At 42.4% G+C, this 49,991-nt stretch carries 48 protein-coding genes and 2 tRNA genes; 3 read left to right on the forward strand and 47 right to left on the reverse strand.

Going from position 1 to position 49,991, the window contains the following annotated elements; translation table 11 throughout:
- Positions 1–301: 301 nt before the first annotated feature.
- The 10 genes from cysK to spoIIE form a co-directional block, all read right to left on the reverse strand.
- Positions 302–1,231, reverse strand: coding sequence for a cysteine synthase A (cysK, locus tag AAEO50_RS15635; protein ID WP_341985232.1), 930 nt, complete (start codon positions 1,229–1,231; stop codon positions 302–304).
- Positions 1,232–1,460: 229 nt separating this feature from the next.
- Positions 1,461–2,363, reverse strand: coding sequence for a peptidyl-prolyl cis-trans isomerase (locus AAEO50_RS15640; protein WP_341985233.1), 903 nt, complete (start codon positions 2,361–2,363; stop codon positions 1,461–1,463).
- Positions 2,364–2,390: 27 nt separating this feature from the next.
- On the reverse strand, positions 2,391–3,269 hold the full coding sequence (gene hslO / locus AAEO50_RS15645) for an Hsp33 family molecular chaperone HslO (RefSeq protein WP_341985234.1): 879 nt from the start codon (positions 3,267–3,269) through the stop codon (positions 2,391–2,393).
- 23 nt (positions 3,270–3,292) lie between these two features.
- On the reverse strand, positions 3,293–4,060 hold the full coding sequence (locus tag AAEO50_RS15650; RefSeq protein ID WP_341985235.1) for a type III pantothenate kinase: 768 nt from the start codon (positions 4,058–4,060) through the stop codon (positions 3,293–3,295).
- 535 nt (positions 4,061–4,595) lie between these two features.
- Positions 4,596–6,572: an ATP-dependent zinc metalloprotease FtsH gene (ftsH, locus tag AAEO50_RS15655; RefSeq protein WP_341985236.1), complete on the reverse strand. Its 1,977-nt coding sequence runs from the start codon at positions 6,570–6,572 to the stop codon at positions 4,596–4,598.
- Positions 6,573–6,697: 125 nt separating this feature from the next.
- Positions 6,698–7,246 (reverse strand): hypoxanthine phosphoribosyltransferase, encoded by a 549-nt coding sequence (gene hpt, locus AAEO50_RS15660; protein WP_341985237.1) that lies wholly within the window; start codon positions 7,244–7,246, stop codon positions 6,698–6,700.
- 3 nt (positions 7,247–7,249) lie between these two features.
- Entirely contained in the window at positions 7,250–8,656 is a 1,407-nt protein-coding gene (tilS, locus tag AAEO50_RS15665; RefSeq protein ID WP_341985238.1) for a tRNA lysidine(34) synthetase TilS, read from the reverse strand.
- Between the two features lie 66 nt (positions 8,657–8,722).
- The gene (locus AAEO50_RS15670) at positions 8,723–9,721 is read right to left on the reverse strand and encodes a serine/threonine-protein kinase (protein WP_341985239.1); all 999 of its coding nucleotides are present in this window, start codon (positions 9,719–9,721) and stop codon (positions 8,723–8,725) included.
- Positions 9,690–10,430, reverse strand: a complete 741-nt coding sequence (locus AAEO50_RS15675; protein ID WP_341985241.1) for a VWA domain-containing protein — start codon at positions 10,428–10,430, stop codon at positions 9,690–9,692. Before AAEO50_RS15675 ends, AAEO50_RS15670 begins: the two co-directional genes overlap by 32 nt.
- Before the next feature lie 97 nt (positions 10,431–10,527).
- Positions 10,528–13,020: a stage II sporulation protein E gene (spoIIE, locus tag AAEO50_RS15680; RefSeq protein ID WP_341985242.1), complete on the reverse strand. Its 2,493-nt coding sequence runs from the start codon at positions 13,018–13,020 to the stop codon at positions 10,528–10,530.
- 282 nt (positions 13,021–13,302) lie between these two features.
- On the opposite strand from spoIIE, the gene AAEO50_RS15685 reads away from it, so the two are divergent.
- Positions 13,303–13,379, forward strand: a tRNA-Met gene (locus AAEO50_RS15685).
- Between the two features lie 9 nt (positions 13,380–13,388).
- Positions 13,389–13,460, forward strand: a tRNA-Glu gene (locus AAEO50_RS15690).
- A 47-nt stretch (positions 13,461–13,507) separates the two neighbouring features.
- Here AAEO50_RS15690 and AAEO50_RS15695 read toward each other — a convergent pair.
- From AAEO50_RS15695 to metG, 27 genes are all read right to left on the reverse strand, one after another.
- Entirely contained in the window at positions 13,508–13,981 is a 474-nt protein-coding gene (locus tag AAEO50_RS15695; RefSeq protein ID WP_341985243.1) for a DinB family protein, read from the reverse strand.
- 145 nt (positions 13,982–14,126) lie between these two features.
- The gene (locus AAEO50_RS15700) at positions 14,127–14,549 is read right to left on the reverse strand and encodes a S1 domain-containing RNA-binding protein (RefSeq protein WP_341985244.1); all 423 of its coding nucleotides are present in this window, start codon (positions 14,547–14,549) and stop codon (positions 14,127–14,129) included.
- Between the two features lie 74 nt (positions 14,550–14,623).
- Positions 14,624–15,016, reverse strand: a complete 393-nt coding sequence (locus AAEO50_RS15705; RefSeq protein ID WP_341985245.1) for an FtsB family cell division protein — start codon at positions 15,014–15,016, stop codon at positions 14,624–14,626.
- Between the two features lie 48 nt (positions 15,017–15,064).
- Entirely contained in the window at positions 15,065–15,712 is a 648-nt protein-coding gene (gene yabQ / locus AAEO50_RS15710; protein ID WP_341985246.1) for a spore cortex biosynthesis protein YabQ, read from the reverse strand.
- Positions 15,709–16,011 carry a sporulation protein YabP gene (gene yabP / locus AAEO50_RS15715; RefSeq protein WP_175989764.1) on the reverse strand — a complete coding sequence of 101 codons (303 nt, stop codon included), beginning with the start codon at positions 16,009–16,011 and terminating at the stop codon, positions 15,709–15,711. Before yabP ends, yabQ begins: the two co-directional genes overlap by 4 nt.
- Positions 16,012–16,094: 83 nt before the next feature.
- Positions 16,095–16,364: an RNA-binding S4 domain-containing protein gene (locus AAEO50_RS15720; protein WP_341985274.1), complete on the reverse strand. Its 270-nt coding sequence runs from the start codon at positions 16,362–16,364 to the stop codon at positions 16,095–16,097.
- A gap of 22 nt (positions 16,365–16,386) precedes the next feature.
- Positions 16,387–17,853 carry a nucleoside triphosphate pyrophosphohydrolase gene (mazG, locus tag AAEO50_RS15725; protein ID WP_341985247.1) on the reverse strand — a complete coding sequence of 489 codons (1,467 nt, stop codon included), beginning with the start codon at positions 17,851–17,853 and terminating at the stop codon, positions 16,387–16,389.
- A 9-nt stretch (positions 17,854–17,862) separates the two neighbouring features.
- Positions 17,863–19,485 (reverse strand): polysaccharide biosynthesis protein, encoded by a 1,623-nt coding sequence (locus AAEO50_RS15730; protein ID WP_341985248.1) that lies wholly within the window; start codon positions 19,483–19,485, stop codon positions 17,863–17,865.
- Between the two features lie 183 nt (positions 19,486–19,668).
- Entirely contained in the window at positions 19,669–20,205 is a 537-nt protein-coding gene (gene spoVT, locus AAEO50_RS15735; protein ID WP_341985249.1) for a stage V sporulation protein T, read from the reverse strand.
- 701 nt (positions 20,206–20,906) lie between these two features.
- Positions 20,907–24,440 carry a transcription-repair coupling factor gene (mfd, locus tag AAEO50_RS15740; protein ID WP_341985250.1) on the reverse strand — a complete coding sequence of 1,178 codons (3,534 nt, stop codon included), beginning with the start codon at positions 24,438–24,440 and terminating at the stop codon, positions 20,907–20,909.
- A 165-nt stretch (positions 24,441–24,605) separates the two neighbouring features.
- Positions 24,606–24,836 carry an anti-sigma-F factor Fin family protein gene (locus tag AAEO50_RS15745; protein ID WP_341985251.1) on the reverse strand — a complete coding sequence of 77 codons (231 nt, stop codon included), beginning with the start codon at positions 24,834–24,836 and terminating at the stop codon, positions 24,606–24,608.
- Between the two features lie 85 nt (positions 24,837–24,921).
- Positions 24,922–25,479, reverse strand: coding sequence for an aminoacyl-tRNA hydrolase (gene pth, locus AAEO50_RS15750; protein WP_341985252.1), 558 nt, complete (start codon positions 25,477–25,479; stop codon positions 24,922–24,924).
- An 83-nt stretch (positions 25,480–25,562) separates the two neighbouring features.
- Complete coding sequence (locus tag AAEO50_RS15755) at positions 25,563–26,216, reverse strand: 50S ribosomal protein L25/general stress protein Ctc (protein ID WP_341985253.1); 654 nt, start codon at positions 26,214–26,216, stop codon at positions 25,563–25,565.
- Positions 26,217–26,573: 357 nt separating this feature from the next.
- Positions 26,574–27,533, reverse strand: coding sequence for a ribose-phosphate diphosphokinase (locus AAEO50_RS15760; protein ID WP_341985254.1), 960 nt, complete (start codon positions 27,531–27,533; stop codon positions 26,574–26,576).
- 14 nt (positions 27,534–27,547) lie between these two features.
- Complete coding sequence (gene glmU, locus AAEO50_RS15765; protein ID WP_341985255.1) at positions 27,548–28,921, reverse strand: bifunctional UDP-N-acetylglucosamine diphosphorylase/glucosamine-1-phosphate N-acetyltransferase GlmU; 1,374 nt, start codon at positions 28,919–28,921, stop codon at positions 27,548–27,550.
- 513 nt (positions 28,922–29,434) lie between these two features.
- The gene (spoVG, locus tag AAEO50_RS15770) at positions 29,435–29,728 is read right to left on the reverse strand and encodes a septation regulator SpoVG (protein ID WP_172255667.1); all 294 of its coding nucleotides are present in this window, start codon (positions 29,726–29,728) and stop codon (positions 29,435–29,437) included.
- Between the two features lie 194 nt (positions 29,729–29,922).
- Positions 29,923–30,297, reverse strand: coding sequence for a RidA family protein (locus AAEO50_RS15775; protein ID WP_341985256.1), 375 nt, complete (start codon positions 30,295–30,297; stop codon positions 29,923–29,925).
- Between the two features lie 15 nt (positions 30,298–30,312).
- Entirely contained in the window at positions 30,313–31,149 is an 837-nt protein-coding gene (purR, locus tag AAEO50_RS15780) for a pur operon repressor (protein WP_341985257.1), read from the reverse strand.
- 69 nt (positions 31,150–31,218) lie between these two features.
- Positions 31,219–32,073, reverse strand: coding sequence for a 4-(cytidine 5'-diphospho)-2-C-methyl-D-erythritol kinase (ispE, locus tag AAEO50_RS15785; protein ID WP_341985258.1), 855 nt, complete (start codon positions 32,071–32,073; stop codon positions 31,219–31,221).
- A gap of 218 nt (positions 32,074–32,291) precedes the next feature.
- On the reverse strand, positions 32,292–32,474 hold the full coding sequence (locus tag AAEO50_RS15790) for a small, acid-soluble spore protein, alpha/beta type (protein ID WP_341985259.1): 183 nt from the start codon (positions 32,472–32,474) through the stop codon (positions 32,292–32,294).
- 376 nt (positions 32,475–32,850) lie between these two features.
- A complete protein-coding gene (veg, locus tag AAEO50_RS15795; RefSeq protein ID WP_064091133.1) occupies positions 32,851–33,120 on the reverse strand; it encodes a biofilm formation stimulator Veg in 270 nt (89 codons plus the stop codon).
- A 309-nt stretch (positions 33,121–33,429) separates the two neighbouring features.
- Positions 33,430–34,308 carry a sporulation peptidase YabG gene (gene yabG, locus AAEO50_RS15800; protein WP_425383209.1) on the reverse strand — a complete coding sequence of 293 codons (879 nt, stop codon included), beginning with the start codon at positions 34,306–34,308 and terminating at the stop codon, positions 33,430–33,432.
- A gap of 315 nt (positions 34,309–34,623) precedes the next feature.
- A complete protein-coding gene (rsmA, locus tag AAEO50_RS15805) occupies positions 34,624–35,502 on the reverse strand; it encodes a 16S rRNA (adenine(1518)-N(6)/adenine(1519)-N(6))-dimethyltransferase RsmA (protein ID WP_341985260.1) in 879 nt (292 codons plus the stop codon).
- Entirely contained in the window at positions 35,495–36,055 is a 561-nt protein-coding gene (gene rnmV / locus AAEO50_RS15810; RefSeq protein ID WP_341985261.1) for a ribonuclease M5, read from the reverse strand. The genes rsmA and rnmV overlap by 8 nt, the downstream gene beginning before the upstream one ends.
- Before the next feature lie 307 nt (positions 36,056–36,362).
- Entirely contained in the window at positions 36,363–37,601 is a 1,239-nt protein-coding gene (locus AAEO50_RS15815; RefSeq protein WP_341985262.1) for a ubiquitin-like domain-containing protein, read from the reverse strand.
- Positions 37,602–37,851: 250 nt separating this feature from the next.
- A complete protein-coding gene (locus AAEO50_RS15820) occupies positions 37,852–38,619 on the reverse strand; it encodes a TatD family hydrolase (protein ID WP_341985263.1) in 768 nt (255 codons plus the stop codon).
- A gap of 538 nt (positions 38,620–39,157) precedes the next feature.
- Complete coding sequence (gene metG / locus AAEO50_RS15825; RefSeq protein ID WP_341985264.1) at positions 39,158–41,119, reverse strand: methionine--tRNA ligase; 1,962 nt, start codon at positions 41,117–41,119, stop codon at positions 39,158–39,160.
- A gap of 476 nt (positions 41,120–41,595) precedes the next feature.
- On the opposite strand from metG, the gene AAEO50_RS15830 reads away from it, so the two are divergent.
- Positions 41,596–41,877 (forward strand): AbrB/MazE/SpoVT family DNA-binding domain-containing protein, encoded by a 282-nt coding sequence (locus tag AAEO50_RS15830; protein ID WP_341985265.1) that lies wholly within the window; start codon positions 41,596–41,598, stop codon positions 41,875–41,877.
- Between the two features lie 52 nt (positions 41,878–41,929).
- On the opposite strand, the gene rsmI is transcribed toward AAEO50_RS15830, so the two are convergent.
- The 10 genes from rsmI to AAEO50_RS15880 all read right to left on the reverse strand — a co-directional run bounded on the left by rsmI (position 41,930) and on the right by AAEO50_RS15880 (position 49,399).
- Positions 41,930–42,808, reverse strand: coding sequence for a 16S rRNA (cytidine(1402)-2'-O)-methyltransferase (rsmI, locus tag AAEO50_RS15835; RefSeq protein WP_341985266.1), 879 nt, complete (start codon positions 42,806–42,808; stop codon positions 41,930–41,932).
- Between the two features lie 34 nt (positions 42,809–42,842).
- On the reverse strand, positions 42,843–43,586 hold the full coding sequence (locus AAEO50_RS15840; protein WP_341985267.1) for a tRNA1(Val) (adenine(37)-N6)-methyltransferase: 744 nt from the start codon (positions 43,584–43,586) through the stop codon (positions 42,843–42,845).
- Positions 43,587–43,876: 290 nt separating this feature from the next.
- Positions 43,877–44,251, reverse strand: coding sequence for a DNA replication initiation control protein YabA (yabA, locus tag AAEO50_RS15845; RefSeq protein WP_341985268.1), 375 nt, complete (start codon positions 44,249–44,251; stop codon positions 43,877–43,879).
- A 14-nt stretch (positions 44,252–44,265) separates the two neighbouring features.
- Positions 44,266–45,093: a stage 0 sporulation family protein gene (locus tag AAEO50_RS15850; RefSeq protein WP_341985269.1), complete on the reverse strand. Its 828-nt coding sequence runs from the start codon at positions 45,091–45,093 to the stop codon at positions 44,266–44,268.
- A 7-nt stretch (positions 45,094–45,100) separates the two neighbouring features.
- Positions 45,101–46,084, reverse strand: coding sequence for a DNA polymerase III subunit delta' (gene holB, locus AAEO50_RS15855; RefSeq protein ID WP_341985276.1), 984 nt, complete (start codon positions 46,082–46,084; stop codon positions 45,101–45,103).
- Positions 46,085–46,097: 13 nt separating this feature from the next.
- A complete protein-coding gene (locus AAEO50_RS15860; protein WP_341985270.1) occupies positions 46,098–46,538 on the reverse strand; it encodes a YaaR family protein in 441 nt (146 codons plus the stop codon).
- A 21-nt stretch (positions 46,539–46,559) separates the two neighbouring features.
- Positions 46,560–46,889 (reverse strand): cyclic-di-AMP receptor, encoded by a 330-nt coding sequence (locus AAEO50_RS15865; RefSeq protein WP_334219571.1) that lies wholly within the window; start codon positions 46,887–46,889, stop codon positions 46,560–46,562.
- A 138-nt stretch (positions 46,890–47,027) separates the two neighbouring features.
- Positions 47,028–47,657 (reverse strand): dTMP kinase, encoded by a 630-nt coding sequence (tmk, locus tag AAEO50_RS15870; RefSeq protein ID WP_341985271.1) that lies wholly within the window; start codon positions 47,655–47,657, stop codon positions 47,028–47,030.
- A gap of 16 nt (positions 47,658–47,673) precedes the next feature.
- On the reverse strand, positions 47,674–49,101 hold the full coding sequence (locus AAEO50_RS15875; RefSeq protein WP_341985272.1) for an aminotransferase class I/II-fold pyridoxal phosphate-dependent enzyme: 1,428 nt from the start codon (positions 49,099–49,101) through the stop codon (positions 47,674–47,676).
- A gap of 97 nt (positions 49,102–49,198) precedes the next feature.
- The gene (locus AAEO50_RS15880; RefSeq protein ID WP_341985273.1) at positions 49,199–49,399 is read right to left on the reverse strand and encodes a sigma factor G inhibitor Gin; all 201 of its coding nucleotides are present in this window, start codon (positions 49,397–49,399) and stop codon (positions 49,199–49,201) included.
- Positions 49,400–49,991 lie beyond the last annotated feature (592 nt).

Here is a 49,991-nt window from a genome sequence, read left to right on the forward strand (position 1 = left end):
CGAATCGACCACGAAGGCGTTCTTTGCCTTCTTGGTCGGTTTGACTTATGACATGTGCCTCTAAGCCCCAGAGCTAGACACGTCTCACATTGGCCGCTTTTCCCGCAGGAGTCTTCGTCTTCTACTCCAATCAACAGCTGGATAGTTCTTTGATAGTAAACAACACTCTTAAACAACTTAAAAAGGAGGTCGAGCTGATTTGTTTTGTCGAACGGTCACCTGCACCAAAACACCAATCTTTTAGAAACACCCAAATGAAAAAATCCCGAAGCAAAGGTAGCTTCAGGATCCATACATTCTTTTATTCATCATCAAATTGATAGAGCGGGGTGCTCAGGTAGCGCTCGCCGTTGCTTGGAATGACGGCTAGTACTTTCTTTCCTTTTCCCAGTTCTTTCGCCACTTTCAATGCGGCATAGATGGCTGCTCCGGAAGAGATGCCTCCCAGGATCCCTTCTTCTTTGGCGGCTCTTCTGGCGTAATCAAAAGCCTCTTCATTCCGCACTTGAATTACTTCGTCATACACGGATGTATTAAGGATATCAGGTACAAAACCCGCTCCGATTCCTTGTATTTTATGAGGGCCCGGCTTTCCGCCTGACAAGATTGGTGAGTCTGTCGGTTCCACCGCGTATAACTTGATGGATGGATAATGCTCTTTCAATACCTCTCCTGCACCGGTGATCGTTCCACCTGTTCCGATTCCAGCAACAAAACCATCAAGCTGTCCGCCCATTTGCTCCACAATTTCTTTACCGGTCGTTTCTCTATGAACTTTGGGATTTGCTTCGTTTTTAAATTGCTGAGGCACGAAATACCCTTTTTCTTCAGCAAGTTCTTCCGCTTTACGGATTGCGCCGCCCATCCCTTCGGATCCGGGAGTCAACACAAGTTCTGCACCGTATGCACGCAGAAGGTTGCGCCTTTCCATACTCATTGTATCAGGCATGACGAGTACAGCTTTATACCCTTTTGCTGCAGCAACCATCGCCAATCCGATCCCGGTATTACCGCTGGTCGGTTCTACAATAGAATCTCCAGGTTTAATCTTCCCGGCTTTTTCAGCTTCCTCAATCATCGCTAATGCGATTCTGTCTTTCACACTGCTTCCAGGGTTCATATACTCTAATTTCAAATACACATCTGCACTATTTTCATCGGCTAAACGATTTAGTTTTACTATTGGGGTTTGACCTATTAATTCTGAAATTGAATTCGCAACTCTAACCATTCAATCCTCACTCCTAATCCCAAGTAATTTTGTTGGATTTATTCTCTAAAATGTAACAATTTTCAATTAATTTGTCAACTAAAAAGCGGAAGGGCTTTGCTCAGAGGCGGGTGACGTATTGCGTATATCTTTTTCTACTCTATTCACCCTTTATCCCTTCTATGTTTCGTTAAACCACATGAGTTTATGTACATGTAAAAAGACTGGCCGTCTGAGACCAGTCTTCTCCTTATTGTTCAGTCCCGTAAAACCATTCTACCCCGGCTTCATCCCAGAATGATTCAGGCAGGAGCGGCGTCTCCACTTGCTCAATGGCAAGCTGGCGGCGAATTTGAGATTTCACATCATCATAGCTATAGTTTCTTTCTTTCATGATGTCTTCCAGAAGGTAAATCACATAATCAGATCCGGATTTCACAGGCTGACTCCACTGGCCTTCCTTTAACGAATCGAGTTCCTTCACCGCTTCGGGCGATAAGAGTTCTCCATCTGCAGGGATATAACCGATCTCCCCGCCAAGGTGAGCACTTTGAACATCAGTGGAACGTTCCATTGCCAGCACATCAAAGTTCGATCCATCTTCAAGTTCTTTGACGACCTGGCCGGCCTGAGCTTTATCACTGACTTTAATTTGCTTCAAATTGTACATTTTCGGGATCGAATACATTTCTTCATTCTGTTCATAAAAGCTTTTCATCTCTTCTTCCGAAATTTCCACATCTTTTGTCAAAAGCTCTTCCAGTAATAAATCTGTTTCGATCTGGGCTTTGACGGTTTCTTCATCCTCTGTGTACTCTTCATCGAAAGAATTATAAACCGAACGGATTAAATCGTACTCTTGATTAACTTCTTTATCAGATACGGAAATATCATACTTTTTTGCCACTTTTTCAATAACCTTTTGATTGATCATTTGTTTGAGCTCTTGTTCGCCGTATTTTTGTTCAAGCGAATAAAGCCATTCTTCTCTGGTGACTGAATCTCCGCCGACCGTGGCAACCACTTCATTTCCGGCTTTCACGCCCCCCGCGCTCGGGGAGGCATCCGGCTTTAACCATAGAAATAATGTAACAATGTTAGTGACAAGCAATAAAACTGCTGCAATCAGTAAAGGATAAGGTTTAAATTTCATTGATTGTATTTCTCCCTGATTTGTTTACTATTTTGCTTCCTCTTTAAGTTCTTCCAATTCCTTATCGGAAAATACATACGTTTCATTACAGAAATGACATTTCGCTTCTGCTTGTTGATCTTCGTCGATTATTTCCTGAATTTCTTTCTCACCCAGGCTGATGATCGCGTTTGAAAATCGTTCTTTCGAACATTGACACTTAAATGAGATAGGCATTGTTTCAAGAACTTTCACTTCACCTTTTCCAAGTACTTCTTCGAGCACTTCTTCAGGAGTAAGTCCTTTCTCGATCAATTTAGAAATTGGCGGGATTTCCGATAGTCTCTCTTCTATCTTTGTAATCGTCTCATCGTCTGTACCCGGCATTAATTGTAGAATGAACCCTCCGGCAGCGAGGATCGTATTGTCGGGATTCACAAGCACTCCAACTCCCACAGAAGAAGGAACCTGCTCGGAAGTCACAAAGTAATACGTGAAGTCTTCTCCAAGTTCACCCGAAACAATCGGCACCTGCCCTGAGAAATGATCTCTCATGCCGATATCTTTCACTACAGAAAGAGTACCAGACGTTCCGACTGCCCTCTGTACATCCAGCTTTCCATGCTCGTTCAGATCAAAGTGGACATGGGGGTTGGTCACATATCCTCTTACTTCTCCCTTGGCGTTGCTGTCCACAAGAATCGCTCCGATCGGACCTCCGCCTTCCACCTTTACCGTTAATTTGTTTTCTCCTTTAAGCATAGCCCCCATCATGACGCCCGCACTGATGGATCGGCCTAACGCTGCAGATGCAGTCGGCCAGGTATCATGTCTTCTTTGGGCTTCAGCAACGGTTTCAGTGCTTTTTACTGCATACGCACGCACTTGACCCTCATAAGCCAATGCTTTCACTAAATAGTCGCTCATCTTCATGCTCCTTTCCTTCGTCCTTAGTTCATATTTCGTTTATATATCAGTTTTAATCCTTTAAGAGTCAGGAACGGGTCCACTACATCGATCGAGGTTGATTCTTTGGAAATCAGTGCAGCCAGCCCTCCTGTTGCAATGACCGTCGGTTCTTCTTTACTTTGCACTTTCATTCTTTGTACGATTCCCTCAACTTGTCCTACATATCCATAAAGGATGCCTGCCTGCATGGCCGTTACCGTGTTCTTCCCGATGATGTGATCCGGACGGGCGATTTCAATCCTTGGCAGCTTTGCAGCCTTTGAATACAGGGCTTCTGTTGAGATGCCGATTCCAGGGGCGATCGCACCACCCATATATTGTTTATCCTCGTTGATATAGCAATAGGTTGTAGCGGTTCCAAAGTCTACAATGATAAGCGGACCGCCGTATTCGTGGATGCCTGCTACCGCATTCACAATCCGGTCTGCCCCTACTTCCCGCGGATTTTCATATTTGATATTCAATCCTGTTTTGATGCCGGGTCCCACTACAAGAGGGGTGACATTAAAATACTTCTCGCACATACGTTCCAAACTGAACATGATCGGCGGAACGACAGAGGAAATGATGATTCCATCGATTTCTTCAAATTTCAAATCTACGTGCTGAAACAGGTTTTTCACTAACATACCGAATTCATCTTCGGTTTTATGACGGTTCGTTTCCGATCTCCAATGATATTTTAAATGGTCGCCTTCATACACGCCATATACGATATTTGTATTCCCTACATCCATTACAAAAATCAATATTCTCACCTACTAAGCCAATTGTTTTACACACTGCCAACATCATACCATATCTTATAAATAATAGGTAAGTACAAAAGCCGGTGTCCATTTTTAATCGTACCTAGGTTGGTGTAATCAAAAAATAAACCTCTAATCACCGCTGTTGATTTCCGCGGAAGACTTCGCTTTCCGCGGGTAGCCCGTGAGCCTCCTCGGTCAATTGGGTTAACTGTCTAGCTCCAGGGCTTAGAGGCACATGTCATAAGTCAAATCGACCAAGAAGGCAAAGAGCGCCTTCGTGGCCGATTCGCCTTATGCCACCCGCCTCTGAGCAAAGCCCTTCCGCTTTTCGGTTAGGAGTCTTCGTCTTCCACTCCAATCAACCGCTGGAGCCGGTTAAAAATTTGATTCACAATCAACTTTAGCAAGTGTTATATGTGGCAAACTTTAATCTGTATTTCAATATTGTGAGATAGACTTTCACCCTTGCCCTAAAACAACACGACTAAAAACAGAAAAAGACTGCACCCATTACAGGTACAGCCTCTTCATATTATGTGCGATCGGTTTTGTCAGAATCGTCTTCTTTGGAAGTTGTTTCTGTTGTATCTGCTTCGATCACGTTTTCTTCGTTTTTCTTTTGGATGTTTACTTTTACGTCACTTTTGTCTTCTTTGTCAGATTCATAAGTGCGCTCAGGCAGTGTGCCGTGATCCACTAGATGCTTGATTTGTGCAGCATCTAATGTTTCTACATCTAGTAAGGTTTTTGCTATCAGCTCGAGCTTATCGCGATTCTCTGTAAGAATCTTTTTCGCACGGGCATAGCTTTCTTTAATAAGGCGCTGCATTTCTGTGTCGATTTCATGAGCAATGGCATCTGAATAGTTTTGTTCACTATTGATGTCACGGCCCAGGAATACTTGACCGCCTTGCTGTGAACCGAATTGCAGGGGTCCGAGTTTGTCACTCATCCCGTATTCAGTCACCATCTTACGTGCAATGCCTGTTGCACGCTGGAAGTCATTATGGGCACCCGTCGATACTTCGCCGAAGATGATTTCTTCTGCGACACGACCTCCGAGCAAGCCGGTGATTTTATCAAGAAGCTCAGGTTTCGTCATAAAGTAGCGGTCTTCTTTAGGAAGCATGACGGCATATCCGCCTGCCTGCCCGCGTGGAACGATTGTTACTTTATGTACCATATCGGCTTCATCAAGTATAACACCAATAACGGTATGACCCGCTTCATGGAATGCGACGATTTTACGTTCTTTTTCAGATATGACGCGGCTCTTCTTGGCAGGTCCCGCGATGACACGGTCCGTTGCTTCGTCGATATCACGCATATCGATTTTCTTCTTGTCTTCACGGGCTGCAACAAGGGCTGCCTCGTTCAGAAGGTTTTCCAAATCTGCGCCTGAGAAACCTGGGGTTCTCATGGCAATTGCTTTCAGATCAACTGAATCATCAAGCGGTTTGTTGCGGGCATGTACTTTAAGTACAGCTTCACGGCCGATTACATCTGGACGGTCCACCGTGATTTGTCTGTCAAAACGTCCTGGACGCAATAGGGCCGGATCAAGAATATCCGGTCGGTTTGTCGCCGCGACGATGATGATCCCTTCGTTGGCTCCGAAGCCATCCATTTCAACGAGTAACTGGTTTAGCGTCTGCTCACGCTCATCGTGTCCTCCGCCCAGTCCTGCTCCACGCTGACGGCCTACCGCATCGATCTCATCGATGAAGATGATACATGGTGCGTTTTTCTTTGCGTTTTCAAACAAGTCACGAACACGGGATGCCCCGACACCGACGAACATTTCGACGAAATCAGAACCACTGATTGAGAAGAACGGTACTCCCGCTTCTCCAGCTGCAGCTCGTGCAAGTAATGTTTTACCTGTTCCCGGAGGTCCTACTAACAGCACCCCTTTAGGAATACGTGCCCCTATTTCAGAGAATTTACGTGGATCCTTAAGGAATTCCACAACCTCTACAAGTTCCTGCTTCTCTTCATCTGCCCCTGCTACGTCTTTGAAGCGAACTTTCTTCTTCTCTTCGCTGTAAAGCTTTGCCTTACTTTTACCAAAGTTCATGACACGGCTGCCGCCGCCCTGTGCCTGGTTCAGTAAGAAGAAGAACAAAATGAAAATGATGACAAATGGAATGATCGTTGTAAAGAACGATACCCATCCGCTGGTTTCTTTGGCTTGTAATACGTTGACGTCAATACCTTGCTCAGAAGCTGCTGCATTGATTTGATCCATCAACTTGCCATCGGTCGTAAGGACATAAGTTAAAAAGGCTTCACCTTCTTCAGCTCCTTTTAACTCTCCTTTTACCTCATATACACCTCTTCCAGGCTGAATGGAGAATGATTCAACTTCCCCTTTTTCAAGCTGGTTGATGAACGTACTGTATTCAATATTTTTGGTTGGTTCGTTGTTGTTACTGAAATAACTCACCACACCTATAATGACTAAAAAGACCAGTAAATAGAATATGGTGTTACGAAAGATCCGGTTCATCCCTTACCTCCTCCCACGGGTAAACAAACTAACTAAAATAGTATCATAGTAAATCATGGCATTACAACAATTAGGACTTGATGTTTCCCGATAGTTCGAATAGAATATTCCTCTTTAGATTACTCTTATTCTCCTGTTGTATACACTTCAGGTTTCAATACACCGATATACGGCAGATTGCGGTATCGTTCAGCATAATCCAATCCGTATCCAACGACAAATTCATCCGGAACAATAAAGCCGACATAATCTGCTTTGATATCCACTTTACGGCCGGTCGGCTTATCTAAAAGGGTGACGATGCTGATCGACTTGGCTTTACGGTAGCGGAACAGCTCCACTAAATAGCTTAGCGTCAAACCGCTGTCGATGATATCTTCGAGGATCAGAATGTCACGGCCCTCAACTTTGGTATCCAAGTCTTTCACAATCTTCACTTCTCCGGAAGATACAGTGGAATTACCGTAACTTGAAACATCCATGAAATCCATTTCCATATGAGTATCCATACGTTTGCAAAGGTCAGCCATGAAAGGCATTGCACCTTTCAGCACACCGATTGCCAAAGGAAATTTATCTTGATATTCCTCTGTCAGCTGTGCCCCTAAATCTTTAATCTTTGCCTGAAGTTCTTCCTCTGAAATCAATACTTTTTCAATATCCTGATTTAACAATGTTCAACTGCCTCCTAGAAGATGATTGCTTTTAAATTGTAATACTAAACTATTTTCCCGAACTTCTCCTAAATCGTAAATTGACTTCTTTATTCCGGGCACCCAAAGGATCTGTTCCTCCGAGTCGACGACAATCGGCCATTCATCACGCAGATGCCGGGGGATTTTTTCGTCAATAAATAGGGATTTGAGCTTTTTTGTTCCTTGTAAACCTTTGATTTTCAATCGATCTCCCGTCTTTCTCGTTCGAATGAATAACGGAAGTGTAAGATCTTCACGATTTAAATAAATACAGTCACCGGTACAGGCTTCTATATCTATTAAAGAATCATGGAGAACAAATTGGGAACCGCTTGGAAGTGTGAGAGGCTTTTTATCCTTTAATTCATAACAATAAGGGGCTTGACCAGACTCTAATTTCCCAAAGTGAAAATAACAGGTGTTATAGGCCCTTGTTACTCGGAGACCTCCAGGCAAATCCAAGCTAGCATTAGGTGATTTTCCTCTTAATATACCCAATACATCGTAAATATGTATAGTCGATAAAGAAGATGGTCTTAGTTTGTAAAGATAGTTTAATATTAGATGAATCCCTCTTCTTTGTAAAGGCTCAGCCATTGCAAGAAAGCCTTCAATTTCCAGTGTAGAGAAAACCTCTGTGTTATTCCATACCTTATTCAACTTTTGCCGCGTTAATTCCTCTAAAAACTCTTCATCTTCTGTCATTTCTTCACTAAATTGTTGAAATTGGTGATGAACGAGCGGGTTTTCTTCTTTCAGGAAAGGAATGACTGCTTTTCGAAACCGATTCCTTGTATAAAGATCTTTATCATTGCTGGGATCGAGGCGTGGTGACAGATCGCGCTTCTCGCAATACTCCTCAATCTCCTTCTTAGTGACAGGGAGGAATGGACGAATGATCATTCCAGGGGGGAATTCACGTTTATACGGTATGCCTGCCCTCCCTTTCCCTGCAGCTCCTCTTGTCAGTTTCATCAAAATCGTTTCCAATTGATCATCGCCATGATGCCCCAAAGCAAGTTTGTCTGCAGAGACTTGCTGCATGACTGCTTTGAGAAAGTCATATCGAACATTGCGGGCTACTTCCTGCAGGCTCCCATTCTTGTCTTCCATTATTTTAGGAACATCGATTCTTTCACTATAGAAAGGAATCCCCCGCTCTGTGCAAAAACCCTTAACAAAAAGGAGCTCCTGATATGACTCCTCTCCCCGAAACATATGATCGAGATGAGCAGCAATCACTTCAGCTCCCCATTCTTTTCTATTCACATGAAGAAAGTGAAGAAGCGCCAACGAATCCGGACCACCGGATACAGCTGCCACGATCCGGTCTCCCGCTTCTATAAGCTGATGGCGTTGAATGAAATCTTTTGTCGTCTTTTCTATCATGTTTACTTCCTCTTCCTCGACTCTTTTTCCTTATTGTATCAATTCCGCGCCCCCGGAACTACTATTCTACATGAGCTCTCCGTAGATATATAAGACATATAGCAGCGAAACGATCATGATCACCAAGACGGTTTCAAGGAAATGACTGGATTTCTTCCGTTGTTTCTGTACCCTGCTTGGCTGCTGAGTAGGCTGTCTGGAAGAAGAGGCTGCTGAGGCTCTCCTGGATTGCTTAGGTGCTGACGATTGAGTGCTTGCACCATGCGAGAGGGCATCCAGTAAATGCATTCTCATTTCACCAGCAGAAGGAAAACTGCCTTCCAGCGCTTTTTCAATCGTATACTGAAACTTGCATAATTGATCTTTGGCTGCAATGGCCTTCCTTAGTTGCTGCATATTCCCGCTTTCAGTCTTATTGAAACGCTGGGGATATGCTAAATTTATCAAGATCATTCCAACTGAAAAAAGATCATAGGTAGGTTCAGCTTTTCTGGAAGCCCCAAGCCAATATCCACGGTCGAAAAACTCAGTGAACTCCTTAATCGCTCTTCCCTGTATGGTCGTACCTCCAACATCGATACAGCGTATCCGGTAGGGAGGCCCTGTGACGATCAAGTTTTCCGGCTTAAGATCTCCGAACACCCAGCCCTCATTATGAATACGTTCCAAATCTGAAAGCAGCTGTGCAATCAGTACACCTGTCCAGGCAGTACCTTTCGATTGTACAAAATTTAATAGATTCATTCCCTGGATATATTCCATTGTATAAAAATGTATTTTCTGTCCTCGCGTCTCCCAATCATCCACCTGATGAAGTTTAGGTCCAAGGGGAGTGCCCTGGACCTTTGAAAAGGACTTTAATACATTGACTTCAGAAGTGATGGAGACATTGCTGTCGCTCATCTTCAATGCGAGGTAACCAGATGCACCCTGCACCAGATACACCATTCCGTTGGCACCATACCCTAACTCTTTAACAATCGTATAGATTTGTTTATACCATTTCCCCCTGATCACTGTCCCCGCAGGGAAATTAAATGGTTTCTTCGAAGTATTGTTCATCATCGCCACGAGAGAGCAATCCCCTTAATGAACGTTTTTTCTTGAAGTATGTCAATGCTTCAGAAATGGCCGGACCTGTCGGGGTGATACCGCCTGGGGACAATTTAGAGAAAATACTCGTAAGTGTTTCGAGTTTAGGTGTCCAATCCAGCAACTTTTCGACATCTTGTCGTTTCCCGGGAAATACAAATACAGAGAATTTATTATCTCCCATTCTAGCATTCAAGCTTAAAGACAGGTCCAGCAAGGCTTCTTTTACCGTTGGGAGTTTGTGCTTCATACTTGCAGAAGTATCGACAAGAATCAACACTTCCATGTCCACGGACTCTCCTAATTCATCTACGACTTCCATTACTTCTCCGCGCTGATCGGGAGGCAATTCTTCCATCGAAGCAGATTTCCCGAGAATTTGCTTTAATTCATTATTCACTACCCCTTGTAAGGTCTGAGTCATTGCTTTTCTTGTTACCATCTGGACAGTTTGCGAAAGCTGCTGGGCATAAACAATCTGACTCACACCTCCGCCAGACAAAGCAATCCCTTCAATTTCCTGCATTCCGTTATCATCAATCACATCATTATCCATTACCCCGATCACGTTTACCGTAATGCCTTGTTCCTTTGCGAGTGCCGCCATAGCAATTGGATCTTCCCCTTGATTCGAGCACCCATCCGTTAACAATAGAATTTGACGAAGTGTACCTGTCTTCATCATACTCCCCTCCTAATTTAAAAGATGGTATCATCTTCGCCGAATCAGGAGGGATTTATACTTCAATTCACTATATTTATAGAGGAGCGCATCGTCCTCAAGAGATTCTTTTCTTGTCTTTTTCGTGTGTTTTTTGCACAGGGATGGACGACCATTTCGGTATATTATGTTTGATTTTTGACACGACAATCGTCATATCATCTTCTATCAAACCTGAACTTGAACGTATCACTTCTTCCATCAGGATATCTGCCACTTCCTGAGGTTCATCGGTCTCGAGCTCATTCACTTTACGCTTCATCCATAAATCATAATTTTCTACATGCTTTGGCCCCTCAAAGGCGCCATCGCTCATCATGATCAGCAAATCACCCGCTTTTAACTGCTCTGAGACAACATCCACGTCAAAGTCATGCTGCAGCATGCCCATCGGCAGATTGCTGGCTTCTATTTTCATCACTTTGTCCCCACGTTTAATAAAACTCGGGGTGGATCCGATTTTCAAGAATTTCGAGGATGCATTTTGAAGGTCGATCATTGCCAGATCAAGGGTCGAGAAAATTTCATCATTCGTCCTGAGTGACAGAATGGAATTCACCGACTTGATCGCCACCTCCTCTTCAATTCCCGATTCCAGAATCTTTTTAAGCAGTCTGAGTGTTTCATTGCTTTCAAAATGGGCACGTTCTCCGTTCCCCATGCCATCACTGATGGCCACCGCGTATTTGCCGGCTCCCAGCTCAATCATCGAAAAACTGTCACCCGATACGAGCCCTCCTCCTTTAGCAGCATGCGATACTCCTGTATCCACCACAAATTTCTTTGCGGACCTGAATGTCATCTGACAGTACCCATTTGGAAATTGAGCACAATCCTCCTTATACACCACAATATTTTCTCCCAGAATATCCGATAACATCGGAGCAATCAGCTTCTCTCCCTGACCATGACCGCCGCAGTAAGGAATCGTCATATCGATGTCCACATTTCCCTGTTCCAGGTTATAAATTTCAATGTTCTCGATTTCTATGCCGAAGTCATTGATGCTCCTTAATATTTGCTCCTCTTGAATATGATGATTTTCCCTCTCTCTTTGAATCTCCTTCGCAAAATTCCCCATGACTTCAGAGACGCCAAGTAATTGATCCGCTACTAACCTCCTGCTCTCCTTTACTTGTTTTTTCAGTTTGAGATTGGCTTGGTAAAATGTGAGTTCCTGATAAATTGTGTCCTGCAGCTTCTTTTCTTTCGTACAATGCTTGTCCAGTTCCCGGTGAAGACGGGGGGACAGCGGTATTTTCCCTTGATCAAACTCATTCATCACATCTTTCATCAGATTATAGGTTTTATCAAAGTTCCTTGACCAGCACTGATCCTTTTTAAAGCAGGTTTGACACGTCTTTTCCGTGACATTGCTTAAGAAATAGTCAAATTCTTTATCTTCCTCCTCTTCAAACTGCTCTTCTATTTGCTGAAAGCTGTTCGATAATGCTTGAAAGACAGACGAAAACTGAGTGACCCGATTTGCAGTCACATCTCTCACTCTTCTCATATATCCCTGTTGTTCCTGCTGATATTCAGGTGTACCCGGGATATGTTTGGCTATTTTAAGAGCAAGACTCTGCGGTGTTAGAAACAGCAAGAGAATCGCCACTCCCGATTCATACAATGTTTTTGTCAAAACAGTATCACTATTTCCGTACATTCCCATAAGCAGGGTAGCGATTAACAAACCGATTGCCGCTCCAAATTTCTTTCCTTCTTTCATCAATCCGCCCAGAAGTCCGGAAAAAGCAAGCAAACTCATTTGATAAAAGCTCGCAACACTCGCCAAGCTGAAAATCAATCCAGTTACGACCCCTACTGTAGAACCAATTGTAGCCCCTGCCACAAATGAAAATAATAAAACCAGGTATCTGGACAAAATATGTTCAATGGACAGACTATATACCGCCCATCCGATTGTTCCAGTCATGATAGAAGCAAGCAGGATGATCAGACTGACCACCTCTTCTGTTTTAAGCGAGCGTCGTCTGCGCTGCACCGTTACCAGCGGTACGCTTTGAATGAAAATATAGGTTAATAGAAACGCAAGAGTCGCTTCAATCATGGCCATTACGCCATTATAAATCGTAAGGACCTGATCCTGCTGGATGTAACTAAATGCCAGCTTGACTCCAATCACAGTGAATAACACATAAAATGCCACATATTTCAGTTCATTTTTATGATATTTTTGTGTTAAACGAAAGATTACTAGGAATATAATCGTGCTTGCAAACGTATAACTGATACTAGAGAAAGATAATGTGACTGACCCTGCAAGCAGCCCCAGTAAAGCGACCGGGGACTTTTCCCTCCTGACGAGATAGACAGATGCAAAGAAAGGCAGTGCAAACGGAGTCAGGTGCGATAAGATGAGGGCCCTTCCCAATAAAAACCCGATAATGAACAACGCGATCCCCTTTTGCACAAACAGCCATTCTAATTTGGAATAAATCGACTTTATTCCCTTAGACAATTCCAGTCTGGTGTGTTCAATGTCTACATTTTGAACAGGCTCTATGATTGTCTGATTGGCTTTACCCATGTAACAAACACTCCCCATTTACTTTTTTGTTAAGTATAAATGGGACGAGCTCAAAAGTTTGTCAAAATGAGGGAATACATCCTAAGAATGTTTCGACGGCATTCTATCCATTCCGTTATAATATTCAGAATATTTTATTTTATATGGTCATCTTTTTTGTCGTTTCACTCCTATGAATCAGTCACAGACTGACATGAAGGAATTTTGACAAATTCTTTTATAATATCTGTTGACAAGATTTTTGTTTCTCTGTATTATAGATTTTGTGCTTAAAACACATATGGCGGTGTAGCTCAGCTGGCTAGAGCGTACGGTTCATACCCGTGAGGTCGGGGGTTCGATCCCCTCCGCCGCTACCATATTTTTAAGGCCCGTTGGTCAAGCGGTTAAGACACCGCCCTTTCACGGCGGTAACACGGGTTCGAATCCCGTACGGGTCATATTTTAAAAGACTATTCATGAATGGATAGTCTTTTTTGTATGTCAATTATGCTTTTTCTTTATAGAGCGCCTCTTCAATCTGATTCTGATGATGTTTGTCGTGGCCCATGAAATCTTCAAAGAATTCCCTTAAAGTATAATGGTGGTCACCCACTTCAAATGATAGATCGAGTTCTTCCTCAGTCAGAGAATCAATATAAGCAAGGGTGGATTTTCTTGTTTCAATCCCTTCCTTCAGCAAGTGTTTATGAGTTATTTCATTATGAGCATATGCTGCTGCTTTCCGATTAAATTCCTCAAACTCTGGAAAGGCAGGAAGAACCGCTCCTTCTTGTAAACTTGGCAGCAAGATGTGTTCCAAGGAATATTGATCCCATTTAATGATATGCGACACATTTGCAGCTATCGACCATTTCCCTTCCTCCATCGGTGCGTACCACTTGTCTTCCTCTACGTTATTCAATTCATTCAGCCAGGATATAAAATAGTCATGATGATCAAGCAGTTCTTCTTTTTTCATCTAATGGCACCCCTTTAATTTATATACAAACATATATTCGGTGGGGTGCAGTGTAAATCCTCTTTTTATAAAAGAAAAAACAGGCACAAAATGAATGTGCCTGTTCCTGTCGTACAACCTGCTATATTAGTTAATAGACAGCAAGTTAGCCTCGTTTCGCTCCTCTTCCGCCGCGTCGGGATTCAGTGTTCTTCTTTAAAGATGACAGACGATCTTCACTGTCTTTCAAGAAGCGTGCCATCTTTTGTTCGAAGTTCTCCTTCGGACGTATATCACTTGGTTTGTTGTTACGCGGACGCTGAGGGCGCTGTTGGCGCTGCGGGCGTTGTGGCTGGTCTTTCGCTTTACGGATGGATAAACCGATCTTCCCATCGTTTTCAACATTAATAACTTTAACTGTTACTTCGTCGCCAACTTTAAGGTGTTCATTGATATCCTTAACATAGTTGTCCGCAACCTCACTAATGTGCACTAAACCAGTTGAACCTTCCGATAACTCCACGAACGCTCCAAAATTTGTAATGCCTGTTACCTTACCCTGTAACTTGCTGCCTACTTCGATTGACATAAAAGAAATGCTCCTCCTTAAAATGATAAAAGATAAACCATATTATATATTATAGCCAATTAAAAAAAAGAGTGTCAATAAGACACCTCTTCTTCTTTCTTCTTTTTCTCCGGTTCAGGGATATTAAAAATAATTTCGCCTTCATCGGATAAGAAGTAATCACGGCGTGCCAGCTTAGCGATGTATTCGTCATCATTAAGCTTGACAATCTCTTCTTCCAAGGCACTTTGGTGATCTTTCAGTTGTTCTAATTTATTTTCGAGATGTGCTTTTTCCGCGCGTTTTTCTTCTAACATTTGGGCTCTGGAAATGAGAGTCGAGATCAAAAATCCACTAATTGCCAGCACTAATACAAAAAATAAGGATAATCTTCGAACTAAACGCTTTTTTCTCTTAGATGAAGATTTATGTATATGCTCCTGATGACGAACATATTCATTTTCCATGGACGTTACGTTTTTCCTCATTCCCAAACCTCCTTTTGTACTAGAGACCTCAATAAGGGAAAAGGCGCTCTATTTCTTAAAGCGCTTTTTCACCTTATCTATGACTCTATATATTTTTTTGATATAAACCGTATAAATTCCTGCCATTTTATTATATAACTTCTCGACTCTTTTTGTAAGATGATTCGGCAATAAATTCCAAATACCTTTAACAATCCACCAAACCGGACTTAATACGAGTTTTATCGTCCATGTAATGATGGAATAAACCACTTTCAACAGGAAGGTCACGGCTTTTAAGAGCCCCCTCGCAATAGAAAGAACGAGCGTAATCAGTAAAACCACTAACCATTTTATCGGCGAATACAGTAACTTCTTCACCATTGAAACAAAGAAATTGTAAAGTGAAATGAAAAAAAGGATCAGTTTTTCCAGCAAATGAAGATATCTTTGTTTGAGCAGCGCCTGGTATCCGGCAAATCCGCAGAGCAGCGCAATGAAGATATAAAAACGAAGCTCCCCGAAGTTTACGGAAAACAAGGTATAAAAAATCGACAGCGCTTGAAAGACCCAGAATAATAGGTCGTTTATGAAAACCAGCCACCGTTTCCTCTGAGACCGGTTTAAAAACCGATTGTAGGTGTCTAATGACGCACCAAACAATGCTCCCATCCCGATCATTGAAAGCATGGTGTAAAACTGGGTTGTCAGAGTCATCGAAACAGCTTGCTAAAGAGCCCTTTAGCCTTCTCCGTATTGTGTTCATCCAAGTAAATCAGATCAAACACCTTTCCTTTTATCGAGACAATCCCTTTATCGACATCAAGATTTTTCATTTGCAGATTCTGCCCTCTTACTGACAGGATCCCCATGACCGTTTCAAGGAGGAATTCTTCGTTATCGAAGCTTTCCACCTGTTTGACGCCTGTAATATCAAGCAGCTTCCTGCCTCTCATGATGACATCATGTTCCTGGTAAGAAGTCTTGTCTTTGTTTCCGTCATAATATTGGTTCATATTTATCCCTCACATTCACATAGTACAAGCTTTGTACTATATGTATGTAGACAGGGCGGATTTAGAACAAAAATAAGACCGGCTTACTCCGATTCCTCTTTGATTCTTTCTTCAGAAATAACGGAATAGAGGCTCGATGCTTCTTCTTTTTTCGTTGTATCCAGAAGTCTTTCTACCTTTACCCTCATCACTTTTTGTCCAAACCTTACACTTAGCTCGTCGCCGACTTTTACATTGGAGCTCGCTTTGGCTTGCGTGCCATTTACAAGTATGCGGCCCTGGTCGGCGATTTCTTTCGCAAGCGTTCTTCTTTTGATCAACCTTGATACTTTTAAATATTTATCTAATCTCATCGATACCATTCATAAAACTCCCCTACTCGATATTTTTCTTTTTCGCTTCATTCCAGAAGGCATCCAGTTCCTCCAGAGTAAAATCGTCAAAGGTCTTTCCCGAGCTTCGTACTTTTTCCTCTACATAGGAAAAACGGCGGTAAAACTTCGTGTTCGTCATCGCCAGCGCTTCCTCGGGAAACACTTTGTAGAAGCGTGCAACATTGATAAGAGCGAATAAGATATCCCCAAACTCTTTCTTTATTGCGGTTTCACTATTATTCTCCACTTCTCTCTCGAATTCCTTCAATTCTTCCCGGACTTTAGCCCAGGCGCCTTTGACATCCGGCCAGTCGAAGCCGACCTTGGCAGCCTTTTTTTGATATTCGTATGCCTTTATGAGAGCCGGCATTCCCTTGGCAGTATCTTTTAGCATAGACACAGATTTTTCCGCTCCGCCTTTTTCCCGCTGTTTAATCTCTTCCCAGTTCGCTGTTACCTGCTTCGCATTTTCCACTTCTACCGTGCCGAACACATGAGGATGGCGGCGGACCATTTTAGAAGCGATGCTTTCAATTACTTCCTCCATCGTGAACATTCCTTCATCTTCACCAATCTGTGCGTGAAGCATGACTTGAAGGAGAACGTCTCCCAGTTCTTCAACGATGTGGTCAATATCATCTTCATCAATGGCTTCCAGTAATTCATAGGTTTCTTCAATCAGATACTTTTTCAAAGATTGGTGTGTCTGTTCCCTATCCCACGGACACCCGTTCGGTCCCCGCAGGGTGGAGATGATTTCCCGGAGCGTCCCATATTGCTTAAAGGAAGCTTCCATCCCTTTCACAGCAGGAACATAAAGACTCGTTAAATTACTGAGGTCTGCTGCACGGTCAAGTTCAACGAGTGGAATACGCTCCACTTTCTCGTCCTTGCTTCCTGCAGCGGTTACCAGTATCACTTCGTAATCATATGGATAAAGCTCCATCAGCGTAAGCTTCACTTCAGACGCGATAAAGGCGTCATACACCTGACCGATGATCAGCTGCTGGTTCATATGGATATCTTGAAGTCTCAGGCTCGTCCCATCCAATAATTGAAACCCATCGATCGGGTCTGCCCCGACAGATGCAAACAGTGCATCGATGAAACTTTGGCCGCCGCCGATTTTCACGTCAATCTTCCCTTGCCGGTGAAGCTCCAGTAGAAGCTGGACAGCCTTTTCAGCAACGAGCGGGTGCCCTGGTACGGCATAGACCAGCGGCATTTTCTCAGCATGCGACACAAGCACCTCTGTAATTTCTTCATACACCTGTTCAAATCGGTCATGCTTTTCATATATTTCATCGAAGGAATCAAAGACAACCCCTTCTTCTGCTAAATCTTTTACCACAGGATGTTCTTTTGTGCGTAAAAATAACATTTCACTATTTTTAATATGACGGTAGACGCCTAATGGCAACTGTTCTAAATCCCCAGCTCCCAAACCGACAATCGTAATGGTATTCATATGATTCTCCTATCTGCTTTTTAAAATTGGCTGTATTTTCTCCATAAGCCTCACCCACTTGCTCCCAAAGGGCAGAAAGCTTAGCTCTTCCTGACTCAGCACTCGACCTCTTAATAAAACAACAATAAACACGGCACCGCCAATGAGGACTCCTCCCAAAGAGAAGAGGACTGCCATCTCACGTTCAGGCATCCCGGCAGTCAAAACCATCCCATACAGAAGCATCAACCCTTGAAGCACAAGAGTCATCGCAGATCCGCTTACGAACAGTGTTTTATAAAATGAGGGATCGATCAGTCTGATCGGGAAAATCTTTTTCAACCGCAGAACCATCAGAAGCGTGATCACCGCCAAGGATGAAATGGTTGCAAGAGACGCCCCCATCGTCCCAACGGCAGGAACCAGGATTGCATTCCCTGCATACTTAAGGACAACTCCTGCAATGATACAGCCCGCCGGATAATAAATGCTCCCGATTCCCTGGAAGATCCCTGCAAACGTCAAAATCAGGCAGCTGAAAAAAATCGAGATGCAAAAAACGGCAATCACACTTGAACCGGATGCGTTCTCAAACAGCATCGTGTTCGTCGGGACAATCAGATTGATCAAGCCAAGCGACGCCGCAAACCCTATGATGATACTGATCTTCAACGATAATTGACTGTATTCTCTCACAAGGGACTCTTTTTTACTCATATACGCACTGGTCACCAGAGGAACGATGGTCAGAGAAATGGAAGTGGCGACTACATTCCCCAGTTGTACAAAAGGCTGACCGCGGTCATAGATTCCTTTCCACTTCTTTGCCAGATTTTCTTCCATTCCCGATGAGGTTAATAACGCGTACAGATTTAGTGAATCGATGAATTGAAGAAGAATCAGCAGCATGGCACTGACGCATATAGCCGTCCCGTCTTTCAACAATCGTTTCCAAATGGAGAGGTAATCCTTTGAAAGAGTAAAGATTCCTGATGTCAAAGCTTTCTCTTTTTTCAGCACCATAAAGAATATCAGCACGATGATTCCTGCTATTCCTCCAGTAATGGACCCGAATAGCGCACCGTTTCCAACCGTGTACAGAGAGTAGCCCTGGGCAACCAATACGGTGGAAAATAACAGAATCGTCACAACCCTGATACTTTGTTCTGCCACCTGTGAAACAGCGGTCGGGAGCATGTTTTCTTTTCCTTGATAATATCCCCTCAATGCAGAAAGGGGGGGCAGAAGCAAAAATGACAGGGAAATGACCTGGATCAGGGGCATGAGCTTCTGATCTCCCATCCACCCTGCAATCATGTCTGCGCCGAAATAAATGAGCATAAACCAAACCAAGCCGACGATGCACAAAAAAAGGAAGGAGGTCAGGGCTACATCCTTTGCCCCTTCTTCATCGTCCTCTTCAAGCTTCTCAGCAACAAGCTTTGAAATAATAACCGGAAACCCGTATGTGGACAGCGCAATCGCGATTCCGTAGAAAGGGTATACCTGCTGATATATATAAAAACCGATATCTCCAACGATATTCTGAAAAGGAATCCGGTAGACTGCGCTTAGTATTTTCGTCACCAGCGCAGCCATCGTCAACACCATGGCTCCCTTAAGAAATTGTTTGGAGGAATACTGCTTCCTCACCGAATTTCCTGCCTTTCTATCTAAAACTTCCAACGACCAAGCCTATGTATAATCTATTGTCATTTTATCATATATCCAGAAGAGCGGAAGGGCTTTGCCCAGAGGCGGACAAAGAAGAGCTGAATGGCATGATTGTCCTTCTCCTTCAAAAAAAGAAGAGTGGCGGCTGCCACTCTCTTTACATTATGATTCCATTTGTCTTGCTAAGAAGCCAGCTGCCGTTTCCACTGCCTTTTGTTCCACTTCTCCAACGGTACGATCCTTTGAGAAAATAGCAACGGCACCAATTGGATCTCCATTTGCTACTATCGGAGCGATCGTATAGGAATTCAATTCTTCATCATGACCCTCAACAAGTTCTGCTTGTCCCTGCTGAGTGTGTAAAAATGATGAACGATCATCCATAACTTTTTCAATTGTTTCACTAACGTTTTTGTTCAGATATTCTTTCTTTGAAGCTCCAGCAATAGCGATTACTGCATCACGGTCGCTAATCAGGACCGCACTTCCTAAACTGTCGTATAATGCTTCGGCATATTCCTTTGCAAAATCACCAAGTTCACTGATAGGAGAGTATTTCTTTAAGATGACTTCCCCGTCACGATCAACGAAGATCTCAAGTGGATCTCCCTCGCGAATCCTTAACGTTCTGCGAATTTCTTTCGGAATAACAACGCGTCCTAAATCATCAATACGACGAACAATTCCAGTTGCTTTCATCTATAGTTGCCTCACTTTCATCAGATGATTTTTATTTAGCAAGGCATTCATTTGTTTTGAATACTTTGCCATTGTTGAGTTTAGTATCTTACATCTTAGAAGTTCTATACACATTCAGTTATTTTTTCTGTAATTTCACTAAAATGCTAGTGCAGGTTACTTTTTCCAAAGTTGGCAGCTGCATTAATACTAATACCCCTATCATAGTAAAATAAACCAGTAAACGCGTTTACAGTTCAGTTACAATGTGATAACGAATATTGAAATTAAATGTCGAAAAATCATCTGATTGTATCGAAAGTAAAGGCCTAAATTGATGATTTAACCCCGGTGTTAATCACCGCTTTTGATTTCCGTGCAAGACTTCGCTTTCCGCGGGCGGTTGGTGAGCCTCCTCGTCGCTGCGCTCCTGCGGGCAGAAAAGCGGAGGCGGCTTGCCCAGAGGCGACAAGCATAAGTCAAGAAAGCCGGAAGGCGTTTTTTGCCTTTTGGCTTTCTTGACTTATGACCTCGAGCCTCTAGCCGCCGGAGCTGGACAAGTCTCACCTAACGCGCTTTTCCCGCAGGAGTCTTCGTCTTGCACTCCAATCAAAAGCTGAATAATAGTTATATATGGCATGTATTTTCAAAACGATCCAAGAATCAAAAGTTAAAGTTATCAAATAGTCAACTTGATTCTTTATTCAAGAACTAATAGTTCATCATGAAACTGTATTTTCTTCTTTTAGTGCTGTATCCAGGTTTTTGATGATGTCATATGCCATGTGGAACCATTTTGATGTGTCCAGGCGTGCTGTGTTGATGGAGATTTTTAATTTGGATCCTTCCATTCCAAGGCCAACGGCACGTCCGTGTTTGCTGCAAAGATCGAATACTTTGGATCCGTCGATGCGGCCGGTTCCTTCAGGGGACATATAGATATTGACGGTTTTCTTTTCTTGTTTGATTGTTTCTAAATCCGTATTTTTGGCAAATATCTTCATTTCGGAAATAAGGAACAGATAATCCACTTCCTTAGGATATTCTCCGAATCGGTCAAGCATTTCTTCCTGCAGTTCTTCTATTTGAGGAAGGGAAGACAGCGAGCGGAATCGTTTGTACATCTCGATCTTCTGATGTCCGTCCTTGATGTAATCATCCGGGATATAGGCATCCACTTCAATATCGACTTCAAACGTGGAGGCAGGCTCTTTAGGAAGATCTCCCTTCCTCTCCTCGATCGCTTCTTTCAGCATTTGGGAATAAAGGTCAAATCCGACGGAGTCGATGAATCCATGCTGCTGTGCACCGAGCAGGTTCCCTGCACCCCGGATGGACAAGTCACGCATGGCAATTTTAAATCCGGATCCAAGCTCTGTGAATTCCTTGATCGACTGCAGACGTTTTTCAGCTACTTCCGTCAGCACTTTATCTTTCCGGTACGTAAAGTACGCATAGGCCACCCTGTTCGAGCGTCCTACCCGCCCTCTCAGCTGATACAGCTGCGATAAGCCCATCCTGTCGGCGTCAAACACGATGAGTGTGTTTACATTTGGAATATCAACACCTGTTTCGATGATGGTCGTCGTGACGAGTACATCATATTCTCCCGCCAGAAAGCTTAAAATCACCGCCTCCAGCTCACCTTCACTCATTTGCCCATGAGCGTAAGCAATTCTTGCATCAGGGACGAGCATCGAGATTTCATCTGCTTTACGTTCAATATCTTCTACTCGGTTATAAAGAAAATAAACCTGTCCGTTACGCGCCATTTCCCGTTCAATCGCCTCTTTAATCAACGGGCCATTGTACTCCATGACATACGTCTGTACGGGGAATCGGTTCTCTGGCGGTGTTTCGATGACAGACAAATCCCTCACCCCGAGCATCGACATATGAAGGGTACGGGGAATCGGAGTTGCCGTTAAGGTTAATACGTCGATATTTGTTTTAAGCTGTTTGATCTTTTCTTTATGGGTTACACCGAAGCGCTGTTCTTCATCGATGATCAACAGTCCGATATCGCGGTATACGATGTCCTTAGATAACAGACGATGCGTACCGACAACGATATCCACCGTTCCCGTTTTCAGCCCTTTGATTGTTTCCTGCTGCTGCTTTCTTGTTCGGAAGCGGCTTAATAGACCGATTTCAATCGGAAAGTCCTGAAAACGTTCTTTAATGGTTTCGTAATGCTGCTGAGCCAATATGGTCGTTGGTACAAGGAATGCAACCTGCTTTCCATCCGCAATCGCTTTAAAGGCAGCACGGATGGCCACTTCTGTTTTCCCGTATCCCACATCACCGCACAACAAGCGGTCCATCGGGCGTTCCTTTTCCATGTCATGCTTGATTTCATGGATGGATCTCAATTGATCATCCGTCTCTTCATAAGGAAAGGCTGTTTCGAAATCACGCTGCATATCACCATCAGGGGAAAAGGCGTATCCTCTTGCAGCTTCACGTTCTGCATAAAGCTTGATAAGATCGTCGGCAATATCCTGTACGGAGGATTGAACCTTGGATTTGACCTTTTTCCATTCACTTCCTCCTAATTTATAAAGCTTTGGTTCTTTACTTTCAGATCCTACATATTTCTGGACAAGCTCGATTTGTTCTACCGGAACATACAGTTTATCGCTGCCTTGATATTTGACGTGCAGATAATCCTTATGAACGCCGTTGATTTCGAGCGTTTCCAATCCTAAATACTTACCGATCCCGTGGTTAACATGAACCACGTAATCTCCGACCTTCAGCTCCGAGTAGCTTTTGATTCTTTCAGCATTTGAGAGTTTTTGCCTTCTCGGTTTCTTTTTTGTTTTTTTATTGAACAGTTCTTCTTCGGTTATGACAGCAAGCTTCTGCATCGGCAGTTCGAATCCATTCGTCAAGCTTCCATTGATCATTTGAACCTTGCCTTTTAGTAACTTTGAAGGGTCTTCCACAAACACAATTTCGATTTTATAGTCATCGAGTACACGCTGAAGTTTCTTGACGCGATCTTCATCCGGGCCAAGCAGAACGACGGTGTATTTTCCTTTTTTCCAGCGATCCAGTTCTGCCTTCAGAACATTCATCTGCCCATGAAAATTCTGCATTGGTTTAGCCGAGACATTGAAAATGTTCTGCGGGCTTGTATTCGGGATATGTCGCAGAAACAACGAGAAATAGACCTTAGGCAGCTTCGTATTTGCTGTTAAGGATTGAAATTTATGAGAAACTGAAAGTTCATGAATGATTTGTCCATCCTGCAGGAGGGATGTATACCATTCAGCTTCTTCCCTCTCCAGGGAATCACTCATCTCGAGGATCCTGCTGTATTCATCAAAGAAAATCACACTATCGTCCGGTAAATAGTCTAGCAAACTACTAGGTGTATCGTAGGCAAGTGAGAGATACTTAAAGATTTGCTCAGGTATCTGTCCATTCCCGAGCTGCTCGATCTCGTGTCCTATGTACTCCGTGAGCTTTTCTTTCACGCTGTCCGTCTTGATTTTTTTTAGGCTCTTGGACATGCCCGATTCAATCTTTTGAATCAAGCTCCCCATACCCTCATAATTCATCAGCACCTCTGAAGCAGGACCTACTTCAATGGTCTTCAGCTTATCAATGGATCGCTGATCATCCACCGAAAATGTGCGGATAGAATCGATTTCCGTATCAAATAACTCAATTCGTACAGGATTTGGAAGGGTTAACGGATAAATATCGATAATTCCACCGCGCAGACTGAATTCCCCTGGAGTACTGACCATTCCCGCACGCTGATATCCCATTTGAACCAACTGATTCAACACATCATCAAGATCAATTTCTTCTCCATACGTAAAGGTGATCTGATTTTCTGCCCAAAGCTGTTTCTCGGGAAGAATCTTTCTTAACCCTGCAACAGGCACGATGTACACGCCTTTTTGATTTTTTGAGAGTTTATTCAATACTTCAATTCGCTGGGACCGGAGCTCTGGACTTGCTACGCTCATTTCCGCTGCAATCAGTTCATTGGCAGAGTACAGATAGACTTCATCTTCAGAAAGAAACTGAATCAGGTCATCGTATATTTTCTGTGCTTGAAATAAATTATGGGTAACCACCATGGTGGATTTCTTTGTCTTTACATAAACATCCGCTATATAAGCAGTACGCGAAGAACCTGTCAGTCCCGCCACAAGCTGTTCGGATAATTGTTCCTCAATTCCGGTGATAAGGGATTGAAGTTCTTCGCTCTGGTGAATTTGATTTAATATACCTTTCAAGAGTACGCTCCTCCCCGTGGATCTTTCTATATCTGTCGGTTCACTATTTTCATAAACTTTATTCATTACTAATCATAACAATGAATGGATATTCTATATAATTAAACAGAAAAATGCTTTGGTTCTGCTACCAAAGCGTTGTTACTTTTGAATGCTATAAATCACTTACTGAATGATATAATCCAGTTGGTGATAATCCGGATTTCTTTCCAGGCTTTCCTGGCAATCTTCACAGATTGTCCGAACGTGGATATCTCCATTGTTCTGATATTGAATCATATGCAAACGTTCTTCCTCAGTCAATTTATGAATCCCCAGCTGTTCTGAGTGAACTGACTTATCGGAAATCGTCCCTACTGTTGTTCCGCAATGACGGCAATGATAGTGGATAGCCAATTGATATCCCTCCATTTACATTTATACGATTAGTATGAACGTAATAGAAGGGAGTTATTCAGTTGGCCATTTTCTTTTACTTGTTTTAATTGAATTTATTCATGACTTCAAGAAACGGCTTATCAAACCATGTTTCACATGCATCGACAGAGTCGGAGATGACCTTGTCCAATTCGGCCTGGTCTTCCTTGTGGAATTTACCCAATACATAGTCAGGTACACTCATGCCGTTTGTCGGACGGTCGATGCCCACTCGTATGCGGTTGAAGTTCTGGGTGCCTAAATGGGCGATTGTGGACTTGATGCCATTATGACCGCCTGCACTGCCTTTCTGGCGCAGTCTGATTTTCCCTACAGGCAAGTCAAGATCATCATATATGACAAGCAGGTTTTCTTCATCTATATCGAAATAATCCATTAACGGGACGATGCTTTCTCCTGATAAATTCATATATGTAAGCGGCTTTAATAGAACGATTTTCTCTCCTTTATAATGATAGGTACCGAAGACCCCTTTAAATTTTGATTGATTTAAAGGTACCCCTAACCGCTCTGCCAGTGCATCCACAATTACAAATCCGATATTGTGTCTTGTTTTTTCATATTGGGAGCCCGGGTTTCCGAGTCCGACAATCAATTTCATACTTCCACCTCATTCTGACCTGTTACTTCTAGGATAAACGTAAAAAGCGCAACCTGCAAAAGGTTACGCTAAAAAAGTTCATTTTATTCTTCAGAAGACTCGCTTTCCTCACTGGCTTCAGTTTCCCTGCCTTCTTCGTTCTGAGGAACGCCTTCTTCCTGCTCTTCACCAGTCGAAATTTCTTCTTCTTGTCTAGGAGCCAGGATAGAAGCAATCGTACGGTCATCTTCTTCGTTCAATGTAACACTGTATTTATCACGTACATCCGCGATGGTCACCGTGTCACCCACTTGAAGCTCTGAAATATCCACTTCGATTGATTCAGGGATGTCTGAAGGCTTCGCTGTGACAGATACTTCATGCAGCGGCTGCTGCAGTACTCCGCCGTCTTTCACTCCCGCAGCCTCTCCTGTAAGCTCAATGCGAACGTCTGCATCAATTTCCTGAGACATGTTAACCGCAAGGAAGTCCACGTGTGTAATTTGGTCCTTGATATGATCTTGTTGGTAATCACTTAAAATGACATTTTGTTTATTGCCGTTGATGTCTAAAGAAATGATTCCGTTTCTTCCTACTTCACGAATTGTTTTAATGAACGTGATTGCGTCGATAGCAATAGGTGTATTTTCTGTTTTATAGCCGTACACAACACCAGGGATATTTCCGCTGTGTCTAAGCTGAGTTAAAGCTGAACGCTTAAAATCATCTCTCGTATTTGCTTTTAATTCTGTTGCCATGTTAAATCCAACACCTTCCCTAATCATATAATTGTCGAGTTCTATATATAGTAATTACCCTATTAGCAAGGGGAATAAACATGTGAATTTCAGTTTGGTTAAAACTTGTCAGGGAATCGGCTTCTATATGCCGCTGTTGATTTCCGTGCAAGACTTCGCTTTCCGCGGGTGACCCGTGAGCCTCCTCGGCAAGCCTGCGGGGTCTCACATTAGTCACTTCTCCCGCAGGAGTCTTCGTCTTGCACTCCAATCAACAGCTGGAACGGTCCATATTTTATCCTGGATTACTAAAAAGAACCCGCCTTCTCATGTTGAGAGGACGGGTTCTTTTTACAGCGCAAACACTGATATTAATTCTTAATCGAATAATGTACTTACAGATTTTTGTTCGTATACACGGATGATTGCTTCGCTGATGAGCTGAGCTACTGATAGCTGCTTGATCTTGCCGATCATTTTCTCTTCAGACAATGCAATTGTGTTCAATACCACTAACTCTTTAATATTGGAATTCTCGATGCGCTCGATTGCAGGCCCTGAAAGAACAGGGTGTGTACAGCAAGCGAACACTTCTTTCGCTCCGTTTTCCACTAAGGCATTCGCCGCTAATGTAATAGTACCTGCAGTATCAATGATATCATCAATTAAGATTGCTACTTTGCCATCGATATTACCAACGATATTCATGACTTCTGCCACGTTAGGCTTAGGACGGCGTTTATCGATGATTGCAATCGGTGCTTTTAGGCGTTCTGCAAGTTTACGAGCTCTAGTTACACCGCCATGGTCTGGAGATACAATAACGATGTCTTCATTTTTCAAGCCTTTTTCTTGGAAGTACTCAGCTAAAATTGGCACACCCATTAAGTGATCAATCAAGATGTCGAAGAAACCTTGGATTTGAGGAGCATGTAGATCCAGTGTGATGACACGTGTTGCTCCTGCAGTCTCCAACAGATTCGCCACAAGCTTAGCCGTGATCGGCTCACGTGCTCTTGCTTTACGATCTTGGCGTGCGTAGCCATAATACGGCATCACGATCGTAATCGTTTTGGCAGACGCGCGTTTTAATGCATCAACCATGATAAGCAGCTCCATCAGGTTTTCATTAACAGGCTGAGAAGTGGACTGAATAACGAAAACGTCACAGCCGCGGATACTTTCTTCAATATTAATCTGTATTTCCCCATCACTGAATCGTTTAACAGAAGATTTACCTAATTCAACACCAACTTCATCCGCGATTTCTTTCGCCAGTTCATGGTTCGAATTAAGAGAGAATATTTTCAACTTAGAATTAATATAAGAGTTTGGCATGGTGGACCTCCAGTTTATTTCTTATGATTAAGATTTTGTACATAATTTTCTTTATTGACCTGGCGAGCTCTCGCAATTGATAGCGATTCTCCTGGAACATCTTCAGTAATCGTTGAGCCGGCTGCGATATAGGCACCCTTTCCAACCTTCACAGGTGCTACTAAATTGGAATTACATCCAACGAATACTCCGTCTTCAATCTGTGTAAGATGCTTGTTCTTACCGTCATAGTTGACTGTAATTGATCCACAACCGATATTGACGTCGCTTCCTACCTCGGCATCACCGATATAGCTTAGGTGAGATGCTTTACTTCCTTTACCGAAGGCTGCTTTCTTGATCTCAACAAAGTTCCCAATCTTCACTTCATCCGCAATCGTCGAATCCGGACGAATGTGAGCGAACGGTCCGATTTGCACATCAGAACCGATGGCACTATTATGGGCTACTGATTGCTTCACAACCGTGCGATCGCCGATTGTTGAATCCATCACTTCCGTGTTCGGTCCGATGAAAGAATCCTCCCCGATCGAAGAGTTTCCTTTGATCACCGTGCCAGGCAGAATCACAGTGTCCCTGCCGATGGTCACTCCCGCATCAATATATGTGTTGGCAGGATCTTGGATCGTCACGCCATTTCTCATATGCTGTTCATTGATGCGTTTCTTCATTGTCGTCTCTGCTTGAGATAATGCAACACGATCGTTTACGCCAAGTGTTTCATCGAAGTCGCTTGTTTGATAAGCACTGACAATCTCGCCCTCCGTTTGAAGGATTTCAATAACATCCGGTAAGTAATATTCACCCTGAACATTGTCATTTGATACTTTTTTCAGCGTATTGAATAATGCTTTATTATCAAAGCAATACGTACCTGTGTTTATTTCTTTTACTTTTCTTTCTGCTTCAGACGCATCTTTGTGTTCCACGATGCGCTCCACCAAACCTGAATCATTGCGGATAATTCTTCCGTATCCATCAGGAGATTCTGTGTGCCCGGTCAGAATGGTCGCTTTTGCACCTTGTTCTTCATGATGCTTCACGAGCGCCTCCATCGTTTCTCCCTTGATTAGGGGAGTATCCCCGCACACAACCAGAGTTGTACCATCTAAGTTGCCCAGGACATCTTCTGACTGCATAACCGCATGAGCTGTGCCCAGTTGTTCTTCTTGAAGAGCAAAGTCACTTTTGCCTTCCAAGTGAGATTTCACGAGTTCTGCGCCATGTCCGATGATCGTAACGGTCTTCTCTATATTTAATGTTGAAATTTGGTCGACCACATGTTCCACCATAGGCTTACCGCATACAGGATGAAGAACTTTGTATAGCTTTGATTTCATTCTTGTTCCCTGTCCGGCAGCTAATATAACGGCATATCTTTTTGTCATTTTTGGTCCTCCAATAACCTTTTTATCCATAACGAATATATCCTAAAAGCTCTTTCATTTCAAGGATAGAGAAAAATATACATATATTTGTCAAGTAATAGGTGCTGTTTATATTTTACGTACAAAAAATTAGTTTTATATTAATAAAGATTTTGCTGTAAATGCCGCTATTGATTTCCGTGGAAGACTTCGCTTTCCGCGGGCGGTTGGTGAGCCTCCTCGTCGCTGCGCTCCTGTGGGGTCTCACCTAACACGCTTTTCCCGCAGGAGTCTTCGACTTCCACTCCAATCAACCGCTGGAACGGGTAATAATAGCATAGGTATTTAAAGGGTAATTTACTAGCTGTCATCAATGGACTAAATATACTGTGTAGAGTTTACCCTTTCCACTAATAAAAAAATAATTGAAATTAATTTTAAAAAGAGGTTTCGGGATGGGATTATTGGGGTAATAGGAAGGAAAGAAAAAAAGAGCACTACTGTGGAAGTAGGCTCTTGTTGTAATAGATTCTTTTAGGAAGCGCCAGCTTCTTCTAACTCCACTTCTTCAAGCTCACCTAGACGGTGATACTCTGATAGCACAGCATCTTGTATCTTGCCGCGGGTACCGGAGTTAATCGGGTGAGCGATATCACGAAATTCCCCATCAGGAGTACGTTTACTTGGCATCGCTACGAATAAGCCATTGTTCCCATCAATTACACGAATGTCATGAACAACAAATTCATTATCCAGCGTAATAGATGCAATCGCTCTCATGCGACCATCGGTGTTCACTCGGCGTAATCTTACGTCAGTTACTTCCATTCTGTTCACCACCTTTTTCCCTAGATGAAATCTACTGTACATATTCAACGAAATTATTAGATATTCCTTCTTTAAATGTAAAATTTTTTGAAAAATTTTATTTTTCACTTTAATCGTCATATGTTTCTTTTGGCCTAATGCTGAAATAAGGGCATCTTTGAGAGGTCCAAACAAATAAAAAACACCCGTGAAGATTACTTCACGAGTGCGATTACTTCGATTTCAACCTCTGCATCTTTTGGCAGACGGGCAACTTCGACACAAGAACGGGCTGGCTTGTGTGCATGGAAATACTCCCCGTATACCTCATTGATGGCTCCGAAATCGTTCATATCCTTAATGAATACAGTGGCTTTTACTACCGTCTCAAGTGAAGCTCCTGCTTCTTCCAGGACAGCTTGAAGATTTTGAAATACTTGATGTGTCTGAGCTGCCACATCTCCTTCAATCATTGTTCCTTCTGCCGTTAATGGAATCTGTCCTGAACTGTAGAATACATTATTCACGATGATCCCTTGAGAATATGGCCCAATTGCTGCAGGTGCTTGATTTGTTGAAACTACACGCATAGTAACTGCCTCCCTTTATGATAAGAATGTCAGATTGGATTGAAAGTAATTTCCTTCTTTCAAGGAAATTTGCTTATTCTTTTCATTCACATCAGATAATTTTAAAAGTGATACATAATCATCCACTAATCGTTCTTCCGCATTTTCCGATTCCACCAAGACACCGATCCCTGTTAACGTCGCTGAGAATTCTTCAAGAAGGTTCTTCATCCCGTTAACCGTTCCTCCGGCTTTCATGAAATCGTCGACCACCAGTACTTTCGAGCCTTCCTTCAGGCTTCTTTTGGAAAGAACCATCGATTGAATTCTCTTGGAAGATCCGGATACATAATTAATACTGACCGTTGAACCTTCCGTCACGCGGCTGTCCCTTCTGACGATGACGACAGGCACATTCAAGTATGCTGCGATGGCATTTGCAATCGGAATCCCTTTAGTGGCAACAGTCATAATGACGTCAATTTCTTTTTCAGCGAATGCCGAGGCAAGGAGCTTCCCTACTTTTTTCATCAGTAATGGATTTCCTAGCAGATCGGTCATGAATAAGTAGCCCCCGGGAAGAAGGCGATCCGAGCTTTCCATGTGCTGGCAAAGTTCCTCAATCACTTCTTTCGCTTCATTGCTATTTACCTTAGGGATATACTTGACTCCCCCTGCCGCCCCCGGTACCGTTTGAACAATTCCTATCCCGCGTCCTTCGAAGGTTTCTTTTACAATCGTCAAATCTTCACTTATGGAGGACTTGGCAGAACCATAACGCTCAGAGAAAAATGTCAAAGGTACAAGTTGGTGAGGACGCTCTGCTAAGTAATGAGTCATATCGATCAATCGTTCACTACGCTTAAACTTCACCAAAACTACCTCCTAAATCCGAATATTGTAATGTAAATATATCATTAATATACGGATTTAAGCAAGGTGCTATTCACCGAGCATGCGCACTGCAAATACTTGATCACAAAATCCTCTCAACCCATTATAGATTCGATGAAGTCTTGATTCATATTGCACTAATCCATATACGGTCGGACCGCTTCCGCTCATCAATACCGCATCTGCTCCAAAGCGTTCCATCTGGTCCTTTATCTGTGCAACTTCAGGGTACATATCAAGGGTCACTGACTCCAGCACATTCCCGAGATTTGCACAGATGTCACTGTATGAACTACGGTTAAGCGCGGAAATCATCGCTTCAGTATTGGGATGCTGAATATTGGATACATCTAAGTTTCTATATACATCCGCGGTCGAAACACCTATCGTCGGCTTAGCCAGGATAACCCAACAGTTTGGAGGGGCTGGTAAATGTTCAATCTTTTCCCCTCTACCTGTCGCAAGTGCTGTACCCCCATAGACACAGAAAGAAACATCCGATCCGATTTCCGATCCCAACTCAGCGAGCTCGTCCAAACTAAGACCTAAATCCCACAGGCGATTCAACCCTTTCAATGTGGCAGCAGCATCACTGCTTCCACCCGCAAGGCCTGCAGCAACCGGAATCACTTTATCGATGGAGATCGCAACTCCCTTTTTGATATCAAGTCTATCCTTCAACAGCTGCGCAGCTTGATAGGCAAGATTTCTTCCATCATCCGGGACAAACCGATTGTGAGAAAGGATGTTGATCGTGTCATCTGAAAGATTCGTGAGTTCAATTCGATCTGCTAAATCAATGGTTGTCATAATCATCTCAACCTCGTGAAATCCATCGGGACGTTTATGTAAAACATCAAGTGATAGGTTAATTTTTGCCGGCGCCTTCACTAATAACCTCATTTCATCACCTTCTTACCATACTCTTTTCACTTATTGTATCATACACTTCTTGTGGAAGTGCCATCATCTTACGATACTCATACAAATATGATATTTTACCACGTTAACGGAGAATAGAAAAGTCGTCTTTATGTAAAAAGGATCATCTCATATCAACGCTCATGAGATGATCCTTTACTGGTACTGAAAAAAGGCAAGCCACTCCTAAAAGAAAAGAACTACCGGCTGTTTCTGGATGCCAGCTGCCCGCTGGCACGTTCCACAGCTCGTTTCACCATGTTTCCGGCTTCTCTTGAGGTGATACCGCCCCAGCCGTCTTTCTGTACAACATCATAGAACCCAAGTTCTTGTGCGAGTTCTTCTTTTAATTGATCAGACATGATTCCTCTTCTTCTGCTCATTGTTTTTTCCCCCTTTGGATGTACCATATGTTTAATATGTGTTGGGAAGGATAAAACATTACTAGGGTGTGAAAACCATATTTAGAAGTATTTTTAGGCAAGGACTTTTGAATACGCTTATGATTTCCGTGCAAGACTTCGCTTTCCGCGGGTAGCCCGTGAGCCTCCTCGTCACTTCGTTCCTGCGGGGTCTCACATAAGCTACTCTTCCCGCAGGAGTCTTCGTCTTGCACTCCAATCAACCGCTGGAGCCGGTTTGAATCAAAATAAATCCTTTAAGAAGGTGCTACTCCTGCCTTTTAAATCCATACGATTGTTCAAGAAAAGGCGAAAAATAGACCTTTTAGACAAATAAAAAAGCAGCAAACAAATTTGTTTACTGCTGGCTAAAGATGATACTTCCTGTTGCTTCATCATAAAATGTTAATTGAACTGTCTCAGTGAGAACATCTGCATAGCTGTAAGAAACTCGTTCAAACGCATTCTCTTCTTGGTCAAGCTGTACCACAAATACAGAAGGATACGTTTCGGCTAGAACGCCTGAACGTTCAATTGTTTTTCGACGTCCACCGTTTGCTTTAAGCATTAAACGTTTCCCGAGATTCGAATCAAGGGATCTTTTAATGTCGGCTAATGTTTTTGGCATTTCGCTTCCACCTCACTGTATAAAATTATAACACATTATGTAATTTAAGTCAAATAAATTTATTATTTTAACAAGAAGTTTAATTACCTGTCAATATATTTTATTCAACAAAAAATACGTTTTTTCTACAATATTACCTTTCCCTGGTAATTGATAAATTATGTAAACTCTTTTTATTAGGGGCAAACCCTTGCCAATGGCAGATTGATCCAATAGATGATCTGTTTACCCGCCTGACTCCCTGGACAAAAATAAACCCTGCAATCCATACCGCAATTGCAAGGTTTCAATCTTTATGTCGAAAAGTCTCTACTCCTCTTCTTCGATTTTAAAAGGCATTCCAGTCCGTAACACACCTTTAGTCTCCACACCGCCGAGCCCTTTATCTCCAGTCAGCGTATTGCGGATCACATCCCATACATTGACGGAATCCTTAAAAGCCGTGTAACTGATTTTCGCAACAATATATACCGGGTCAAGGGCGTGAATATTGACTCTTGAAGGCGAGCTTGCAAAATTCGCACCTGCATGAATCAGGGATTCAAAATGAGACTGACAGGCTCCTGCAAAAATAACGAGCTGATCCAAATGAGGATATCTTCTTCTCACTTCCCTTACCGCTTGAACAAAATATTTGGAATGCCGGTAAGCGTTAATATCCGACTTTAACCCCTTGGCTTTGGAGTAGGCATCGTGACCTGTTATCACCACAATATTGGGTCTGTATTTATCAATGAGGGGGCCAATTTCATTTGGCATTTCTGTCTCACTGCAATGAACACCCTTCACTGGCACTCCGATTCTCTCATAAAGATCTAGACACTTTCGTAAATAGCTGGGATCTCCATCAAGATGAAGAACTTTACCGGGAACCTGGAAATAGTTAAACTCATCTCTATAAGCATTCGTCATTGTATATTCTTGCTTTCGCTTAAGGAGCTCAATATCCTGTCGAAACAAATCAAAAGACTGTTCTTCCTTCGAACGAAACTCTTGAATGATCCGATCCTGCTCTCTAGGGTCCATCTTCTTCAAATCATGAAAAGGAGCATCCGCTATTAATCGATAATCTTCCCCGTAAAGTACAGCCGTTCTCACCCCGTCTATCATGCGAATATCAATGACTCTGAACAAGATATCACACTTATACGAAAGACGGCCTACGACATCATTGATTTCGATTTTCACATCTGTCACTCCCATGGACGTACATTCATTAAGCGGGACAGGAAAAAGCAAAGAAAGGGCTGACGCCAACCGATTCTTTTTCACGTCCCAATTGCCCTCTCACGCTCTCCATTTTCTAAAAGTATTACTCCCTTTGATAACCTATGCAGGGTATGGGTGTTGGGTGTATGTAAATGTCAGGGGGATTTCCTCGGAGAAAGTCCAGACAGCAATCCATCAAATTCAGGATTGCTCAACATAATCTTTGTCTTCAATTAAAAAACTGTCCCCCGAAATCATTCCTGATTCCAAAAGACAGCTTTCGAATATAGTTATTTAATTAAAATGCGGATATAGCGCATCGCTCAATGCACCGAACTCTTGAATCGATAAAGTCTCTCCGCGTCTTGACGGCTCCACTCCCGCTTTCGACAACGCTTCTAGGATGAGTTCTTTCTTTTCTTTTCCATGTGGCAGCTGACTGGTCAGATTGTTCAGTATCGTTTTTCTGCGCTGTGCAAAGGAAGAACGGGTCACCGTAAAGAAGAAATCTTCATCGATCACTTCCACCGGCGGCTGTTCTCTCTTCGTCAAACGGATAACGGCCGAGTCTACATTCGGCTGCGGCATAAATACCGTTTTAGGTACCGTCATGACCATTTCAGCTTCTGTGTAGTACTGAATCGCGATGGATAAAGACCCGTATTCCTTTGTCCCGGGTTTAGCAGAGATCCGGTCTCCGACTTCCTTTTGAAGCATGACACAGATTCCCCTGATCGGCAGGCGTTCCATCAAGAGCTTTAGAATGATGGGCGTGGTCACGTAATACGGAAGGTTTGCCACAACCATAATATCATCATATCCTTCAAACTCTTCCTGGATGATCGACTCTACGTCCGCTTCTAAAACGTCCTTATTGATGATTTTCACATTGTCATATGGAGACAATGTATCTCCTAGAATCGGAATCAGTCTTTGATCGATTTCAAAGGCGACCACCTTGCCTGACGTACGTGCAAGGTGTTCTGTGAGGGCACCGATGCCCGGTCCTATTTCAATGGCTGCAGTATCCTTCGTGAGGCCTGCATGCTCGGTTATATTCCGTAAAATATTGGGATCGATCAGGAAATTCTGACCGAGGCTCTTTTTAAAAGAGAATCCGTATTTTCCAAGTATCTCTTTTGTACGCAGCGGGGTGGCGATATCTTTATGCATTGGTTTCCTCCTGAATAATTTCCATTAGCGCACGCTTGAATTCATCCTTCTGGATATTGAACATCATCAAACGCTTATGAAGCTGTTTACCATTAGTGTATCCGATTCTAAGCTTCTCACCAAGTGCTATTCTTCTATCCTTGGACTGCGGACTCCCGATAAGTCCTGCTGTGACTAAATCATCCTTTGTAATAATTTCTTCTGCGTCATCTTCAATCATGTGAGCTTCCCGGAGGGCTTCCCTTATCACCTCAGGGGAAGCATGCTCCACACCGATTCCCCTCCCGGCCTTTGGGAGGGCATCTTTTTTGTGAACAAAGGCATGTTTGCAGCCAGGGACAGCCTCACTCACGATCTTCCGGATGCGTTCACCCGGGAAATCTGGATCTGTGAAGATGATGACACCTCTTTTTTCCTGGGCATGTCTTATTTTTTCAATGGTGACTGCAGAAACCGCCGAACCGTTTGTTTCAATCGTATCGGCTGAAACGGCCCGCTGGATGGCCACCGTGTCGTCTTTTCCTTCTACGACAATGATTTCTTTAATTTTCATAAAACCTCCAAAAAGTTGAAACTTATTTTTCGTTACGTTCGTCTAATAAGTAGAGTTCAATTATTTTATTATATCTAAATTCTTTAACCGTTTATACAGTACTGTTTTCTAAATGATTGCTGCCTTTCGTACATAAGCTGGGTCAGATTGTAGCTCGTGAACGTGCTCTTTTCAAACTCAGGCTTAAACAAGAGACAGACGTACAATCGAAAATACCCAAGTTCCGGTATTTTCTTGTGTGTAAAGCAACAAAGCATGCGAAAAGAGCATTGTACAAAAAGAAAAAAGCAGGAGAAGACCCCTGCTCTTAGTCCAATATTTTTACTTTAATCGTTTTTCTTCCCCAGCGATATGCATCTGATTTGGAAGCAAAGAAAACATCGATTTTGTTCCCTTTGATTGCCCCGCCTGTATCGGCTGCCACGGCATACCCATAACCTTCAACATATACTTTCGTACCTAATGGAATGACAGAAGGGTCGACTGCAATGACTTTCATCCCCGGGTTAGCTTTAAGATTGATTCCAGTCGCGGTATAACCTGAGCATCCGTTGCAAGAAGCTGTATAGGCTGTCGAGCTGACATAGAATTCCCTGCCACCGCTCTCAGCTGTAGGTGAAGCTGAAGATGAGGCCGAAGCTGAAGACGAGCTTCCACGTGAAACCTGAGCCACGAGAACCTTTGTTCCGACACTCACAATTTTATCCTGACTGTCCTTGACCACTTTTTCACTGACTAGCTTCCTGGAAACTTCTTTTCCATTTTCTTTAACGATTTCATATTTCTTTTCAACCAGACCCTTTTTCCCTTCCTGCACGACTTTTTCTTTGCCTTTAGAAAGGTTTGAGTCTTTTCGGGAAACAACAGTAAATTCAGTTGGCTCTTCCACTACATCGGTGACTTTTTCAACTCGAACGACATTTACGACATCATTTGCATTCACTACTTTGTCTAAACCTGGTTCAACGCGATCGGTTTTATTTAGTTTGATTCCCTGTTGCTTTAAAAAGTCAGCGACCGTAGTCGAAGTGGACCATACCTTTTGTTTTTTGCCTCCATCCACGACCTGAAGCGGGAAGGCTGTCTCAATGGTAATCTTCATGTCCCCTGTAATCTTTTTGGATAAGTCTGGCTCGACCTTATCATGTTCCCCTATTTCTATCTCGTTCTCCGATAGTAACTCTTTAACGGTATCGGCATTGGTCCAGATGTTCTTATTCTGATCACCAACTGATACTTCTACCTGTTTTGCCGGTTCCCAAACGATCTTCATGTTGTTTGAAACCTTTGTTGTTCCCGAGGGATACAAATAGTCTTCTGAGCGGGTTGAAATCTCTAATTCTTTTAATATATCCTGAATCGTATTAGCGTGTGTTCTTATCTCTTTTTGCTCGCCGTCTAGGGTCAATGCTACAGTGCTCTTGGATCCTTCATAAAAAAGAATTCCAAAAACAGCTGCTGATGCTGCAATGGTTGCGATTGCAGCGATCCATTTCCTTCGACTCAAAGACTTGGAAAACAGGCTTTTCATGTTTTTATTCTTCATGAAAAACGCCTCCTTTTCTCGGAGTGATTATATAGAGTATTCCAGAGAGTGTCAACCCTTGCTTCTTTTTTCTTAATCTAGCAAAATATTGAAAACCGGGGAACATAGGACATATTATGCATAAAAAAAGAGAAAAAGAAAAGAGAGAGTTATCGACATGGTTATCCTATGAAAGACAAAAGCTGTGTAGAACTTTTTGTTTTCAATAACTATTTGGACAAGCTCCCTCAATTCTCGACAACATATGATGTCAGTTTATGTTGAATAATTTATTTGCATTTTCAGTTGTGATTCTTTCTACTTCTTCTACAGAGATGCCTTTCAGTTCTGCAATCTGTACTGCGACGAGCTTCACATATGCAGGTTCATTTCTTTTCCCTCTGTTCGGATGAGGGGCAAGATACGGACAATCCGTTTCGATGAGAAGTCTTTCTAAAGGAATTTCCTGAGCTACTTCTTTTGGTTTCTTCGCATTCTTAAATGTGACCGGTCCGCCAAGGGAAATATAGAAGTTCATGTCTACACATTCCTGGGCAATCTGGGGACTTCCACTGAAGCAGTGCATGATGCCCCCTACTTCTTCCGCCCCTTCTTCCCGAAGGATATCGACAATATCCTGAGTCGCCTCTCTGTTATGTATGATGATTGGCAGCTTCACTTTTTTTGCTAAGTGAATTTGTTTTCTAAACACTTCTTTTTGAACGTCTTTCGGTGATTTATCCCAATGATAGTCAAGGCCCATTTCACCCAGGGCGACTACTTTGGGATGTGAGGACAGCTCTTCTATCCAAGCGAGATCCTCATCTGTCATATCAATTGCATCTACAGGGTGCCAGCCTACACTAGCATATAGAAAATCATAGTGTTCCACCAGTTCCATGGCTCTTTCAATGGTAGGCCGGTCAAAGCCGACAACGACCATCTTTCCTACTCCCGCTTCTTTTGCTCTTGAAATAACCTCCTCGAGATCTTCATTGAATTGTTCAGCATTCAGATGAACATGCGTATCAAATAACATGTGTGACACTCCTTGTGTTCAAAATAATTTTATTATAAAAATGAGTAACAAGCATCTCAGTAACGTAACATTTAGGTTACAAATTATGGATGATGGAGAAATTATTTACTAGCATTACTCCAAAAAACATTGACTAATACGTTGATAGTAGTGGATATACCGCTGTTGATTTCCGTGGAAGACTTCGCTTTCCGCGGGTGACCTGTGAGCCTCCTCGGTCGTACCTCCCTGCGGGGTCTCACATTGGCCACTTCTCCCGCAGGAGTCTTCGTCTTCCACTACAATCAACAGCTGGAACAATTTCAAACCAAACTATTATATATTTAACTGAGTAATCATCTTTATTATTTACTTCCTCCGTTCATTGTATAGGCTTGAAAGCAATTTCTAAAACAATTTGATTTCTTCTTGGGTCATAATTATTTATATATAATTATTATTTAGCTTTTATCTACTTGTTAAAGATATTATTTCTACATAATACTATTCGGATATAAGAAATAGGATGTTCCACGTGGAACATCCTTTTGTTGCTTGTTTATTTTACTTTTGTACCGTTTGCCAGTGTTTGATCGACCGTTGCGAGGGAGAGGGTTCCGTTTTCTTCTCCTGCCAGGATCATCCCTTGGGATAGTTCTCCACGCAGTTTGACCGGCTTTAGGTTGGTTACGCAAATTACTTTTTTCCCGACTAACTCTTCAGGCTGATAGTGTTTGGCGATTCCTGATACCACTTGTCTCTTTTCATAACCGAGATCAAGTTGGATTTTAAGTAGCTTATCCGCTTTTTTAACCGGCTCGGCATTCACTACCTGAGCAACTCTCAGCTCTACTTTCATGAAGTCATCGATTGTGATTTCTTCACTCTCATCCGGTACCGGGACATCTGCTTTTTCTTCTTGAGCAGGCTTGCTTCCCTGCATTTTCTCTTTGATGTAGTCGACTTCTTCTTGAAGGTCAAGGCGCGGGAAGATCGGCTCACCTTTCTTCACCACTTCTGTACCTTCAGGAATTGCACCAAATTCCTCTAAGCTTTCCCATGTTTGAAGCTTTTCATCGTGGAGATTCAGCTGCTCAAAGATTTTCTTCGGTGTTCTCGTCAGGAATGGCTGCAGCAGAACGGCAACTCTGCGAAGAGATTCTGCCAGATGGCTCATTACACTTCCAAGTTCTGCTTTTTTGTCTTCATCTTTCGCCAGTGCCCAAGGCTGTGTTTCATCAATATACTTATTCGTCCGGCTCACAAGCTGCCATAGACTGGATAGAGCAACCGAAAACTCCATGTTTTCCATTGCTTCCTCGTACTTATTAACCGTCTCTTTATTTATGTCTAACAGATTTTGATCGAACTCACCGTTCGAGTGAGCATACGCAGGAATGACCCCATCAAAGTACTTGTTGATCATTGCAACTGTTCTGTTCAGCAGGTTGCCAAGGTCATTTGCAAGATCGAAGTTGATGCGTTCAACGAATCCTTCTGGAGTGAATACCCCGTCAGAACCGAATGGAACTTCCCTTAGTAAGTAATAACGCAGTGAATCAAGACCGTAGCGGTCGATCAGAGTGACCGGATCGACAACGTTTCCTTTTGATTTAGACATTTTACCATCTTTCATCAACAGCCAGCCGTGTGCAAATACTTTTTTAGGCAGGGGAAGATCCAGTGCCATCAGCATGATCGGCCAGTATATCGTATGGAAGCGGACAATTTCTTTCCCTACTAAGTGAACATCCGCCGGCCAATATTTTAAATAATCCTTATCATTATCGCTGCCGTATCCTAGTGATGTAATATAATTGGATAATGCATCCACCCATACATAGATGACATGTTTTGGATTACCAGGGACCTTGACACCCCAATCAAAGGTGGTTCTCGATACAGCTAAATCCTCCAAGCCAGGTTTGATAAAGTTGTTAACCATCTCATTCTTGCGTGATTCAGGCTGGATGAATTCCGGATTTTCGTTATAGTAAGCCAGCAGACGGTCAACGTATTTACTCATTTTAAAGAAATACGACTCTTCTTTTACCTTCTCTACGGGACGTCCGCAATCAGGGCAGTTCCCGTTTTCCAATTGTCTTTCGGTAAAGAATGATTCACATGGCGTACAGTACCAGCCTTCATATTGATCAAGGTAGATATCCCCTTGATCAAGCAATTGCTGGAAAATCTTTTCTACAATGTCTTTATGGCGTTTTTCCGTTGTACGGATGAAGTCGTCATATGAAATATCTAATTTACCCCATAAATCCTGGATGCCGTTTACGATTTCATCTACGTAACCCTGAGGACTGACCCCTTGTTCTTCCGCTTTTCGCTGAATTTTCTGGCCGTGCTCGTCAGTTCCCGTTAAATATCTGACATCGAATCCGCGCATTCTCTTATAACGGGCCATCGCATCTCCGGCCACTGTCGTATACGCATGGCCAATATGTAAATTTCCACTTGGATAGTAGATTGGTGTTGTAATATAGAAGGTCTTCAATTTCTCTTCCACTTTCGCTTCCTCCTCTTTCTTTCTATAATGCCCACATAAACATTCAAGTGTCCCCGAATGGTATATAGTGGATTTTATTCAATTGTCTTACCTATCATCTTAACCTCTTATCTCATCAAAATATACCTAAAATATAGTGATTCTGCAACTGCATGGTGTATCTCTTCAAGGATGTCGAAAATACAGGTGAAAAATGTCGATTTGTGTCGAATAAGTTCGCTTATAAAGATTTTTCGACATATTTCTTTTGATTACAATAATATTAAATTGGTAATACAATTATTTACAATAGTGCGTAAAGCTTGTCATATCAACTTTCTCTTTGGAAGTACTTTTTAAGAATTTACAAATATAATTATTGACGGTGGATAAAAACGTTGGTATGATATTACCAGATACAGAAAAATGTCGAATATTGACGAACAAATAACAAACTAGAGAGATAAAAATAAAACATTTTTTGGAGGAGAAATTACATGAAATCTACAGGTATTGTAAGAAAAGTTGATGAATTAGGACGTGTCGTTATTCCAATCGAGCTTCGCCGTACACTTGGCATCGCTGAGAAAGATGCTCTTGAAATCTACGTGGACGACGAAAGAATTATCTTAAAGAAATACAAGCCAAGCATGACTTGCCAAATTACTGGTGAAGTTTCTGATGACAACATCAAGCTTGCTGATGGTAAATTAATTCTAAGCCGTGAAGGTGCAGAACAATTAATTAAAGAAATCCAGGGTTCTTTTCAAGCAAAATAATCTTACATTGATATAAATATAAGGGCTGAGTTTTAATCACTCAGCCCTTTTTCTATTCATTCTCGACGTGAAATGCCTGATATACTTCTCTCTTCGGGAGGTTTCGTTCTTTGGCCACTTCTTTAATCGCCAGTTTAGAGGTCATTTCTTTTTCTTCTATATAATAATGAACATGATCTTGTAAGGAATAGCCCCGCCACCATTCTTCATGCTCCTCTTCGTCAGGCTCCTGATTCCCTTCAATGAGCAAGCAGAATTCTCCTCTTACTTCGCCGCTTTCAGCCCATTTCAGAACTTCTTCCAAAGGACCACGAATAAATTCTTCAAATTTCTTTGTCAGTTCACGGCAAATGACAATCTGCCGGCTGCCTAGGGCTTGATGCAGCTCTTTCAGTGTTTCCTTCAGTCTATGAGGAGATTCATATAGGATAAATGTTTCCTGCAGCGAACGAAGTCTTTCTAATTCAGCCCGTTTCTCTTTCTTTCCTCTATGCAGGAATCCGTAAAAATAAAACGGCTGGGGGGCTAAACCAGAAGCGATCAATGCTGTCAATGCTGCATTTGCCCCCGGTAGAGGAATGACGGACAGGTCGTTTTCTATGGCCGCTTTCACAAGTTCATAACCTGGATCAGAAATGGATGGCATTCCTGCGTCACTGACTAGAGCAACCGTTTCCCCCTGTTCCATTCTCTCGATCAGCTTTGGACCGCTCGACTCTTTATTATGCTCATGATAACTGATAATCGGCGTATCGATCTCAAAGTAGTTGCTAAGCTTCTTCGTATTTCTTGTATCCTCTGCGGCTATGATATCCGCTTCCTTCATAATGCGGATCGCCCTGAAGGTCATATCTTCCAGATTACCTATAGGAGTGGGTACAAGATAAAGACTGCCTTTATTACTTTCCTGATAGCTTTTCTGTTGGTTCATTATGGTGCTCACCTCCTGTATTTTATGATCTACCTTATTCTTTTCCATAAAGGATTTCATGTACTTCCGGAGAGTATTCATTATTCTCATTGTAGACAAATAAAGGCGGAAGAACCTTTAAATCAGGTTTTCCATCTTTGATGCCTTCAATTAACAGCGTGTTCGCTTCTTTTCCCTCTCTTGGATAAACGAGCCTCATCCTCTTGGGTTCTAAGCGGTGCTTCCTCATCAGGGCCAGGATATCCATCAGTCTTCCCGGTCTGTGAACAAATGAAGCCTTTCCTCCCTGCTTCAGAAGATAGCTGGCTGCTTGAATCGTATCTTCCAGTGTGCAGAGGACTTCGTGACGGGCGATGGTGTAATGTTCATTCATGTTTTGCATGGCGGTCGGAAGCGTCTCAAAATATGGGGGATTGCACGTCACTACATCATAATGCGAATGGTGAAGCAGTTTGTTTATTTCCTTTACGTCTCCAAGCTTCATCGATACCTGATCCTGAACGCCATTGTACTGAATGCTTCTTTCGGCCATATCGAGCAGCCGCTGCTGAATTTCCACCCCGGTGATTTCCACTTCTGTCCTTGCGCTTAATAATAGCGGGATTATTCCATTTCCTGAGCATAGATCAACTACTTTTCCCCTCTTTAAAGGCAAGTAGCTGAAACGTGCCAATAATACGGCATCCAATGAAAAGGAAAACACAGAGGGGCTTTGGATAATTCTCATATCTTCTGCAAGTAAGTAATCTAATCGTTCATCCTCTTTTAATTCAACCATGTCTTTCCTCCGTCTATGTAACCGGTTCTTTCAATAAAGCTCTTTTCGCATAATTTGTTGCTTTACATGCAAGAAAATACCGGAACTTGGGTATTTTCGAATTGTATGCCCGTCTCTTGTTTAAGCTTGAGTTCGAAAAGAGCACGTGCACAAGCTACTTTCAGACAACTAGCCAATGTAGGAAAAGTAACAACCATTTTTAAAAAACATCTTTCAATAAAAAGGACTAATCCTGTCGAATGGATCAGCCCTTTTTGTCTTTATCATATTCTTCCACTTTAAGTTCTTCTTTATTTCTTGTTTAAGAAAGAAAGACAGAACAAGCAATCCTCGTCCTTGCGCGGACTTCCAAAATGGATATTACAGATGTGGAAGCCCTCCTGGTAAAGCCGGGCAAGATTATCATAACCTTCCCCGATATCCAGTTGTTTATCTTCTAAATCTGACTCACTCGTCGTACCCGCATCGCCTGTTGTTTGTTCCTTTTTCGGTGAGTTCTCAGTCTGTTCCAGTCTTCGGCGCAAATGTTCGTTCTCAAGCTTAAGAGAGTTATTCTCTTCCAGCATTTCAGCCAGGCATTGCTTAAGCTCTCCTAATTGATTATATAAATCACCAATTTGTTGTTCCATATTACTGACTGAATCAAAGAACTCTTTTTTATCCACGACACTACACCCCGTTACTCTGTTGCTTGGAATGATACGGCACCTTCGTTCATTATTTCATCTAAAGTGAATTCTAATACACGCTCTTCTTCTTTAATTTCGACTCGAAGAACACGTTCAAGAATATTAAGACCTACCACTTTACCTTTCCCATGAGGTGTCTTAATCACTTCCCCAATATCAGGCAATTCTTCTTTGGCTGCTTCATATTCGTCATTTTCGTACTTTAGACAACACATTAAGCGGCCGCAGAGCCCTGAGATTTTCGTAGGATTAAGGGATAGATTTTGATCCTTCGCCATTTTGATGGATACCGGTTCAAAATCTCCTAAAAAGGTCGAACAACAAAGCATACGGCCACAAGGACCGATACCACCCAACATTTTCGCTTCGTCTCGAACGCCAATCTGACGAAGTTCAATACGCGTACGGAAAATAGAGGCCAGGTCTTTCACCAGCTCCCGGAAATCAACACGCCCATCAGCGGTAAAATAGAATATGACTTTATTACGATCAAATGTATACTCTACATCTACTAATTTCATATCTAATTGATGCTGATTAATCTTGTCACTACATACAGTGTACGCTTCCTGCGCAGAAGATTTGTTTTCTTCCACTGTTAAGCGATCCTTTTGATCCGCGATACGAATCACCTTTTTCAAAGGAAGCACTACATCGTTTTCATCTACTTGCTTTCTTTCTACGACTACTTTTCCAAACTCAACCCCGCGAACGGTTTCAACGATCACGTAACTATTCTTCTGGACATCCAGTTCTCCGGGATCGAAATAATAGATTTTTCCCGCTTTTTTAAATCGTACTCCTACAACATCGTACAAAGGACCATCACCCCTGCAGTTTTAGCATAAGCTGTTCTACCAGCAGCTGCGAATTCATATTGGCGTTTAACTTGCGTTTTGCTTCAAGTATGACCGTCATATTAGTAGAAAGACGGTTTGTCGATACTTGAAGTGCGTTTGATTTCCACATTTCCTTTTGGTCCGGGTAGACGAGCTGTTCTTCTTTTCCTAACTGGATCTGAAGTAAGTCTTTATATATTAGAAGTAAAAGATCTAATGCTCGATCGACTTGATCTTTTTCTTTGAAGTGCTGTACAAAATCCTCTTGAATTTTCACCATTGCTTGGAAGGGACTTTTCTGGAGGACTTCATATAATTTTAACACTATTATTCTTGCTTGTGCAAACCACTCATTTTGACATATTTCTACAGCTTCTTCATAGCGATTGGTTAAATTGGCTGCCAGCGTTGCCATATGCGGCGGAATGCCCTCATCCAGCAATTGTTTTGTCAGATGTTCTTTAGGGAGCGGCTTGAATGAAACCGTCTGGCACCTTGAAAGAATGGTAGGCAGCATTCTATGAATATTTTCAGTGATAAGAATCGCCGTTGTATCCGCCAAAGGTTCCTCGAGAAACTTAAGCAGACTATTTGCCGCATTGGCAGTCATTTTATCACTATGAACGATGATATAAATCTTTTTCTTCGATTCGACCCCTGTTTTGGAAAATTCCGCTTGGAGCAATTTAATTTGTTCTTTCTTTATTGAAAGGCCATCCGGCTCGACTAGATGAAGATCCGGGTGGTTTCCATTATTGACACGTCTGCAGTTATTGCATTCTTCACATGCTTTTCCGTCTCTGCGGTTTTCACATAGCAAGGCTTTGGCAAAGAGCATGCTTACTTCCTTTTTCCGAGTGCCTTTTTCACCTTCAAATAAATAGGCATGCGCAACACGGTTCTTCATGATGCTGTTTTGAAGCATCTGCAGAACCACAGGCTGAAATGATTGTAACTCTTCAAACTTCATGTCGACCACTCACTTACATATAGAGATTAATCAATAATCCCTTTATTTCTCCTATTTTTCCTAGTACATCGATAGACTTCTTTTCTTTATCCATAACGGCTTCGGTTAATTCGACAAGCTGCTGATCAATCGTTTCGACGATATTGAGCTTTCTGCCCTCGCCGTACTGATTCCATGTATGGGACTGTTTAAGGTCCATGCCGAAATCCACCGCTTCTCTTACAAACTTTTTAACCAGTGTTTTGTATTTTGCAAGGTCCTTGAAGGTCCTTGACCTTGCCAAGAGGCTTCCTGCATCCTCAATCGTGGCTAAAAGCTTATTAAGCTGCTCCATTTGCATTTTTTGATCATGCTTTTGGACAAGCTGACCGAATTTCACTTGGTTCGTCCCTGTTGTCTTGCTTTCCTTCTGAAGTTTATCTAAAGAGACACGAGTATCCTGGTTGATCTTCATGACTTAAACTCCTCGCTTTAATTAAAACTGATGGAACTGATCGACAGGCAGCACAAATACGGTAGCGCCCCCGACCTCCACTTCAACCGGGTATGGTACATACGAATCTGCATTTCCTCCCATCGGGGACACAGGCGCAACCAATTGATCGCGCGACTGGCAATTTTCCTTGATCACCTGCAGTGCTTTATCAACACGAATATCTTCAGTACCAATGATGAAGGTGGTATTACCGGACTTTAGAAATCCACCGGTACTCGCAAGTTTTGTCGAACGAAAATTATGTTCCATCAACGCATTAGACAAACGATTACTATCTTTATCTTGAACAACCGCCATAATGACTTTCATATGTGGTTTCCTCCGTTTCAAAGACATATACTTCCTTCTATTATATCAATAAAAAGTGCCAGCTGACATCTTTCCTATAAAAAAGAAGACAACTTCCCATAGACTCTTTATGTCAATAGGAGCTGCCTGCCACACTGGCTATCCAACAAATCTCTTTACGATATCATATGCTTGTTCGAATACTTCTTCTTTACTTTTGCTTGCATCCACAACCTTGATTCGGTCAGGGTATTGTTTGATGAGGGTTTGATACCCCTTGTAAACCTTTTGATGGAAATCAAGTGATTCAAGGTCTAACCGGTTGACTTCACGGCCATCATGCCGGGCAATTCTCTTTAGGCCTTCTTCAGGGGATATATCGAAATAAAGTGTAAGGTCAGGCATCTTATCCTCGATCGCAAATTGATTGATATTCATTACTTCTGTCATCCCGATGCCTCTGCCGTTCCCCTGATAGGCGAGTGAGCTGTCAATAAACCGGTCGCAGATTACGATGGAACCTTTTTCGAGTGCAGGTATGACGACCTCCACAAGATGCTGGCGCCTCGCTGCTGCATACAGCAATGCCTCCGTACGGATGTCCATTGCCGTATTGTCTTTATTTAAGATCACTTCTCTGATCTGTTCAGCTATTGATACGCCTCCAGGTTCTCTTGTTTGCACCACTTCAAAGCCCTCTTCAATCAACATTCCGTAAAGTTCTTTCAAGATTGTAGACTTGCCGGCTCCGTCAGGTCCTTCAACTGTTATAAATCGTCCCTGTTTCATTTACTGTACCCTCCATCTATCGATAAACACGTACATAGTTCTCATCTAAGCGATGATCTCCTTGTATGTTCGCTTTATTTTTTATATATTGTTTCAGCCTTAAGATCACATCGCGGGAAATTCTCTCACCGGGGATCAATAGAGGGATTCCCGGCGGATAAGGAGTGATCATTCGAGACGATATCTCTCCCTCGGCCTCCTGTAATAAAACCCACTTCTCTTTCTTATCATCCATCTCTTCAAGGCTTAGTGCAAGCGTACTATAATGTTGATTCATATCTTTTATAAAAACATCCGTGTTCGCTGCTTCTTCTGAACCCTCTCCATCCTTAAATGCTTCCCGAACGCGAATAATCGCTTCTTTATACGGAAACGATCGATCCCCCTTCACTAAAGGAAGGATGAGGAGCACATAGAAAGGGTCCGCAAGCTCACAAAAAACGCCCTGAGCCTCCAACAATCGCTGAAGTTCATACCCAGACTTCCCTTTCATGGATAGAAGCAGCTTTAATGGATCATCTGCACGTTTCACTTCAAGTCCATCACTAACTTCTTTTAACGCTTGTACAAAATCATTGACCTCATTGATATTCCGCTTAATATCAAGTTCAGTCATGGTCCCTAAATATGACCTGGCATAATCAAGTGAGGCCATGATCGGATATGATGGACTGCTTGATTGCAAAATCGATAAATATTCCCGTATCTTTCTTTCATCGACACGATCCGTCCCTATATGTAAAAAGGAGCCCATCGTCATGGCCGGCAGCATTTTATGAGCCGAGTGAATGACAATGTCTGCACTCGATTCCAAAGCCGACTTTGGAAAAGGGGTGCCTAACTGAAAATGCGGACCATGTGCTTCATCAATGATACATACTACACCATGTTGATGTAATTCATTTATCAACTCTTCTACGTCATATGTCATTCCGTAATATGTGGGATACGTCAGTATACAAGCCTTCGCATTCGGGTAATCCTTTAATGTCGCTCTTATGGACTCCAGATTGACCCCGATCGGCATTCTTCCTTCTTGATCCCACTCAGTTTCTATCAGAATAGGAACAGCCCTCGCAAGCTTTATTCCATTCAACACAGACTTATGGCAGTTCCTTTGAACCAGTACAGTATCTCCCGGAGAACACGAAGCAAGTATAGCGGCAATATTACCTGTCGTACTGCCGTTCACCAGAAAATAACTCTTCCTGCTTCCATACAAATCGCTGAGTAACTGCTCAGCCTTCTTTATCGCTTCATGCGGATCATGAAGATCATCCAATCCGCTAAGCTCCGTTAGATCCCTTTTATAAGTAAACTGCTTGTGCTTCTCATCTATGAATAAACCATTTTTATGGCCAGGAACATGAAACGAGATGGGATCCATCTCAAGATGTCTTTCAATCGCTTCAATAAGAGGCGTTCTGGCTTGATTGCACCTCATGTTTACCCCTCTCTCTCACCACAAATATCAACCTTCATCGTACCATACTTTAACCTTCTAAACTAAAAAAATCATAACCAAGCTGTCTATCACCTGGTTATGAATAAATTTGAGGGGTATTCACCTTTTTCAATCTCTGGACGAACAATTTGTATACCGGATCATTTGTCTCCGTCTGGACCATTTCCCGTTCACATTCCGTACAGATAAATGATGTGTATAGATGGATTCCGACCGACTTCTCACTTTGACACACAATACACTGCTCTTCAACCGCCTTACGCTCTGCATTCCTCATAAGGTTCTCCACCTCCATACAATCTATTGTGCCCCAAGTGCTCCAATTGTATACAGTATTTAAAACTTTTAAACTAACAGAATAATCAAGTGTTCTTTTATCTTATGTAACAAACGCCCAGTCTGTGTATGTCTTTCTAAAAAAGTTGGGAAAAAGATTGGCTGCCTGGATAGTGCCATTAATGAAAGAGATTGGAAGGGGAAACTTCTCAAGTTAGAGTTAGAAAACGATTACGGGGAAGAGGATGGTGGTTTTGATAATAAAAGAATCATCTTGAAAATAATTAAGCGATTCCGATAATATTTTGTATCATTTGAAAATAGATTTGTCGGTTTCGATAATAAAAATTGGATTTTCGATAAAATATTCCCTGATTTCGATAATAAAAACCCGTTTTTCGATAATAAGCTGGGCGTAGGCTTAGGCTGGATGTTTAATTTCATGGTTTTTAGTTTATATGGATTCGTTTTTAAGAGAACATGATCTGCTTTTTCATAAAGAAGGAAGGTTTTTATTAAAAAATTACAAATTAAAGGGCTTAAAAGGAAAAAAGTTGATTATTATGAATGGAATGAGTGAAGATATGAAGGTT

The organism is Rossellomorea oryzaecorticis, assembly GCF_038405515.1.
In the GTDB taxonomy this organism is placed as follows: domain Bacteria; phylum Bacillota; class Bacilli; order Bacillales; family Bacillaceae_B; genus Rossellomorea; species Rossellomorea oryzaecorticis_A.

What these genes read in the sequence shown, in the direction of transcription:
- pth (WP_341985252.1), bottom strand. Translation starts at nt 25,479, where the DNA reads ATGAAATTGATTGTCGGACTCGGAAACCCGGGCTCCCAATATGAAAAA.
- AAEO50_RS15670 (WP_341985239.1), bottom strand. Translation starts at nt 9,721, where the DNA reads ATGATGAACAATACTTCGAAGAAACCATTTAATTTCCCTGCGGGGACA.
- AAEO50_RS15700 (WP_341985244.1), bottom strand. Translation starts at nt 14,549, where the DNA reads ATGTCAATCGAAGTAGGCAGCAAGTTACAGGGTAAGGTAACAGGCATT.
- AAEO50_RS15865 (WP_334219571.1), bottom strand. Translation starts at nt 46,889, where the DNA reads ATGAAAGTCATTATGGCGGTTGTTCAAGATAAAGATAGTAATCGTTTG.
- glmU (WP_341985255.1), bottom strand. Translation starts at nt 28,921, where the DNA reads ATGACAAAAAGATATGCCGTTATATTAGCTGCCGGACAGGGAACAAGA.
- AAEO50_RS15705 (WP_341985245.1), bottom strand. Translation starts at nt 15,016, where the DNA reads ATGAGGAAAAACGTAACGTCCATGGAAAATGAATATGTTCGTCATCAG.
- ispE (WP_341985258.1), bottom strand. Translation starts at nt 32,073, where the DNA reads ATGAGGTTATTAGTGAAGGCGCCGGCAAAAATTAACCTATCACTTGAT.
- AAEO50_RS15880 (WP_341985273.1), bottom strand. Translation starts at nt 49,399, where the DNA reads ATGAGGAATGCAGAGCGTAAGGCGGTTGAAGAGCAGTGTATTGTGTGT.
- AAEO50_RS15775 (WP_341985256.1), bottom strand. Translation starts at nt 30,297, where the DNA reads ATGCGTGTAGTTTCAACAAATCAAGCACCTGCAGCAATTGGGCCATAT.
- yabQ (WP_341985246.1), bottom strand. Translation starts at nt 15,712, where the DNA reads ATGACTCTGACAACCCAGTTTTACACCATGCTTTCAATGATCGGGATG.
- holB (WP_341985276.1), bottom strand. Translation starts at nt 46,084, where the DNA reads ATGAAGTTTGAAGAGTTACAATCATTTCAGCCTGTGGTTCTGCAGATG.
- tmk (WP_341985271.1), bottom strand. Translation starts at nt 47,657, where the DNA reads ATGAAACAGGGACGATTTATAACAGTTGAAGGACCTGACGGAGCCGGC.
- AAEO50_RS15815 (WP_341985262.1), bottom strand. Translation starts at nt 37,601, where the DNA reads ATGAAGAATAAAAACATGAAAAGCCTGTTTTCCAAGTCTTTGAGTCGA.
- AAEO50_RS15675 (WP_341985241.1), bottom strand. Translation starts at nt 10,430, where the DNA reads ATGAAGACAGGTACACTTCGTCAAATTCTATTGTTAACGGATGGGTGC.
- AAEO50_RS15790 (WP_341985259.1), bottom strand. Translation starts at nt 32,474, where the DNA reads ATGAGCAGAAGAAGAGGAATCATGTCTGATCAATTAAAAGAAGAACTC.
- rsmI (WP_341985266.1), bottom strand. Translation starts at nt 42,808, where the DNA reads ATGAACCAACAGAAAAGCTATCAGGAAAGTAATAAAGGCAGTCTTTAT.
- AAEO50_RS15695 (WP_341985243.1), bottom strand. Translation starts at nt 13,981, where the DNA reads ATGAAAAAAGAAGAACTGCTTGATCATCATGACTATTTTATATCCTGG.
- yabP (WP_175989764.1), bottom strand. Translation starts at nt 16,011, where the DNA reads ATGAACCAATATTATGACGGAAACAAAGACAAGACTTCTTACCAGGAA.
- spoVG (WP_172255667.1), bottom strand. Translation starts at nt 29,728, where the DNA reads ATGGAAGTAACTGACGTAAGATTACGCCGAGTGAACACCGATGGTCGC.
- AAEO50_RS15830 (WP_341985265.1), top strand. Translation starts at nt 41,596, where the DNA reads ATGAAATCTACAGGTATTGTAAGAAAAGTTGATGAATTAGGACGTGTC.
- spoIIE (WP_341985242.1), bottom strand. Translation starts at nt 13,020, where the DNA reads ATGGGTAAAGCCAATCAGACAATCATAGAGCCTGTTCAAAATGTAGAC.
- AAEO50_RS15820 (WP_341985263.1), bottom strand. Translation starts at nt 38,619, where the DNA reads ATGTTATTTGATACGCATGTTCATCTGAATGCTGAACAATTCAATGAA.
- ftsH (WP_341985236.1), bottom strand. Translation starts at nt 6,572, where the DNA reads ATGAACCGGATCTTTCGTAACACCATATTCTATTTACTGGTCTTTTTA.
- rnmV (WP_341985261.1), bottom strand. Translation starts at nt 36,055, where the DNA reads ATGAAAATTAAAGAAATCATTGTCGTAGAAGGAAAAGACGACACGGTG.
- AAEO50_RS15720 (WP_341985274.1), bottom strand. Translation starts at nt 16,364, where the DNA reads ATGAGATTAGATAAATATTTAAAAGTATCAAGGTTGATCAAAAGAAGA.
- rsmA (WP_341985260.1), bottom strand. Translation starts at nt 35,502, where the DNA reads ATGCATAAAGATATCGCCACCCCGCTGCGTACAAAAGAGATACTTGGA.
- AAEO50_RS15860 (WP_341985270.1), bottom strand. Translation starts at nt 46,538, where the DNA reads ATGAAGATCAACCAGGATACTCGTGTCTCTTTAGATAAACTTCAGAAG.
- spoVT (WP_341985249.1), bottom strand. Translation starts at nt 20,205, where the DNA reads ATGAAAGCAACTGGAATTGTTCGTCGTATTGATGATTTAGGACGCGTT.
- AAEO50_RS15760 (WP_341985254.1), bottom strand. Translation starts at nt 27,533, where the DNA reads ATGCCAAACTCTTATATTAATTCTAAGTTGAAAATATTCTCTCTTAAT.
- AAEO50_RS15755 (WP_341985253.1), bottom strand. Translation starts at nt 26,216, where the DNA reads ATGGCAACAGAATTAAAAGCAAATACGAGAGATGATTTTAAGCGTTCA.
- AAEO50_RS15840 (WP_341985267.1), bottom strand. Translation starts at nt 43,586, where the DNA reads ATGGTTGAATTAAAAGAGGATGAACGATTAGATTACTTACTTGCAGAA.
- hslO (WP_341985234.1), bottom strand. Translation starts at nt 3,269, where the DNA reads ATGAGCGACTATTTAGTGAAAGCATTGGCTTATGAGGGTCAAGTGCGT.
- AAEO50_RS15875 (WP_341985272.1), bottom strand. Translation starts at nt 49,101, where the DNA reads ATGAGGTGCAATCAAGCCAGAACGCCTCTTATTGAAGCGATTGAAAGA.
- veg (WP_064091133.1), bottom strand. Translation starts at nt 33,120, where the DNA reads ATGCCAAAAACATTAGCCGACATTAAAAGATCCCTTGATTCGAATCTC.
- AAEO50_RS15640 (WP_341985233.1), bottom strand. Translation starts at nt 2,363, where the DNA reads ATGAAATTTAAACCTTATCCTTTACTGATTGCAGCAGTTTTATTGCTT.
- tilS (WP_341985238.1), bottom strand. Translation starts at nt 8,656, where the DNA reads ATGATAGAAAAGACGACAAAAGATTTCATTCAACGCCATCAGCTTATA.
- cysK (WP_341985232.1), bottom strand. Translation starts at nt 1,231, where the DNA reads ATGGTTAGAGTTGCGAATTCAATTTCAGAATTAATAGGTCAAACCCCA.
- mazG (WP_341985247.1), bottom strand. Translation starts at nt 17,853, where the DNA reads ATGAATACCATTACGATTGTCGGTTTGGGAGCTGGGGATTTAGAACAG.